Below are 55,225 nucleotides of genomic sequence, written 5' to 3'. Positions count from 1 at the left end.
CCCCCGGACCGCCCCTCGCCGGCACCGTCGTGCTGAGCTTCGAGCAGGCGGTCTCGGCCCCCTACTGCACGCGGATGCTCGCCGACCTCGGCGCCGAGGTCGTCAAGGTGGAGCACCCGCGCTCGGGCGACCTCACCCGCTCGTTCGACGACGCCGCCGAGGGCATGTCGACCTACTTCGCCTGGCTGAACCGCAACAAGCGGTCGCTGGCGCTCGACTGCAAGCGGCCCGAGGCCCGTCCCGTCCTGGACCGGCTGCTCGACCGCGCCGACGTCGTCGTGCAGAACCTCGCGCCGGGCTCCGCCGCCCGCCTCGGGCTGGACGCGGCGACGCTGGTGGAGCGCCGCCCGTCGCTGGTGGCGGTGGACATCTCCGGCTACGGCACCGGCGGGCCGCTCGACCACCGCCGCGCCTACGACCTGCTCGTCCAGGCCGAGAGCGGCTCCTGCGCGTCCACCGGGCGGGCCGACGCGCCCGCCAAGCCGGGCATCCCCATCGCCGACATCGGGACGGCGATGCAGGCGGCGGCGGGCATCATGGCCGCACTGCTCGGCCGCGCCAGGACCGGCACCGGCGCCGCCCTCCAGGTGAGCATGTTCGACACCGCCGCCGACTTCCTCGGCTTCGCCCTCCTCTACGCCCGCTACACCGGCGAGGAGCGGGCGCCGATCGGGATGTCGTCCCCAGTCGTGGCGCCCTACAACGCCTACCCGACCAGGGACGGGCGCACCGTCGTCCTCGGGACCACCAACGACGCCGAATGGCGGCGCCTCGCCCGCGACCTGATCGGCCGTCCCGACCTCGCGGACGACCCGTCGCTCGCCACGACCCCCCAGCGGTGCGGGCAGCGCGACCGGCTGGACGAGGCGATCGCCGCCTGGACCGCGACGCTCGACCTCGCCGAGATCTGCGCGCGCGCAGACGCCGCCGGCATCGGCAACGCCGAGTTCAACCGCGTCACGGAGGTCGTGGACCATCCGCAACTGACGGCCCGCGACCGCTGGCGGCGCGTCGGGTCGCCCGTCGGCCCCCTGGCCTCCCTGCTCCCGCCGGTCATCACGCCCGCGTGGAGCACGCCCCTGGAGGACGTCCCCGGCCTCGGCGAGCACTCCGCCGCGATCCTCACCGAGCTGGGCTTCACCCCGGAGGCGCAGGACGAGCTTCGCCGGGCCGGCGCGCTGTGAGAACCCTCCACCGCCCCGTCCGGGGCACCAACGCTCAAGGAGAGAGATGAACGAGGCTGTGATCTGCCAGCCGGTACGGACCGCGATCGGGCGCTTCGGCGGCGCCCTGCGGACGGTCCCGGTCCAGGCGCTGGGCGTTACGGTCGTCCAGGCGCTGATGGAACGCAGCGGCCTGGACGGCGCCCTCGTCGACGACGTCGTGTTCGGGCACTGCTACGGCACCGCCGAGGCGCCCGCGATCGGGCGGGTCATCGCCCTCGACGCGGGGCTGCCGACCAGCGTCCCCGGCGTCCAGGTCGACCGGCGCTGCGGGTCGGGGCTCCAGTCCGTGGTGTACGCCGCCGCGATGGTGCGCTCCGGCGCGGCCCAGGCGATCATCGCCGGCGGCGCCGAGAACATGTCGCAGGCGCCGCACTACTCGCTGACCGCGCGGTGGGGTTCCCGCGCCGGGGACATCACGCTCACCGACACCCTCACCCGGGGCCGGACGACGGCCGGCGGGCAGTTCCACCCGGTGCCGGGCGGGATGCTGGAGACCGCGGAGAACCTGCGACGGGAGTACGAGATCGGCCGCGAGGAGCAGGACGACCTCGCCTACCAGTCGCAGCGCCGGGCCCTGGACGCCCAGGACCGCGGGGCGTTCGCCGACGAGATCGTCCCCGTCCGGGTCGGCACCCGGAAGGGCGAGGTGGTCGTCGACACCGACGAGCACCCGCGCCGCGACATCTCCCGCGAGGCGCTCGCCGCCCTCCGGCCGGTGATGGGCGGGCAGGACCCCGAGGCGACGGTGACCGCCGGCAACGCCAGCGGGCAGAACGACGGCGCCGCCGCGTGCCTGGTGACCACGCCCGAGTTCGCCGCCGCGAACGGGCTGCGGCCGCTCGCGCGGGTCGTGTCCACCGCGATCGCCGGGGTCGGGCCGGACCGCATGGGCATCGGGCCGGTGCCGGCGACGCGGCGGGCGCTCGACGCCGCCGGCCTGACGCTGGCCGACATCGACCTGATCGAGCTGAACGAGGCGTTCGCGGCGCAGGCGCTGGCGGTGACGCGGGAGTGGGGCTTCGGCGCCGCCGACTTCGAGCGGCTCAACGTCAACGGCTCGGGGATCTCCCTCGGCCACCCGGTGGGGGCGACCGGCGCGCGGATCGTGGCGACGCTCCTGCACGAGATGGACCGGCGGGAGGCGCGGTACGGGCTCGAGACGCTGTGCGTCGGCGGCGGGCAGGGCATCGCCGCGGTCTTCGAGCGGGTCCCCGCGTAAGGCGGGGCACGACGGGCGGGCCGGCGCGCGGCGGGGCCGCGGCGCCGGCCGTCAGGCGGCTCCGCTGCGGGCGCGGGCCTGCTTCTCGTCGGCCTCCGGGGGCAGGCCGAGCGCGTTGGCCCACAGCAGCGTCAGCTGCTCCACCGCGCCCTGCATGTCGAACTGCGCGCCGCCGATGAACATCATCTCGGCGAACTTCGCGACCATGCCGCCGAGCGCGGTGGCGGCGTAGCGCTTGTCGATCCGCTTGTCGGCAAGGCCCTCCGCCTGGAGGCGCTCGATCGCCGACTCCAGGCGGGCGGCGAGGTAGTCGTCCCGCTTGGAGCGCACCTTGCGGACGTCGTCGTCATAGCGGCTGACCTCCTCGATCACCCGCATGATCCGGGCCTCCTTGCGGTAGGCCGTGAGGTAGGCCTTGTTCGCCGCGCGGATGCGGGCGACGGGCCCGGCGTCCTCGTCCAGGTCCTGCGCGATGTCGTCCATCGACACGAGCCGGACCTCGACCTCCTCGGCGATCTCGCGGAAGAGGGACTCCTTGGAGTCGAAGTAGTGGTAGAACGACCCGTGCGAGACGCTGGCCTCCGCGGCGATGTCGGTGATCCGCGCCTGGAGAAAGCCATCGCGCTCAAACACGACCTTGCCCGCCTCGAAGAGGCGCGCCCGTGTCCGGCGGCCCTTCGCCGAGCGCGGTTCTGCGTCCATCCTGTCCTCCAAACCATGAATCCGACGTCGGAAACATAACGCCGGACCGGCACACGTTCAACGTCGCCGGGGCCGCGCGGCGCGGGGCGCCGACTCCCCTTCGCCCGCCAGGACGCGCCCGCGGCCCGCTTCAAGCCGCTCGGCCCGCCCCTCACCGTCCCGGGAGAGGGGAGTCTAGCCATGAATCGACGTCGATACCGCCGAACCCGTAAGCGCGTGACGGCGGCCAACGCGGCCTGAATCTCCGCCACGGGCCGCCGTTATACTGTTTTTGATGTCGAAGTCAGTATAGGCTACGACTCGCGCACGGGTTCCGGCGTTCCGCACCCGCCCCGTCAGTCGCTCTCGCGGCCTTCCGCCGACCGCCGCCCCGCCTCACCCCGCTCCGCAACGAGCGGGGACACCAAGGAGAAGAGATGCCGCCGGTCCCCATCGCCGATGATCTGTTCACCTGGCCCGACGACGAACCCCGCCTGATCGGCGGCCGCTGCGGCGAATGCGGCGCGTACGCGTTCCCGCTCCGGACCGGCTGCCCGAGGTGCGGCGCCACCGCCGTCGAGCGCACGCTGCTGGAGCGGTCCGGAACCCTCTGGACGTGGACGTCCCAGGGCTTCCTGCCGAAGGCGCCGTTCAACGGGCGGTTCGCCTCGGCGGACCCGTTCGAGCCGTGGTTCGTCGGGGTGGTCGAGCTGCCCGGGCAGCTGCGCGTGGAGAGCATCCTCGTCGGCTGCCCCGAGGACGGGCCGGCCATCGGCATGCCGATGCGGCTCGTCACCATGCCGTTCCGCACGGACGAGGACGGACGCGAGATCGTCACGTTCGCCTTCACCCCCGACGATTCCAGCCCCGACGAAGGAGACCTGCCCGTGTCCCCGCGCACCCCCGGCGAGGCCGACCATGCCTGACGTCGCGATCATCGGAACCGGCATCCACCGGTTCGGCCGGTTCCCCGGCAAGCCCGCCCTGGCCATCGCCGCCGAGGCGGCCCGGGACGCCCTCGCCGACGCCGGCCTGACCTGGGCCGACATGCAGTTCGCCGTGGGCGGCAGCTACGAGGTGGACCAGCCCGACGCCGTCGTCGCCGAGCTCGGGCTGACCGGCGTCCAGTTCACCAACGTCTACAACGGGTGCGCGACCGCCGGGAGCGCGCTCGCCCTCGCCCGGCAGACGATCGGGCAGGGCGAGCACGAGATCGGCCTGATCCTCGGCGTGGACAAGCACGACCCGGGCGCCTTCACGGCCGAGCCCGAGGACTACGCCTGCCCGCCGTGGTACGGCGAGATGGGGCTGTTCCTCACCCCGAAGTTCTTCGGCATGAAGATCAACCGCTACATGCACGACCACGGGATCACCCACGAGACGCTCGCCGCGGTCGCCGAGAAGAACTACCGCAACGGCGCCCTCAACCCCAACGCCCACCGCCGGACCCCGCTGCCCGCGGAGAAGATCCTCGGCGCGCGGATGGTCAACTACCCGCTGACGCAGTACATGTTCTGCAGCCCGAACGAGGGCGCGGCGGCACTGGTCGTGTGCAGCGCCGACGTGGCCCACCGGTACACCGACAAGCCGGTCTACCTGCGCAGCGTCGCGACCCGGACGAGGCGCTACGGCGCGTTCGAGGTGCACACCCCCTCCGCGTCCGTCGCCGCCGACCACGTCCCGGCGCCGACCGTGGACGCCGCGCGGGCCGCGTTCGAGGCGGCGGGCGTCGACCCGGCGGACGTCGCGATCGCGCAGCTCCAGGACACCGACGCCGGCGCCGAGGTCATCCACCTCGCCGAGGTCGGGCTGTGCGCGGACGGCGAGCAGAACGAGCTGATCGCCTCCGGCGCCACCGAGATCGGGGGGCGGCTGCCCGTCAACACCGACGGCGGCCTGATCGCCAACGGCGAGCCGGTCGGGGCCTCGGGCCTGCGGCAGGTCCGGGAGCTGGTGCTGCAGATGCGCGGCCGGGCCGGCGAGCGCCAGGTGCCGGGCGAGCCGCGGGTCGGCGTCGCCCAGCTGTACGGCGCGCCCGGGGTCGCCGCGGTCTCCGTCCTGTCCACCTGAGGTAGGCGGGACGAGACCGCGGCGACCGCCCGGGGCGGCCGGGGGCGTTCAGCCCGCGGCCGCCCCGAGCGTCTGCCGGGCGATGATCAGCTGCTGGATCTGGCTGGTGCCCTCGTAGATGCGGAACAGCCGCGCGTCGCGGTAGAACCGCTCGACCGCGACCGAGCGCATGTACCCGGCGCCGCCGTGCACCTGGACGGCGCGGTCCGCGACCCGCCCGACGACCTCGCTGCAGAAGTACTTGGCGGCGGCCGGGGCGGTCCGGCGGTCCGAGCCGTCCGCGTAGGAGCGGGCGGCGTCCAGCACGAGGCTGCGGGCCGCCATCGTCTCGGTGACCGACTCCGCGATCAAGGCCTGCACCAGCTGGTGGGACGCGATGGGCCGCCCGCCCTGCGTGCGCTCGGAGGCGAACCGCACCGACTCGTCCACGAGCCGCTGGGACATCCCCACGCAGGCCGCGGCGAGCAGCAGCCGCCCGTTGGCCAGGCTGCGCATCGCGGTCAGGAAACCGGTGTCGACGCCGTCCTCCCCGCCGACGACGGCGTCGGCCGGGACCCGCACGCCGTCCAGGACGACGTCGGCCGTCCAGGCGCCGAACTGCCCCATCTTGTGGTCGCGCGGCCCGATCGTCAGCCCCGGCGTGCCGGCGGGGACGATGAAGGTGGAGATGCCCCGCGACGACTTCGCGTCCGGGTCGGTCCGGGCGAACACCATGAACACGTCGGCGATCGGCGCGTTGGTGATGTACCGCTTGACGCCGTCGAGGACCCACTCGCCGCCGTCGCGGACGGCGCTCGTCCGCAGGTCGGACGGGTCGGACCCGGCGTCCGGCTCGGTCAGCGCGAACGAGGCGACGACCTCGCCGGAGGCCAGCCTCGGCAGCCACGCGGCCTTCTGCTCCGCGGTGCCGCCGTCCATGAGCACGTGCCCGGCGATGCCCACGTTGGTGCTGAACATCGAGCGCAGCGCCGGGGTGGTGTAGCCGATCTCGATCAGCAGCCGGCACTGGTCGACGATGCCGAGCCCGAGCCCGCCGTACTCCTCCGGGATGGTGAAGCCGAACAGGCCCATGTGCTTCGCCGTCTCGCGGAGCACCGCGGGGACCTCGTCCTTCTCGTCGATCTCCGCCTCGCGCGGGATGACCTCCCGGCGGACGAAGTCCCGGACCGCCTGCAGCATCGGCTCGAGATCGTTGTCTTCCATGTCCGGGCACCTTCCGTGTGGGGCTTGCTCAGTGAGTGACGACATCGACGTCGATGTCAGTCAAATGGCGCGGCCTGGGCCGCGGTGGGCGTTCGGGCGGGTCCGCCGGGGTCCGGTCTCAGCCGGAGCGCTCGGCGGCGGCCCGCGCCTCCAGCGCGTTCTTGCGCACCTTCCCGCTCTCGGTGAGCGGCAGCTCGTCGATCAGCCGGACCGAGCGCGGGACCTTGTAGTTGGCCATCCGGTCCCGGCACCAGGCGATCACGTCGGCCTCGGCGAGGCCGGGCTCCCGCGGCACGATGAAGGCCATGCCCACCTGGCCGAGGCGCTCGTCGGGGACACCGATGACCGCGGCCTGCAGGACGCCCGGGTGTTCGAGCAGCATCGCCTCGATCTCCGCGGGGTAGGCGTTGAACCCGCCGACGATGAACATGTCCTTGGACCGCCCGGCGATGCGCAGGCACCCGCGCTCGTCGAGGCTGCCGAGGTCGCCGGTGCGCAGCCAGCCGTCCTCCGAGAGGACCGCCGACGTGGCTCCGGGGTCGTCCAGGTACCCGACCATCGTGGTGGGGCCGCGCAGGACGATCTCGCCGACCTCGCCCTGCGCCGCGGCGGCGCCGGTTGCGTCGACCACGCGGATCTCGAAGCCGGGCCGGGGCCGTCCCACGGTCGTCGCGGTGGTCTCCGGGTCGTCGTCGGGCGAGGTGGAGCTGGCCGTCCCCGCCTCGGTGAGGCCGTAGCCGGTGATGATGGCCGAGAACGGCAGCTCGTCGCGCACCCGCCGGATGAGCTCGACCGGGATGTCGGCCGCCCCGGTCACGGCGACGCGCAGGCTCGACAGGTCGTACCGCCCTCGCCCGGGGTGCTCCAGGATCGCGTGGTACAGCGCGGGCGGGCCGGGCAGCACGGTGACCCGCTCGGCGGCGACCTGCCCGAGCACCCGGTCCACGTCCAGCGTCGGCTGCGGCAGCATCGCGGCCCCGGCGGCGACGCAGGCGAGGATGCCGCCCTTGAAGCCGAACATGTGGAAGAACGGGTTGACCATCACGTAGCGGTCGCCGGCCGACAGGCCGGTCATGCTCACCCAGTCGGCGCCCACGCCCATCGTCCGCCGGTGGGTCATCAGCACGCCCTTCGGCGTGCCGGTCGTGCCGGACGTGAAGAGCACGTCGGACGGGTCGTCCGGGCCGAGCGCCGCCCTCCGGCGGTCGACCTCCGCCAGGTCGTCGCCGGCGGCGCGCGCGAGGAAGTCGTCCCACGGGACCGCGGACCCGGACGGGCCGCCCCGGGCGATGACGACGGTGTGCAGGTCGGGCAGGGGCTCGCCGGTGTCGCGGAGCATCGCGACGTAGTCGTTGCCGAGGAACTCCGTCACCGTCACCAGCACCCTGACCCTGGCGCGCCGCAGGATGTCGGCGGCCTCCCGCCCCTTGAACCTCGTGTTGACCGGGACCAGGGTCGCCCCGGCCTGGTACAGCCCGAGGAGCGCGACGATCCACTCACGGCAGTTGAACGCCCAGATGGCGACGCGGTCGCCCGGTTCGACGCCCGCGGCGACCAGCGAGGCCCCGAACCCGCGGGCCTCCGCGTAGAGCCGCTCGTAGGAGACGCGCTCGCCGCCGTCGACGATCGCGGTGCGGTCCGCGAAGCGCTCCGCGGCCGACTCGGTCATGGCGGCGATGCTCGGCCACGCCGGCCCCTCGCTGTTGTTCATGCCGCAACTCCGCTCTGTCGCCCGCCGGCCCCGGTGTCCCGGGGCGGACACCGTGATTGACATCGACGTCAGTATAGACTTTTATCTAGAAGTGTAAATCGCTCGCAACGTCCGCGCCGGCGGCCAGGTCACCGGTCCCGGCGCGTCTTCTTCCGAGGTTGCCGGTACATGATCGAAATGACCGAACCCCCCGCGGCCGCACCGCCGCTTCCCCCGGGCCGTGCCCGTTCCGCCGCTCCCCTGCGATGTGACCGCTGATGGACGTCCGCCTCTCCTCGGAGCAGCAGGCACTGCGCGACGCCGCCGCCCGGCTCGCCGACGACCTCGGCCCCAAGTCGGTCGCCGAACTCGGCGACGGCGCCCGGGCCGCCAAGCTGGACACGGCGCTGGAGGCCACCGGCTGGCGCGAACTGCGCACCCCCGCCGACGGGAACCGGCCGCTCGCGTCCGCGGTCGAGGCCGCGATCGTCGCGGAGGAACTCGGCCGCGGCCTCGCCGACACCTCCTTCCTCGGCCCGACCCTGGCCGCCGAGCTGCGCCGCAGGGCGTCCGCGCCTCCGGCCACCGTTCCCGAGACCGTCCTGCTCACCCCCGACCTGTCCCGCCTCGCCGTCACCGGAGGCGCGGGCGAGCCCTGCTCGGGCACCGCGATCGACGTCCAGGGCATCACCTCCGCCCTGGCGCTGGCGGAGGTGGACGGCGGCCACGAGCTGGTCACCGTCCCGGTGTACGGCACGTCGCCCTCGCGCGACCTCACCCGTCCCGCCGCCGAGGTCTCCGGGCCCCCGACCGGGCGCCCGCCCGGCGCCCAGACCCCCCTCAGCGCGGCGGACATCGAGGGCTGGACGGCCTTCGTCGTCGCCCTCACCTGCGCCGACCTCGTCGGGACGATGCGCGGCGCGGTCGAACTGGCGTGCTCGTACGCGGGCGTCCGGCAGCAGTACGGCACGGCGATCGGGTCGTTCCAGAGCGTCCAGCACATGCTGGCCGACGCCCACGTCTCGGTGGAGGGCTCGCGGAGCGTCGCGCTCCACGCCGCCTGGGCGGCGGACACCCTGCCCGCCGCCCAGGCGCTGGACGCCGCGGCGGTCGCGAAGGCGTACTGCGCCCGCGCGGCCCGCGCGGTGTGCGAGACCGCCATCCAGGTGCACGGCGGCATCGGCAACACCTGGGAGTGCCTCGCGCACGTTCACCTGCGGCGAGCGCTCCTGTCCACACAACTGCTCGGCGGCGTCGGCGCGCACCTCGACCGGGTCGCCGCCCGCCGCGAGATCGGAGGCGTGCCCGGTGGACTTCGCTGACTCCCCGGAGGAGGCCGCGTTCCGCAGGCGGCTGCGGGCCTGGCTCGCCGAGAACAACCCCGGGCTCCCGGCGTCCTCGACGTCCGACGCGTACTGGGACGGGCAGGCGTCCTGGCACCAGGCCCTCTACGACGCCGGGTTCTTCGCCCTCTCCTGGCCGGAGGAGATCGGCGGCCAGGGGCTGCCGAGCGTGTACGAGGCGATCGTCGACGAGGAGCTGGCGGCGGCCGGGGCTCCCCCGCGCCCCAGCCTCGGCTACCTGGTGCAGGGCCTGCTGCGGCACGGCGGCGACGACGTCAAGCGCCGGTTCCTGCCCGGCATCGTCAACGGGCGCGACCGCTGGTGCCAGGGGTTCAGCGAGCCGGACGCCGGGTCGGACCTGGCGTCGCTGCGCACCCGCGCGGAGCGCCGCGGCGACGAATACGTGATCACCGGCCACAAGGTCTGGACGAGCTACTCCGACAGCGCGGCCTGGTGCCTCGTCCTGGCGCGGACCGACCCGGAGGCGCCCAAGCACCGCGGGCTGTCGGCGTTCGCCGTCCGGATGGACCAGCCGGGCGTCGAGCAGCGGCCGCTCAAGATGGTCAACGGGATCACCCGGGAGTTCGGCGAGGTCGTCTTCGACGGCGCGGTCGCCCGGGCGGCCGACATGATCGGGGAGCCGGGCGAGGGCTGGCGGCTCGCGATGACCGTGGTCAGCCACGAGCGCGAGCCCGGCGAGCTGGGCTACGTCGCGCGGTACGGCAAGGCCGTGAACGAGCTCGTGGCGCGGCTGCGCGCGGAGCCGGAGCGCTTCTCCAGCGAGAACGTCCGCGACGTCGCGTGGGCGGTCGTCGAGGCGGAGATGCTGCGGCTGCACGTGTGCCGCCGGCTCTCCGACCGGCTCGACGGCGTCTCGCACGGCCCCGAGGGGTCCGTGGACAAGCTGCTGATGACATGGGTCGAACAGGCCGTCGGGCACGCCGCGCTCGGCGTGAGCGAGCGGACCGCCGGGATCGAGGAGGACACGTGGCTGAAGATGTACCTCTACAGCCGGGCGCAGAGCGTCATGGGAGGGACGTCGCAGATCCAGCGCAACCTGGTGGCGACCCGCATCCTCGGGCTGCCGGCGTCATGAGCGGCTACGACCTGCCGGCGGAGATCACCGTCACGGCCGACGGCCCGATCCGGATCGTGACGCTCAACCGCCCCGAGCGGCTCAACGCGACGAACCACGCCCTCCACACGGGCCTCGGTTCGCTGTTCCCCCAGCTCGACGCCGACGAGGACGCCCGCGCGGTGGTCCTCACCGGGGCCGGGCGCGCGTTCTCGGCCGGCGGCGACTTCGGCTACATCGACGAGCTCACCAAGGACGACGGCCTGCGGCGGCAGACCCTGGCCGACGCCCGCCGCATCGTCACGGGCATGGTGCAGTGCCGGCTGCCGGTCGTCGCCGCGGTCAACGGGCCGGCGGTCGGCCTGGGCTGCAGCCTGGTGGCGCTCTCCGACATCGTGTTCATGGCCGAGAGCGCCCACCTCGCCGACCCGCACGTCATGGTCGGGCTCGTCGCCGCCGACGGGGGGCCGGTGACCTGGCCGCTGCTGACCAGCCTGCAGCTCGCGAAGGAGTACGCGCTGACCGGTGACCGGATCAGCGCGCGGCGAGCGGCGGAGATCGGGCTGGCCAACCACGTCCGTCCCGACGACGAGGTGATGCCCGCGGCCCTGGAGTGCGCGCGGAAGCTCGCCGCGATGCCGCGCCGGGCGCTGGAGGACACCAAGCGCGTCCTCAACCTCCACCTGGAGCGCGCGGTGCTCGCCACCCTCGACTTCGCGCTCGCGGCGGAGGACCGCTCCTTCCTCTCGCCGGAGCTGCGGAAGACCCTGGACAAGCAGCTGTCCAAACGCGACGACACCGGCTGACGGAGACGCGCCGATCACCTCCCGGCCGTTGGGCGGGAGGTGATCGGCGCGTTCGCCGTTCGCCCCTACAAGCACCCCTGGCCCGGCGGCGGATCCTGACTTCGCCCCGCCGCCGGGCGGTGTCCTACAGCGGCGGCACCGCCGGCAGCCGCCGGGTGCGCAGCAGTTCCGCACCGAGCTCGCGGGTCAGGGTCCGGGCGTCGCCGAGGAGCCCGTCCAAGACGAGCACGCGGCGGAAGTGGTGGTGGAAGTCGTGCTCGTCGGTGAATCCCACGCCGGCGAGCACCTGCTGGCAGTGGCGCGCCACCGTGCGCGCGTGGCGTCCGGCGAGCGCCTTCGCGATCGCGGCCGGCACCGGAGGCACCCGTGCGGGCCACTCCCCGTCCGCCATCTCGACGGCGGCGGCGAGGGCCGCCTCGGCGCCCTCGATCGCCACCAGGCACTCGGCCAGCCGGTGCCGGACGGCCTGGAACGAGCCGATCGGCCGGCCGAACTGCACCCGGGTCACGGCGTGCTCGCGCGCGAGCCGGAGCATCGTCCGGCTGGCGCCGGCCGCCTCGGAGGCCAGCGCCAGCCGGCCCGCCGCCAGGGCCTCCGTCCAGCCGGCGTCCGTGGCCCGCGCGCCGCCGGCGGGCAGGCCCGCGCCGTCGACCTTGGCCAGGCCCAGCCGCGGATCGATGCCCTCGACCGGGCGTATCCGCAGGCTCGCCGTCTCCACGACGACCGCCCGGTGCTCCTCGGTCACCACCACCGCGTGCTCGGCCGTCGCCATCCTCGCGGTGCCGAGACCGCGCACCGCGAGGTCACCGTTCCGGACCGAGCCCGGCATCGCCCGCCCGCCGAACTCGGGCAGGACGAACGCGGTGCTCCTGCCGGGCGGCAGGCCGAGCATCGCCGTCATCAGGTCGTCCAGCGCGCCGGAGGCCGCGTTCGCGGCGCCCTGCTCGGCGAACAGCAGCGGGACGACGGAGAGGCCCTCGGCCGCCAGCGCCTCGCACCAGCCGACCTCGTCCAGCGCGGCGTCGGCCGACGCGGCGCCGCCCTTCTCGAAGGCGCGGCGCAGGCTGTGCGCCAGCAGCTCGGCGGTCTCGGCGTCGATCATCGGTCCACTCCCAGGTCGAGCAGCCGGCGCGCGATGATGTTCCGCTGGATCTCGGCGCTCCCGCCGTAGATCGTCGCCGCCCGCGAGTACAGGAACTCGGTCCGCCAGCGCGCGCCGTCCGGGTCGTCGCCCAGCGCGACGTCCGCCGCCGCCGCGTCCGCGACCAGGTCGTACACCGCCTGCTCCGTGGTCGCGAGCAGCACCTTGTCGACCGAGGTCTCCGGGCCGAGCCGCTCACCGCCGGCCATCCGGTACTGCGTCGCCCGGGAGCGGGCGTGGAACGCGAACGCCAGCTGGGCCACCTCGCCGAGGTCGGCCGGGTCCAGCGCCTCACCGGACGGGGAGGCGAGCAGGTGCTCCAGCCGCTGCCGCAGGAACGCGCCGCGATGCCACAGCGAGGTGCTCCGCTCGTAGGGCAGCAGGTCCATCGCGACGGCCCAGCCGCCGTCGACCTCGCCCAGCGTGCGGTCGCCGGGGACGCGCACCTCGTCGAAGAACACCTCGCAGAACTCGTCCCGCCCGTGCATCGCCTGGATCGGGCGCACCGTGATGCCCGGCGAGTCCATGTCGACGAACAGCGCGGTGATGCCGCGGTGGCCCGACTCCGGGGAGCCGGTCCGGGTCAGCAGGACGCAGCGGTCGGCGTACTGCGCCAGGCTCGTCCACACCTTCTGGCCGCTCACCACCCAGTCGTCACCGTCCGGGCGGGCCCGGCACGCCAGGGAGCCCAGGTTGCTGCCGGTGCTCGGCTCGGAGAAGCCCTGGCACCACGTCTCGTCCCCGCGCAGCAGCCGCGGGACCATCTCCGCCGCCAGCGCGGGCCGGGCGAACTCGATCATGGTCGGCGCGAGCACCTCGGTCATGGAGTAGATGCCCGGCTCGATCAGGTCCCGGGACGCCAGCGCCTCACCGAGGTAGGCGCGCATGAGCGTGGATCCGCCGAGCCCTCCGACGCGTTCGGGCCAGCCCCATCGCATCCAGCCCGCTTCGTACGTCAGCCGCTTGACCTTGGAGAGGTGCTCCATCTCCGCGCCGAGCGTGACGCCGGGGCCGTGCGGCGGGACGAGTTCGGGCCCGTGCTCGTCGAGCCAGCCATCCAGGCCCGCGCGAAACTCCTGCAGGTCCATGCTCAGTTCGCGGACGTCTGCCCGGGCACCGGACGCCGGGGGTCGTGCGGGCGGCCGGAGTCCCGGGAACCGTCGCGGCGCAGGAACGTCATGGCCCTGGTCTCCAGCCGCCACCCGTCCGGGGTCCGCCGGTACGCGTCGGTGTAGTAGCCGATCCGCATCGAGTGGTCGGCCTGGGCGACGAAGCACAGCGGCTGCACACCCGTCGCCGCGTCGTCCCCGTCGAACTCGATCGCCGGGGTGCTCACGGAGAACACCCCCTTCGGCGCGGCCGCCATGAGCGAGGGGAAGTCCGCGGTCCCGTACTTCTCCCCGAAGGCGCTGTAGGTGCCGCCCGGCGCGAACACGGCGAGGACCGCGTCCACGTCGTCCATCGTCATGCCGGCCGCGTAGCGCGCGAGCAGCTGTTCGATCTCGATGATGTCGGCGATGCGTGAACCGTCCACGCTCGACCCCCCTCGGCAGGATTCGGGATGCGCGCCGTACGGCCCGCCCGCGCGCGGCCGTTCCGCGCCGCGCACGCCCCGATCCTAACTCGACTTCGACGTCGAAACTACCTTGATGGTCAATCGGGGCCGAGGCTGGTGAAGCCGCCGACGATGGATCCGTAGGCCACATGGGCCAGGACGGTGACCAGGGGCGTGCCGGGGCCGTAGTTGCGCATCAGGAAGCCCGGTGGTTCCAGGAGCGCGACGTCGGGGGCGCTGGTCAGGGGGCTGCCCATCCTCGGGTGGACCAAGGGCAGCAGGGTGTTCACCAGGGCGGTCCCGGCGAACAGGCCGTGCACCAGGCCGAAGAGGGCCCCGAGCCACCAGCCGGCGTGGCCGATGGCAACGAAGACGGCGTAGTAGACGAACGCGAACATCTGGCCGTTGGCGAAGTGCATGAGGTAGCCGATCGCCTTGGCGCGGGGCCGGTTCGCGGTCACGGCGGTGCCGAGCAGGAACGGCAGGTCCATGCGGGTGAGCCGGAACTCGCTGGCGGCCCGCAGGACGGTGGTCAGCAGCAGCGTGCCGACGAACGCGCCCGCGGCGGTCCCCCAGGCGCTCACCTGCCCGCCTCCCCGGCGGCCGAGCCGATGGCGCACGCGGCGCTGATCAGCGCGAGGTGGCTCAGTCCCTGCGGCAGGTTGCCCAGGAAGGCGCCGGTGTCCGGGTCGATCTCCTCGCTGTACAGGCCGACGTCGTTGGCCAGGCCGACCAGCTCGTCCATCAGCGCGACGGCCTCGTCGAGCCGCCCGGTGCGGGCGAGGCACTCGGCGAGCCAGAAGGAGCAGGCCAGGAACGCGCCTTCGGTGCCGGCCAGCCCGTCCTCGCCGGAGTACCTGGCGACGTACGGGCCGTGCCGCAGCTCCCGACCTATCGCGTCGACCGTGGCGCGCATCCGGGGGTCGCCGGGCGGCGCGTATCCGTAGAGCAGCCCCAGCATGACGGCGGCGTCCAGCTCGGGGCTGTCGGCGGAGCGCGTGTAGCAGCGGCGCTCAGCGGAGAAGCAGCGCGTCTCGATGAAGTCGCGCACCTGGGCGCGGGCGGTCCGCCAGCGGGCCGCGCCACGGTCCGGGATCATCCCGCGCTCGCTCAGGTCGATGGCCCGGTCGAGGGCGATCCAGCACATCATCTTCGACTGGGTGAAGTGCAGGGGCGCGCTGCGGACCTCCCAGATGCCCGAGTCCGGCCGCGGCCAGGCGGTGCAGACGAGGTCGGCCAGCTCCGCCAGGCGCCGCGCGATGTCCGCGTCAAGCCGCCCGATGGCACCGGCGTACAGCCAGCCGGTCTGCAGCAGCTCGCCGTAGGTGTCGAGCTGGAGCTGGGCGCCCGCCGCGTTGCCGGCGCGCACCGGTCCGGAGCCGCGGTACCCGGCGAGGGGGAGCGTCCGTTCCGGGGCGCGGGCGCCGCCGTCCAGCCGGTAGAGGACGCGCAGCCGCGGATGGGTGAGCTGGGTGGCGTGCATGAGCCACCAGAAGAAGGCGTCCGCCTCGGCGGAGCAGCCCAGCCGGAGGAGCGCGTCGAGGGTGAAGACCGAGTCGCGGACCCAGCAGAACCGGTAGTCCCAGTTGCGCTCGCCTCCGACGTCCTCCGGGAGCGAGCAGGTCGCCGCGGCGGCGATCGCCCCCGACGGCGCGAAGATCAGCAGCTTGAGCGCCAGCGCGCTGCGCAGCACGGCGTCCCGCCACATGCCCCCGAACCGCCGCTCCGCCGCCCAGCCGCGCCAGACCGCGATGGTGCGCTCCAGACGGGCGTCGCATTCGGCGCGGGTCGGCAGGACGAGCGGTTCCTGGTGCGCGAACGGCATCGCCAGCAGGGCCCGCCGCCCCTGCCCGAGGTCCAGGCGGCCGCTGATCGCCCCGCCATCGCACCGCGGCTCGCCCGCGTCCCAGGCGCGCACCGCGAGCGCGTCCGCGCCGGCCGTCACCACCGGCACACCGCCGCGGCTCGTGAACCGCGGGCGGCGGGCACCGTAGCCGAACCGGGGCTGGACGCTCCAGCGCATCGGCACGGTGCCCGCCACGCCGTCGAGGCGCCGCTGCAGTTCCCGCATGGGGCCGAGCGCCCCGCCGCCGTCCAGGGTCAGCGCGTCGGTGACCCGCGCGGTGCCGCGGCCGGTGGTGAACGTGGTCTCCAGCACGTTCGTGCCCGGCAGGTACCGGCGGGCGACCGTGAAGGGCTCCTCCGGCTCCAGCAGGAAGCGGCCGCCCCGGGCGGGGTCCAGGACGGCGGCGAACAGCGAGGGCGAGTCGAGGTCGGGCAGCCCCAGCCAGTCCACCGACCCGTCGGCGGCGACCAGCGCGGCACTGCGCCCGTCGCCGATCACCGCGTAGTCGCGCAGCCGGACGTGGCCGCCGGCCCGGATGGCCGTCATGCGCCCGGACCGGCCGTTCCGTCCGGCCTCAGCAGTCGCGTTTCCGGGGTGGTCAACGTATGGAGCGCAGGGTCACCTTGCGGATGAGGTGCACGTCGGTGAACGGCCCCGTGGACGCGGCGAACCCGAACTTGACGGTGTTCGGAACGGGCTGCGGCACACGGAATTGCAGCACTCGCTGGAAGCCGCTGCCGAAGTCGATGTCGACCGTCGCCATCGCGTTGGACCCGGGCGGCACGGCGACGCGGACGACCCGCTTCACCGGCTCCAGCAGGGCCTCGGCTCGCGCCGGTGTCACGCCGGCGGGCATCTGCCGCAGATCCCCGTTGAGCCGCCCGGGAAGGGAAGACGTCCAGGGGCCGGTGGTCGTCGTGTTGCGCGTCGTGGCGGCGAGGAAGCAGTAGCCGTCGATGCCGTTTCCCGGTCCGCGGGCGGTGACGATGTTGGCGCCGGGGGAAGGCGCCGGGAAACGCGTCCCGGCCGGGGAACGCTGCGCGCAGCCATTCCCGCGCCTTTCTCCGTCGCCGAAGTAGTCGCCCAGGACGTCGAGTCCGATACCGAGATATCCGCCGTCGACGCCCGGGACGAATTGCGCGTCCGCCCTGCCGTCCGGCAGTTTCTGGGCATAGCCCAGGCTGCCGCCGAACGCGCCCGGCGTGGTGAGCCGCCCGGCGCCGTCGGTGAGGAAGAAGGAGATCCCGTCCGCCGGCGTCCGGGTGGTGTTGCCGTACTGCCACTGCTCGAAGGTCGCCTCCACGCCGTTCGCCGCCGGGACCGGCGAGTCGAACATCACGGCGCCGGTCTCCTCGTAGTGGGCGTCGGTGAGCTGGAGGTATCCGCGGGGCGCCGCACCGGCCGGCGGCACGGGCCCGGCCGGGCCGGGGTGGCATCCGCCGAGCGGGTGGTTGGCCGCCTCCTGGACCGGGCCTCCGCGCCGCGCGCCCGTCAGGCAGGCGGCCCCGTACCCGATCAGCCGCGAGTCCGCGGTGGCTCCGGTGAACGACTCGTCGAACAGCACCGCCCCCGGCGCCCGGTGGGCGGCCGAGGCGTTTCCGGTCGACGCGACGGCCGCGGCGACTCCCAGGACCGCGATGACACCGGTCAGCCCACGTCTCATATTCGATTCATTCCTCTCGACTTCGCTGCGCTCTCCTGCCGGATTCATATGACCACAACGCTGCGCCGAGCACCAAGCATTGTCCGGCTATTAGCGCCATTCGCACCAGATCATTACAAGAATGCATGGCACGCAATAAAATGGTCAGGTTCGCACCATGGGCCGTCGAGCGAGTCTTGACCGGGTGGAGAGCGGCCGCCGCGATGATGGGGCCCTTCGAGCACGACCACCCGGCGCGGCCGGGGCCGGTTCTCGATCGATCTCTCCCGACAAGGAGCGGCCATGACGTCCGAGCCGAGCACGCAGCAACTCTCCGTCTTCCTGATGTTCCATGGGAACGCCGAGGAGGCGATGGACTTCTACACGTCGCTGTTCGAGGACGGCGAGGTCCTCCAGGTCATCCGCGCCCGCGCGGAGGACTCCGGCTGGGCCGAGGGCACCCTGCAGTACGGCATCTTCAAGCTCGCGGGCCAGCAGGTCGTCTGCAGCAACACGCCGCCGCCGGACAGCCGGCTGCACGACCTCATGCCCTGGCACGAGTTCACGTTCAACCCGGCCATGACGATCTACATACAGCGTGACTCGGTAAAGGACTTCGACAAGCTCTACGAGGCCCTCGCCGAAGGCGGCGAGATACATCTGCCCGCGCGCGACTACGGCTTCAGCCCGAGGTTCGCGTGGGTGAGCGACCGTTTCGGGATCTCCTGGCGGATCGACCTTTCCGCCGACTCGGCAGCCGCCTGAAGGCGACCGCCGCACCACCGGCCGTGGTTCGAGGGCGAGGTCAGTTCCAGTCGGCGGATCCCAGGACGACGGCGGAGTTGAAGCCGCCCCGGCCTCGCGCGAGGACGACGGCCGTGTCCACGGACGCGGCCCGCGGCGCCGTGGTCACCAGGTCGATGTCGTACTCGGGCGAGAGGGTGACGTTCGCCGTCGGAGGGATCATTCCCGCGCGCATCGACAGGAAGGCCGTGGCGACGTCCAGCGGAGCGGCCCCCGAGCCGAGCCTCCCCGTCATGGTCTTGGGCGCGGTGACCGGGACCCCGTGGGGGCCGAACACGTCGGTGATCGCCGCCGCCTCGACGCGGTCGAGTTCCGGGACGGCGGCGGCGTCGGCGAAGACGACGTCGACCTCCCCCGGCGGCAGGCCCGCGTCGTCCAGCGCGATCTCGATCGCCTTCCGCAGCGTCGGCGGGCGTCCGCTGCCCGGTCTCGGGTCGAAGGTGGACCCGTAGCCGCGGATCTCCCCGTACACGCGGGGCGCGCCGCGCCGCCGCGCGGCGTCGGCGCTCTCGACGGTCAGCAGGCCGCCGCCCTCCCCCGGCACGTGCCCGGCCGCGCAGGTGTCGAAGGGGAGGTAGGCGCGTTCCGGCCGGTCGCCGGTGCTCAGCCTTCCGCCGGCGAGCTGGGCCGCCCATCCCCACGAGCAGATCGGGGCGTCGACACCGCCGGACAGGATCAGGTCGCTGCCGCCGCGGACATGGCGGCGGGCGTGCGCGATGGCGTCGAGCCCGCCCGCCTGGTCCCCGACCAGCACGCCGCTCGGGCCCCGCATGCCGTGCCTGATCGAGATCTGGCCGGTGTTGACCGCGTAGAACCAGGCGAACGACTGGTAGGCGCTGACGTACTGGCCGCCCTTGCTCCAGAGGTTCTGGAGCTCCCGCTGGCCGAACTCGAACCCGCCGCAGGTGCTGGCGGTCACCACGCCCACCCCGAACTCGGGCAGGTCGGCCACGCTGACCCCGGCGCCGGCGAGCGCCTGCTCCGCGCCCACCAGGGCGAGCTGGGTCATGCGGTCGGTCTGCGGGACGAGCCGGCTCGGGAGGTGCTCCTCGGCGCTGAACCCGGAGACCTCCCCGGCGAGCTGCGCCGGGTACCCGCTCGGGTCGAACCGCGTGACCCGGCCGATGCCGCTCTTCCCGCCGCAGGTGGCGGACCAGTACTCGTCCACGCCGAACCCGTTGGGAGCCACGACGCCGATTCCGGTCACCACCGCCCGCGCCGTCACGCCGTGCTCCTTTCGGGACGGGCGAGGACCATCGCGCTCTGGAAGCCGCCGAATCCGCTGCCGACCGTCAGCACCGTGTCGGTCCGCCGGTCGCGCGCGGTCAGCGGCACGTAGTCGAGGTCGCATTCTGGGTCGGGCTCGTGCAGGTTGGCCGTCGGCGGCACCGCGTCGTTCTCCATGGCCAGGACCGAGGCCGCGATCTCGATCGAGCCGATCGCGCCGAGCGAATGGCCGACCATCGACTTGATGGAGCTGACCGGCGTGCGGCGGGCGTGCTCACCGAGGCCGCGCTTGAACGCGGCGGTCTCGTGCCGGTCGTTCTGCTTGGTGCCGGAGCCGTGGGCGTTGATGTAGTCGATGTCCTCCGGATTCGTCCGCGCGTCGTCCAGCGCCGCCCGGATGGCCTCCGCCATCTCCCTGCCGTCGGGCCGCAGCCCGGTCATGTGGAAGGCGTTGCAGCGGGAGGCGTAGCCCGCGATCTCCGCGTACGGGCGGGCGCCGCGGCGGCGCGCCGCGGCCAGCTCCTCCAGGACGAAGACCGCGGCGCCCTCGCCGAGCACGAAGCCGTTGCGGGTGCGGTCGAACGGCCGGGACGCGTGCGCGGGATCGTCGTTGCGCGGCGTGGTCGCCTTGATCGCGTCGAAGCACGCCACCGTGATCGGCGAGATGGGCGCGTCCGTGGCGCCGGCGATCATCACGTCGGCGGAGCCGTCCCGGATCAGCCCGGCGGCGTAGGCGACCGAGTCCAGCCCCGAGGTGCAGCCGGTGGAGACCACGGTGGCCGGGCCCTCGGCACCGGCCGCCCAGGCGACCTCGGCCGCGAAGGAGCTCGGCACGAAGTAGTCGTACAGGTGGGGGACGGCGTACTCGTGGTCGACGAGGTCGAGCCGGCCGCCGTCGCTGACCACCCGGTACTCCCGGTCGAGGCCCATGGTGGCGCCCACGGCGGTGCCGATGGCGACCCCGGTGCGGTGGGGTTCGACGGAGCCGAGGTCCAGGCCGCCGTCCGCCATCGCCTCCCTCGCCGCGACGACGGCGAACTGCGCCGCCCGGTCCATGCGGCGCGTCTCCTGCGGGCCGAGGCCGTGCAGCCAGGGGTCGAAGTCCGCCTCGGCCGCGATCCTGGACCGGAAGGGCGACGGGTCGAAGAAGGTGATCCCCCTGGTCGCCGTCCGGCCCGTGCTGAGCAGGTCCCAGAAGTTCTTCACTCCGATTCCGCCCGGCGCCAGCACCCCCATTCCGGTGATGACTACCCGTCGGCCGGTCATACGGACTCCCAGCGATTGAGTTTCATCGTCACGATCCCTCCGTCTCGCGCGGCCGTTCGTCCGGGCCGTCGCCGTAGTACTCATCCCAGACGAAGGGCCAGTACATCCAGCCCACCCAGATCAATTCCTCGTCGAGACGACGCAGGATCGACCGCATGACGGATTTCAACCAAGCCCGCTTCACCCTGGCGTTCCTCCCTCCGGCCGCGGACCGCGTTATTACGCCGTCTCCTGCCGGTTTCTGAGCTGCTGGGCGAACAGGCTCCATTCCTGGCTGATGGCCTCCGCCATGGGGGCGATGACGGTCTGCCAATGCGCCGGGACGGTGTTGAGGAATTCCCGCCACCGCTGCGGATCGGCCGCGTGCAGCGACATCCACCGGAGGAACTCCTTGCCGCTGTCGGTGTAGCGGACGGCCGGGTCGTTGGCCATCTTGGCCACGATCTGCGGCCAGGTCGGCGGCAGGTCGGCGTGGTTCCGGCGGCGCAGCGGCGTGCTGTTGTCGGGCGGCGGCGCCGCGTCGTCCTCGTCGGGGAGCCTCCTGACCGCGCGGGGAACCGGCCGGGCGGCGGGCCCGGCGGGCGATTCGGCGCTTGCATCGGGGGGCGGCGCGGCGGTGGGCCGGTGCCCGTTGCGCTCCGGGTTCACGCCCCGGCGCAGGCGGGCCCGGACGTCGTGGACCGTTCCGAGCGACACGTCGGTCTCCCGGGCGACCTGCCGGAGCGGGGCGTCGGGGTGGGCGGTGATGTACTCGGCGGCGCGGAGCCGGCCCTCCCCCGGGGTGACCGGGCGCCGCTTCCCGTCGCGGCCGAGGCGCTTGTCACCGAGCCCGCCGGCCGCCGACCGGCCGCGCAGCGACGCGATCGTCTTCGCGCTCAGGCCGGTGATGGTGGCGATGGCCCGGTCGGACCAGTCGGGGTGGGCGGCCAGGACGCTCTTGGCCCCGAACACGCGGTCGGCCTTGGACAGCGGCAGCCCGTGCGAGCTGTTGGCCTTCATGGCCAGGACGAGCGCCTCGGAGTCCGTGCAGTCGACGAAGCGGGCCTTGACGCTGCTGTCGCCGCGCAGCTTGGCCGCCTCCAGCCGGTGCACGCCGTCGATGACCCGCCAGCCGTCCTCCTGGACCAGGAGGGGCGGCAGCTCCGCGGCGCCGGACGCGTCGACCAGCAGGTGGACGTGCGCGGCGTCCGTCCCGCTCTGCCGGAGCCCGGGTCCCGGCGACAACGCGCCCACCGCCACCTCGCACGCGGGCAGCTTCTCGAAGTTCTTCAGGTTCAGGCCGTCCGCGTGCGAAGGGTCGGCGGCCGGGTCGTCGGCATCGTGCCCGGCGGAACCGACATCGCCCGCGACGCCGACACCCGCGACACCCACACCGCCCGCGACCAGGAGAGCCTGTCCATTGCCACCAGCCATGCCCGGTGCTCCTCCCTGCTGCTGCCGTACCCGATGGACTCTCGCAAGGGCGCCTTTAAGCGCGGTCGACGGCGGATGGACGCTCTCTGGACCGGCGATGCAGCGCCGCTGGTGCGCGTTCATCCGGGCGTTCTCCTCAGTTGAACCGCCGGTGGAGGAAGGCGGGCACTGTTCGCCTGCGCCGCGACCGTGATTTCGTTCGGTGGCATTCCTCAGTGACGGTCACCCGAGACAGGGCGGAAGGACGGGGCTTGTCATGAAGCAATCGCCGAACGGTGCGGTGAGCACCCGGCCCGCGGCCGGGCGGCAGGTGATCGGGATATGCGCGCGGACGGCTCCGGTCACGCTGCAGGGCAGCGAGATGACCGTCAGCCTGGCGTTCCAGCCGCATGTCGAGCGGCTCGCCTCCGCGGGCTGCACTCCCCTGCTGGTCCCGCTGCTGCCCGGCGTCGAGCACATCCTCGATCGCCTGGACGGCCTGCTGGTCCCGGGCGGCCCGGACGTGGACCCGTCGCTGTACGGAGGCACGGCGCACCCCCGGACCCGCGGCGCCGACCCGGCCGTGGACGCCGCCGAGCTGGCACTGGTCGAGGGGGCCCTCGGCGCGGGCCTGCCCGTCCTCGCCGTCTGCCGCGGCATGCAGCTGCTCAACGTGCTCCGCGGCGGCACGCTGCACCAGCACCTGCCCGAGGTCACCGGCAACGACGACCACTGCCCGGAGACCGGGGCGTTCGCGCTCGGGCGGCACCGCCTGGACCTGGAGCCCGGGAGCCGGATCGCCGAGATCCTCGGCGGAGACTCGCTGGAGACCGCCTGCCACCACCACCAGGCGATCGACCGGCTCGGCACCGGCCTCACCCCCACCGCGTGGGCACCGGACGGGGTGATCGAGGCGGTGGAGGTGACCGGCCGGCCGTTCGCGGTCGGCGTGCAATGGGAGGCCGGCCACACCGGAAACGAATGGCTCTACCGCGCCCTCGCCGATGCCGCCGCGCACGCTTCCGCGTGACCGCCGCCATTCTCTTGAACACCATCGGGTACTTGCGGCCCGGACCATCCCGGAAGCAGGGTGCTGGGCCATGCGGTTCGCGCCATCGACGACCGGAGGGAAAGCGACCCGATGAAAATCATCAACGCCGGCCTGGGCCGGACGGGCACGACTTCGCTGAAGGTCGCCCTGGAGCGGCTGGGTTACGGGCCGTGCTTCCACATGTTCGACATCGTCGGCGACGAAGCGCGCCTCGCGCAGTGGGAGAAGATCGTCTGCGACGGGCAGAGCCCTGATTGGGACGCTGTTTTCGACGGCTACAACTCGGCCGTGGACGGGCCCCCGTCCGTTTACTACGGGGAAATGGCCAAGGCGTTCCCCGAGGCGAAGATGATCCTCACCGTGCGGGATCCCGAGCGCTGGTACCAGAGCACCTACGACACGCTTTACCAGTTCGTCCTCATGAACGAGTCGAAGCGGCCGGACCCGCGCTCCATGCCGGCCCGGATCTACCGCGTGACGAGCACCATGGTCTGGGACGGCCTTTTCGGCGGGCGCTTCTCCGACAAGGAGCACGCGATCGAGGTCTTCGAGCGGCACAACCGGGAGGTCGTGGAGGGCATCGACGCGGGCAGGCTCCTCGTCTACGACGTGAAGCAGGGCTGGGAACCGCTGTGCGAGTTCCTGGGCGCCGACGTGCCGCCGGACCCCTTCCCGCACGCCAACGACACCGCGACCATGCGCGAGCAGCTCGCGCGGGCGGCCGGCGGAGCCCCGTGAGACGCCCGAACCGGAAGTAGAACCGACGTACCGTCAGAAGGAGCCGGTGGAATGGCGGATAAGGGGACGGGCACGGGAACGGTCGAGGTCCCGGTCCTGATCGTCGGCGGCGGGGGATGCGGCCTGGCCGCGTCCGTCTTCTGCTCCGACCACGGCGTCGGCCACCTGCTGGTGGAACGGCACGCCGGCACGTCGGTGATCCCGAAGGCGCACTACCACAACCAGCGCACGATGGAGATCCTGCGCCAGCACGGGCTGCACGGGGCGGTGGCCGAGCAGGCGGCGCCGGTGGAGGCGTTCGCCAAGGTGCGCTGGCTGACCTCGCTGGACGGCGACCGGCCGCTCGACGGCCGGATGATCCACGAGATGGACGGCTTCGGCGGCGGCGTGCTGCGCGAGCGCTACTCGGCGGCCGGCCCCGTCCTGCCCACCAGGCTGCCGCAGAGCCGGCTGGAGCCGATCCTGCGCCGCCATGCGGAACGGCGGAATCCCGGGCGCATCCTCTTCGGTCACGAACTGGTCGAGTTCGCGGACGAGGGCGACCGCGTCGTCGCCACGGTCCGCGACACCCGGACCGGCGCGGTCCTCGACATCGCGGCGCGGTACCTCATCGCGGCGGACGGCGGCCGCACGGTCGGGCCCGCGCTCGGCATGGAGATGCGGGGCCGGCCCGCGCTGCGGCAGATCACGACCGTGTACTTCTCCGCGGACCTGTCGCCGTGGTGGCGCGAAGGCGCGCACATGACCCATTTCCTCAACCCCTACAATCCCGGGCTCTTCAGCAACCTGTTCGAGATGGGGCCGACCTGGGGAAAGCACTGCGAGGAATGGGTCATGCACTTCCACCTCCCGCCGGACGAGGCCGCCGGCGCGGACGAGGAGGCGATCGTCCCCCGGATCCGCGAAGTGCTCGGCCTGCCCGGCCTGGAGCCGAACCTGCTGGGCGTGACGTCCTGGACCGTCCAGGGGCTGCTCGCCGACGGCTACCGCCGGGGCCGCGTGCTGTTCGCCGGCGACGCCGCGCACCGCCAGCCGCCGACCGTCGGCCTCGGCCTGAACAGCGGGATCCAGGACGCGCACAACCTCGCCTGGAAGCTGGCCGCGGTGCTCACCGGCCGGGCGCCCGACGGCCTGCTCGGCAGCTACGAGGCGGAGCGGCGGCCGGTCGGCCGGCACAACATCGACTGGGCGCTGTCCGCGGCGGCCCACAACCAGGCGATCCTCGGCGCCATCGGCCTCGGCGCGAACACCCCGCCGGAGCGCCGGGAGCGGATGTTCGCCGCGTACTTCGACCCGTCCCCGCTCGGCGCGGCCGGGCGGGCGCGGGCCGCGGAGATGTTCGCCACCGCCCGCGGCGGGTACCAGGCGCACGACCTGGAGATCGGCTTCGCCTACGAGGACGGCGCGGTCTGCCCGGACGGCGGCCCGCCCCCGTCCCGTGAGCCGCTGCGCGACGTGTACCGGCCCACGACCCGTCCCGGGCACCGGCTGCCGCACGCCTGGCTCGACCGCGGCGGGCGGCGCCTGTCGACCCACGACCTCGCCGGCGCCGGCCTCGGCTTCGCGCTGCTCACCGGCCCGGCGGGAGCGCCGTGGTGCGAGGCGGCCGCGCAGGTGGCGGAGAAGTTCTCGATCCCGATCCGGACGGCGCAGATCGGGGACGGGGCCGAGTTCGCCGACGCCGACGGGCAGTGGGCGGCCGTCCGGGAGACGGCCGACGAAGGCGCCGTCCTGGTGCGTCCCGACAACCACGTGGCCTGGCGCAGCATGGGCGCCGGCGACGATCCCGCAGGTGCTCTGGCGGACGCGATATCCCGGGTTCTGCACCACGACAGCGCCGCCCGTTAGCGACCCCCCGGGGGCGCACGATGACCGAACTCCCTGGTGGGACGGCGCGACGCGTTCTCTAGCGGCCGTCCAGCGGCACGCCGCAGATTGGGACACGGACACAGCCATTCGCCAGGAGGAGGGCGTCATGCGCAAGGTCGTTTCGCGGGACGGCACGACGATCGCCTACGAGAAGGCGGGTGACGGCCCGCCGATCGTGCTGCTCAACGGAGCGTTCCGCGACCACACGATCTTCGAGTCGCTGGTGCCCGAGCTGGCGCCGCACTGCACCACTTACGTCTACGACCGCCGGGGCCGCGGCGAGAGCGGGGACGCGCCCGCCTATGCCGTCGAGCGGGAGATCGAGGACCTCGTGGCGGTCATCGGCGAGGCGGGCGGCGAGGCCGTGGTGTTCGCCGGGTCCTGCGGCGCGAACCTGGCGATCGAGGCGGCGCTGGCCGGCGCCCCGATCACCAAGCTGGGGCTGCACGAGCCGTTCTACCGGGTCGGCGACAATCCGAAGCCTCCGGCCGGCTTCACGGACACCCTCCGCGCCCTGGTGGAGGACGGCAGGCGCGGCGAGGCCGCGGAGTACTTCCTCACCGAGATGATGTGGCTCGACCCCGAGATGATCGCGAACTGGCGGCGGACCCCGCTGTGGGCGACGAACGAGGCGAACGCGCATACGCTCCTCTACGACACGGCCATCTGCGGCGACTTCGAGGTCCCGGCGCGGCGGCTGGCCTCCCTGCCGACGCCCGCGCTCGTCGTCAACAGCGAGAACACCGGCGACTGGCTGCGCGCGGCGGCGCGGGAGACCGCGGCCGCGCTGCCCAACGGCTGGGGGATGCAGCTGCCCGGTTCGTGGCACCGGATCGAGATGGACATCCTCGGCCGGGTCCTGGCGGGGTTCGCGACGACGTGACCGGCGGGCCCAGCCCGCAGACGTGACCCGCGAGCGCGCCGCTCGCGGGTCACGTCGTGCCGGCTCCGCCGGCCGTCAGCCGCCCGGCTCCCAGTGGTAGAAGCGGGTCGCCATGGCGTCGGCGGGCGAGCGCCAGGTCAGCGGGTCGTAGGCCTCGATGTAGCCCTTCAGGTCGTCGCTGATCTTGATGAAGCGGGGGTCGGTCCGCGCCTGGAGGATCCGGTCGCCGCCGTGCTCGTCGTCGAAGTCCTGCAGGTGGAAGTACAGGCCCTGGTAGGTGAACAGCTCGCGGCGCCGGGTGCCCATGCGGTCCGGCATGTCCGTCCGGTCGAACTCGCCGAACAGCCGCGCGACGTCCGGCCGGCAGCGCGGGTCCATCCGCGCGACGATCAGGGTGCTCTGCATTTGCGCTCTACCGCCTTCACTGCGAGTTCGCTGTATTTCGGGACGAGGGTGGGGCGTCAGTAATTCCCGAGCCCTCCGCAGACATTGATCGCCTGTGCCGTCACGGGAGCGGCGGCGTCGCTGACCAGATATTCCACGAGCGCCGCCACCTCTTCGGGAGTGGAGTAGCGGCCGAGCGGGATCTTCGCCTGGAAGCGCTCCAGGATCTCTTCCTCGGTGGTGTCGAAATGCGCGGCGTAACCCTGCCGCACCCGCTGCGCCATCGGGGTCTCGACGTAGCCGGGGCAGACGGCGTTGACGGTGACGCCGGTCTTCGCGAGTTCCAGGCCCAGCGCCTTGGTGAATCCGATGACGCCGTGCTTGGAGGCGGAGTAGGGGGCGCCGAGCACCACGCCCTGCTTGCCGCCGGTGGACGCGATGTTGATGATCCGCCCCCGGCCGCGTTCGAGCAGCCGCCCCGACCGGAGCGCCTCCCTGGTCATCAGGAAGACGCTGTTCAGGTTGGTGTCGATGACGTCGTACCAGAGCTCGTCGGCGATGTCCGCGGTGACGCCGCCGCCGCTGCGGCCGGCGTTGTTCACCAGGACGTCGATGTGCCCGTACCGCTCCACGGCGGCGCCGACGAGGCGCGCGACGTCCTCCGGGCGCCGGACGTCCGCGGCCGCGCCGTCGGCCTCGTACCCGTTCGAGCGGAGCTTGCCGACCGTCTCCTCGACGGCCTCCGGGGTGCGGGAGCCGATGAAGACCTTGCAGCCGCGGCCCGCGAGAGTTTCGGCGACCGCCAGGCCGATCCCGCTGGTCCCACCGGTGATCAGCGCAACCTGCTGTCCATTGTCCGCCATTCCGCCTATCCCTTCGTAGGACTTTTGCCACGGCAGCATGGCATGGCGCCCACTAATCTCGGTCGAGCGCGGATAGATTCCCGCTCGGTTCAACCGGGCCCATTCCTCCGGTTGAACACCACTCGGTTGAACAAGGCCGAAGACGAGTTGCGGGCGAAAAAAGCACGAATCTATGGTCGGGCACCAGAGGCTACCAATCCAGGAGGCGAAAATGTCCGCAGTGCCCACGGTGCGGGACCAATCGGCCGCGTATTCTTTGCTCGACCTGATCCAGGGCGCGGTGATCACTCAGGCGATCTCGGTGGCGGCCAAGCTCGGCATCGCGGACGTCCTCGGCGACGGGCCGCTGTCCGCGCAGGAGATAGCCAAGCGGGCGGGAAGCGACCCCGAGGCGACGCACCGGCTGCTGCGCACGCTGTCCGGCTACTCGGTGTTCGCCGTCGAGCCCGACGGCCGGTTCGCGCTCACGCCCATGGCCGAGGCGCTGCGCGAGGACGCGCCGGACTCGATGCGCGGCATGGCCGTCCTGATGGGCCACCCCCTGCTCTGGGAGGACTGGGGGCACCTGCTCGGCTCCGTGCGGACGGGCGAGGCCAACCTGCCGAAGCTGAGGGGCATGGGCGCCTACGAGTTCCTCGGCGCCAACCCCGAGTACGCCGCCGTGTTCTTCCAGGGCATGGGCAGCATCTCGGCCTCGGAGACCGAGCCGGTGCTGGCGGCGTACGACTTCTCGCGGTTCCGCACGATCGTCGACGTCAACGGCGGGCGGGGCGGCCTGCTGGCGGGAATCCTCGCGCAGGCGCCGGGCTCCCGGGGCGTGCTGGTCGAGTCCGAGGCCGCGTCCGCGGACGCGGCGGCGGTGTTCGAGGCCGCCGGTGTCGCGGACCGGGCCGCGATCGAGGACGGCAGCGGCTTCGGCAGGCTGCCGGCGGGCGCGGACGCCTACGTGCTCAAGCACGTCCTGCACGACTTCCCCGAGCCCGAGTGCCTCGCGGTGCTGAAGAACGTCCGGGACGCCATCGCCCCCGGCGGCAGGCTGCTCCTGGTCGAGTACGTGCTCGGCGGCGGCAACGAGCGGCACATCGGGAACGTCATCGACCTGTGGCTGCTCCTCCTGCTCGGCGCGAAGGAGCGCACGCTGCCGCAGTACACCGAGCTGTTCGCCAAGGCCGGCCTGAAGGTCACCGGGGTCGTCCCGACGACCTGCCCGGTCTCGATCGTCGAGGCGGTACCTGCCTGACCCCCCGGTGCCCCCCCACTCGAAGCCAAGCCCACTCGAAGCTGAGGACAGAGCATGGAAACCGACGTAATCGTTGTCGGCGCCGGGCCCACGGGGTTGACGCTCGCGGGCGAGCTGCGCCTGGGCGGTGCCGAGGTCATCGTCGTCGAGCGGCTGACCGAGCGGGGCTGGCAGTCGCGCGGCATCGGCTTCACCGCGCGGGCCACCGAGATGTTCCACCAGCGCGGGCTCCTCGACCGCCTGGAGAACCCCGAGATCACGAGGCGGGGGCACTTCGGCGGCGTCCCGATCGACTACGGGATCCTGGAGGGGGCGCACTTCGGCGTCCGCAACGCGCCCCAGTACAAGATCGAGGAGATGCTCGAAGGGTGGGCGCTGGAGCTGGGCGCGCACGTGCGCCGCGGCTACGAGCTCACCGGCCTGGAGAGCACCGGGGACGGCGTCACCGCGGTCGTCCGGGGGCCGGACGGCCCCGAGGAGTGCACCGCCCGCTACCTGGTCGGCTGCGACGGCGGGCGGAGCACCGTCCGGCGGCTCGCCGGGTTCGACTTCGCCGGCGCCGACGCGACCCGCGAGATGTTCCTCGCGGACGTCAAGGGCTGCGACATCAAGCCCCGCCGCATCGGTGAGCTGCTCCCCAAGGGCATGGTCATGGCGGCTCCGCTGGAGCACGGCTACACGCGCATCATCGTGTGCGAGAACGAGCGCCCGCCGGACGACGGCGACCAGGTGACGTTCACCGGACGCCAGGTCGGGTTCACCGAACTCGCGGACGCCTGGCAGCGGCTGACCGGCGACTCGATCCACCACGGCGAGGCGCGCTGGGTCAGCAGCTTCACCGACGCCACCCGCCAGGTCACCGAGTACCGGCGCGGCCGGGTGCTGCTGGCCGGGGACGCCGCGCACATCCACCTGCCCGCGGGCGGCCAGGGGCTGAGCGTCGGCGCGCAGGACGCCTTCAACCTCGGCTGGAAGCTGGCCGCGACCGTCGCGGGCCGGGCCCCCGAGGGGCTGCTCGACACGTACCACGCCGAACGGCACCCGGTCGGGGCGCGGGTCCTGCTCAACACCCTCGCCCAGGGGACGCTCAACCTCAACGACGACAAGGTCGAGCCGCTGCGGAACGTCATGGCGGAGCTCAGCGAGATCCCCGCGGTGGCGCGGCACCTGATCGGCATGGTGAGCGGTTTCGACGTCCGCTACGACATGGGCGCGCCGGGGCGGCACCCGCTGCAGGGCGGGCGGATGCCCGACCGGGAGCTGGCGCTCGCCGGCGGCGGCCGGGACCGGATCGCGCGCCTGCTGCACCCGGCGCGGGGCGTCCTGATCACCGCGGACGCGTCGGGCGAGACGGCCCGGACCGCCGCCCGGTGGTCCGACCGCGTCGACGTGGCCGAGGTGCGGGAGTTCCCGCCCGGACCGGAGGAGGGCGGCGCGCCGACCGAGTCGGTGCTCCTCCGCGCCGACGGATACGTCGCCTGGGCCGCGCCGGACGGGGGCGGCCTGGAGGACGCCCTGCGGCGCTGGTTCGGCGCGGCCCGGAAGGACCACGGCGTCCGAGTGCCGGCGTCCGCCCGCTAGGCGGCCGCCGCCGGTCGGACCCTCCGAACCCAGAGGAGAACGAACGTGACCACGAGCACGATGCGTGAGACGGAACACGAGATCAAGATCGACGCTCCGGCCGGGAAGGTCTACGGGCTGATCGCGGACGTCGGCAGGTGGCCGGAGATCTTCCCCCCGACCGTGCACGCCGAATGCGTCGAGCGGGACGGGGACTCGGAGCTGATCCGGCTCTGGGCGACCGCGAACGGCACCGCCAAGACGTGGACGTCCCGGCGCGAGCACGACCCGGAGCGGATGAGCGTCTCGTTCCGCCAGGAGCGGTCCCAGCCCCCGGTGGGCGGCATGGGCGGCGAATGGGTGGTGGAGCCCCTTTCCGGGACCGCCTGCCGCGTGCGCCTGCTCCACGACTTCTTCGCGGCGAGCGGCGACCCCGCCGACCTCGACTGGATCAGCCGGGCGGTCGACCGCAACAGCGGGTCGGAGCTGCGGGCGCTCAAGGAGAGCGCGGAACTGGCGGGACCCGACCGGCTCGTCACGTTCGACGACGCGGTCACCGTCGACGGCGACGTGCGGGACGTGTACGACTTCCTCAACGAGGCCCAGCTCTGGACGCGGCGCCTCCCCCACGTGGCCAGGGTGTCGCTGGAGGAGGACACGCCCGGGCTGCAGATCCTCGAGATGGACACGAAGACCAAGGACGGGCAGGTGCACACCACGCGTTCCGTGCGCGTGTGCCAGCCGTACACGAGCATCGCCTACAAGCAGACCGTCCTGCCCGCGCTGCTCGCCCTGCACACGGGGCGCTGGATCATCGAGCGGCACGGCGGCGGGGTGTCGGTGACCTCGCGGCACACCGTGCGGATCAACACCGAGCGCATCCCCGAGGTGCTGGGCGACGACGCGGACGTGCGGGCCGCGCAGGACTTCGTCCGGAACGCCCTGAGCGGCAACAGCCTGGCCACCCTGCGGCTCGCCAAGGAGCACGCCGAGGACGCCGGAAGGCGGGCGGCATCGTGACGCGACCGGGAAGTCCCGCGACCGACAGGCCCGCGACCGAAAGGCGGGGCGCGCGGAAGGTGGAGAGAGACATGGAAGGCTTTGACGCGGACGTCGTGGTCGTGGGGGCGGGGCCCGCCGGGCTCATGCTCGCCGGGGAGCTGCGCCTGGCCGGCGTCCGGACCGTCGTCCTGGACGTGCTGGCCGAGCCGATGCGGCAGTCCCGCGCCCTCGGCTTCTCGGCCCGCGCCATCGAGGAGTTCGACCAGCGCGGGCTGCTGGCCCGCTTCGGCGATGTGCAGACCATCCCCTTCGGCCACTTCGGCGGGCTGCCCATCGACTACCGGGTGGTCGAGGGCGGCTCCTACGGGGCGCGGGGCATCCCGCAGTCGCGCACCGAGGAGGTGCTGGCCGGGTGGGCCACCGAGCTCGGCGCCGTGATCCACCGGGAGCACGAGGTCGTCGGGCTCACCCCGGACGACGCCGGCGTCGAGGTGGACGTCGCGACCCCGGAGGGCCGCAAGCGCCTGCGCGCCCGCTACGTGGCGGGGTGCGACGGAGCGCGCAGCACCGTCCGCAAGCTCACCGGCATCGACTTCCCCGGCACGGACCCGACCGTCGAGCTGTGGTTCGCCGACGTGACGGGATGCCCGCTGCGGCCGCGCTTCGCCGGGGAGCGCGTGCCCGGCGGGATGGTCATGGTGCTGCCGCTGGGGCCGGAGGCCAACCGCGTCATCGTGTACGAGCGCGGCATGAAGCGGCAGGGCGACGGCGCCCCGGGCTTCACCGAGATCGCCGCCGCCTGGCAGCGGCTGACCGGTGAGGACATCGGCGGCGCGCGGCCGCTGTGGACCAGCTTCACGACCGATTCGAGCCGCCAGGCGGCGGAGTACCGCCGGGGGCGGGTGTTCCTGCTCGGCGACGCCGCGCACATCCACCTGCCGATCGGCGCCCAGGGAATGAGCGCGGGCATCGGCGACGCCATGAACCTGGGGTGGAAGCTCGGCGCCGTGCTCAACGGCCACGCGCCCGAGGAGCTCCTGGACACCTACCACTCCGAGCGCCACCCGGTGGCCGCGGGCATCCTGAACAACACGCTCGCCCAGCGGACCCTGTACCTCGGTGCCGACGACATGAACCCCATGCGGGAGGTCATGACCGAGCTGCTGGCGTACGAGGAGGTCCAGCGGCGGCTGGTCGGCATGGTCACCGGCCTGGACATCCGCTACGACGTCGGCCAGGGCGACCACCCGCTGGCCGGCCGGCGCCTGCCGGACATCGAGCTCGCAGGCGGCCCGTCCGGGAAGGAGAGCGCCTTCCGGCTCCTGCACGCGGGCCGCGGCATCCTCCTCGACCTGCGCGGCGACGACGAGGTGCGCGCCGCCGCCGGACCGTGGACGGACCGGATCGACGTCGTCACCACGGCCTCGCGTCCCGCGGGCGCGCTCGCCGACGTCGAGGCCGCGCTGGTCCGGCCGGACGGCCACCTCGCCTGGATCGGCGCCGGCGGCTCCCGCGCGTCCGGCCTCCCGGAGGCCCTCGCCCGCTGGTTCGGCCGGCCGCACAAGAGCCACCGGCCTGCGGCGCCCGCAGCGGCGGGCGCCCGGCCGTAGCGGCCGTAACCCGAGAACCGCACCGCAACCCCGAGGACGTGAGGTCGAACATGCCATTCATCAATCCCGAGGACGGGTACCTGACGGTCATCAACCTGTTCCGGACGGAGACGCACGAGCAGGTGGACCGGCTGGTCAGCGAGATGCGGGCGATCGTCGACACGGCGGCGTTCCCCGGCTGGATCTCCAGCACCGTGCACCGGGGCCAGGAGCAGCCGGGCACCGCGAACTTCATCCAGTGGCGCGGGAAGGAGGACCTGGAGTCGCGCTACGCCGGGGCCGAGTTCAAGCACCGGACGGTGCCGGTCTTCGAGGAGATCACCACCTACGTCCGGCTGATGCAGACCGAGGTCGAGCTGAGCCGGCGCCACCCGTCCCAGGGCGACGCCACCGAGGTCTCCCCCGGCCGCGGGGACTACACGGTCCTCGAAGTGCTCGGCGTGGACCCCGCCGACCAGGACGAGCTGATCGCCGCGGTCGGGTCGTCCCACGACTGGCTGGTGGACACGCCCGGCTACCGTTCGCAGAGCGTGCTGCGGGGCGTCCGGTCCCGCACCCTCGATCGCGGCGGCCTCTCGACGGTCGGCACGGACAACGACTTCGTCGTGGTCTATTCGCAGTGGGACGGCAAGTCGTCCTACGACGCGTTCCGCGGGACGGCCGAGGACGAGCGGCCCGCCGCGGGCCGCAAGAACGAGGACAGGCGGAGATCGCTGACGACCGAGCACGACTGGAACACCTACCGGGTCGTCCACAGCCGTTCCGCGTCGGAGCCCGCCGTGGTCTGACCCACCGGCACGCGCGAACGCTCGCGGCCCCCGGCCGGAAAGGCCGGGGGCCGCGAGCGTTTCCCTCACCGACGCCTCATTCGGCGCTGGTCATTCGGCGATGGTCTCCCAGTGCCACCGGCTGTCGAAGGCCGTGACCTCGATGTCCGCGCCGCCGGCCACCAGCTCCGCCGCGAGGCCCGTGGCCTTCGCGATGAACCCCGAGGCGCGGTCGGCGGCCAGCAGGTCCTGCTCGCCGTACGGCAGCCCCTCGCAGCGGAGCAGCCGCAGGTCGACGAACCCGTCGAACGTCCGGTCCAGCACCCGCACCGGCTGCGGGCTGCGGATGGTGAAGCGCACCTTGGCGGCGACGTGGCCGTGGTGGTGCTGGTCGGAGTAGTACGCGATGTCCGGGATAGTCGGCGGGACGAAGTAGTCGCGGGCCGCGACCTCGGGGACCTTCGGGAGGTTGCCGGCCAGGAAGTGCCAGGAGTTGTACTGCATCCGCGCGGACATGGCCCATGCAGCGTCGGCCATGTGCGCGGCCGAGTCCCCGAAGTACCGCCGGGCATCCGGCGCGGGCACGACGCAGCAGAAGAAGTGCGGCAGGTCCCAGGCGGCGATCTCGGGCCAGTCCCCGCAGCGCAGCGCCGCGGTGAGCGCGGTCAGCGACCGCATGCCGCGGCTCATCGCGAAGTCGGCGTCGAACGCCGCCGTCGACGCGCGCACGGTCTCGTGCACGAGGGACTCGAGGCCCGTCCGGGACGCGCCGTGCGGTTCGGCCAGCCAGCCGGGCGACGCCTCCAGCGAGGCGCCCAGTTCCGCGAGCGAGCCGCCGGCGACCGGGAGCCGCTCGCTGAGCCGGGCGCAGAGGTCCGCCTCCAGTTCCCGGGCCTCGCCGGCGGGCGCGCCGGCGACCCGCTCGATCTTGTGCATCAGCGGGCCGTGGATCTCGCGGTAGAGCCGGACCCGCCCGGTGATCTCGCGGCGCCGCCGGGCGATCGCCGCCGCCAGGCCGCCGAGGTCCGCCACCGAGTCCGAGGCGGCGGGCGGTATCCGCTCCCCGCCGGGGACCGCGTCGTACGCCGCGCGCGTCCGCTCCAGGAGGCGGGCCACGTGCTCGACGGTGAGCTGCGTCCCGTTGGCCTCCTCGATCCGGGCGAACCCCGCCGACCGCACCAGCAGCGTCAGGCAGGTCACCATCAGGACGTCGCCGTCCGACCACAGGTCCAGCGGCACCGTGGCCAGGCTGCTCAGCGCGCAGTCGGGGTGGCCCGGCCACAGCGTCTTCCCGGCGAGGGTGTTCCGGTCACGGAAGTTGGTGTACTGGCGGTCGCCGGAGTACAGCACGAACGGCGCGGTCCGGAGGGCCGCCTCCTTCAGGTTCTCCAGCATGTCCCGGCGGCCGTCCGGGCCCGCCGCCGCCAGCCGCGCGCGGCAGTCGGCGGCCGAGCCGCGCAGCCGCTCGGTGGCGGCGTCGAGCTCGGCCCGGTAGCGCGCCAGGTCGCGGTCGGACCACGGCACGCGCAGCACGCCGCCCACGAGGTCCTCCTCCCCCGCCAGCGGGGGCTCGGAGGGGACGCGCACGACGATCCGGCCGCTCGTGTTCAGCCCGATCTCGCCCAGGAACGCCGCCGGGGCCTCGGCCTCCGGGGCGGTGCCCCGGAGACCGGGTGTTCGCCACGACCGGCCGAAGAGGACCTTCAGCGCGCACTCCTCCGCCGCGGGCAGCGCCCGCAGCTGGATGTCCGCCGGGACGTGCCCGGCGAGCGTGAGCAGCGTGTCCATGGCCGACGACAGGTCCGGTTCGGCGGCCGCCCGCCGCCAGACCCGTTTCAGCAGCCCCGGGAACCCGGCGTCGTCCGGTACCGGGTAGTCGGGTCCGGGTGCGGTTCCCGCCCGCCGGCCGAGCCTGCTCGGCCGGCGGCTCTGCCGCGCTCTCGCCAGCGCGTCCTTGCGGGACAGCGTGCTGTCAGGCGTGGTGGGCAGGGTCATCGCTCCCCCCTCCGGCCGTCAGGCCGACGTGGTCCCAGAGCTGCTCCGGGGTGGGCGTCCACTCCTCGTCCACGTAGATGCAGTCGACGGGGCAGACCATCACGCAGACCGGGCAGCCGGAGCACAGCTCGGGGACGATGACGACGTCGAGCCCCCGGTCGAATATCGCCCCGAACTCGGGCGGGCAGTTGCGCCGGCACAGGTCGCACGTGATGCATTCCGAGGCCTCGATGCGGCGCGGGGGCTTCTTCCAGTTCTCGTCGCGGGACCGCTGCGCGATCCGCTCGGCGCGCCCGGCATCCGCCACGGCGGTCGTTTCCTTCGCCCACGGCATGTCGTGCTCTCACCTCGGCTTCCTGGTCGCGTGGCTGCGGGTTCGTCAGTAGGCACCGAAATATTCGCGGTGCTCCCATTCGGTCACTTCTCCGGTGGCGGGCCGTTCCGCCGCGCACCATTCCTCGAACCGCGACACCTCGCTTTCCTTGAGCATCGTCAGGCAGGTCTTGAGCGGCTTTCCGAGCAGGTTCTCCGCGGGGCCGCTCGCGCCGAACGCGTCCAGTGCCTCGCGCAGCGAACCCGGCAGCGCCGGATACGGGGTCCGCGCGGGCGCGGTTCCGGCGGTCAGCCCTTCCAGGCCCGCGTAGAGCTGGGCCGCGATGGACAGGTACGGGTTCGCGCACGACTCCCCGACGCGGTTCTCGACGTGCGTCGCGCTGCCGCCGCTGAGCACCCGCACCATCGCGGTGCGGTCCTCGAAGCGCCAGTCGACGGAGGTCGGGGAGAGCGAGAACTCCGGCGCCAGCCGCCGGTAGCCGTTCACGGTCGGGACGCTGGGCAGGCACAGTTCGCGGGCGTGCGACAGCAGTCCGGCGACGTAGGACTCCCCCTCGGGCGACATCACGTCGAGCGCGTTGCCGTTGGCCGCGAACACGTTGCGGCCTGTCTTGGTGCTCGTGACGGACTGGTGCAGATGCCAGCCGCTGGAGTCGAAGCCGTCCAGGCGCGGCAGCGTCATGAAGGACGCGTGCATGCCGCGCCGCCTGCAGAACCGCTTGACCTGGGTGCGGAAGAGCAGCATCGCGTCCGCCGCGTCCAGGGCCAGCATCGGGCCGAAGGTGGTCTCCAGCTGGCCCGGGCCCGACTCGTGCTCCATCGAGCGCAGCGGGAGGCCGAGCGCGATGAGCGTCGCGGCCAGCGGGTCCGCGACGTCCGCCACCGAGTCGTAGTAGCCGTCGAGGTTGAACTGGTAGCCGGGGTTGACGGCCTCCACCGCCGGGGCGGGCCCCTGCCGGCCGAAGCCGTTGCCCGCGTTGCCGGGCGGGCCGCCGGTCAGCCGGGTGAGGTACCACTCGACCTCCAGCCCGATGACCGGGGCCAGGTCGTGCTTGGCGTACTGGGCGCAGACGCGGCGCAGGACGTCGCGGGAGGCGAGCGGGTGCGGGGTGCCGTCGCGCAGGTACTCGTTCCCGAGCACCCAGGCGGTCCTCGGCTCGGTCCCGGGCAGCACCTGGAACGTGCGCGGGTCCGGGACGAGCACGAAGTCGCCCGCGCCGAGCAGTTCGCCGACCCCCACGCCGGTGTCGGCGAGGAAGTCGACGGCGACGGCGTGGCCGGTGTCGAAGATCAGCGGTCCGGCGCTGAAGTCCATGCCGTTGCGCAGCACGGCGCGGAAGACGTCCGCGGGCACGGTCTTCGACCGCGCCAGCCCGTGCGGGTCGCAGAACGCGATCCGGACGAGGTCGACCTCGTCCAGCCGCATCTCCACCTGCTCGGCCGCGGCGGCCTGGCGGTCGTCCCAGAGCCCGAACTCGGACACGAACGCCGGGGACCCGACGCCGCCCTCCTCGCCGTGCAGGGACCACGGCCTGGAAGTCATGGACCTGGAAATCATGATCGTTCCTCTTTCGTCTCGGGGGCGGGCGCCATCGCGAGGCCGAGTTCCGCCTCGACCGCGGCGGCGGCCGAGAGCACCAGGTCGTCGTCGCCGACCCGGCCCACGAGCTGGAGCCCGGCCGGGAGCCCGCCGGACGTGACGCCGGCGGGCATGGTCAGGGCGGGCTGGCCGGTGATGTTGAAGGGGTAGGTGGCGGGCGACCACGCCAGCCACCGCAGGCCGGCCGGGTCGCCGGCCCAGGGCGGGGCGATCGCGTCGGCGGCGAACGGCTCGGTGGGGACGGTCGCCATGGCCAGGAGGTCGTAGTCCGCCATCACCGAGCCCAGCGTCGCCCGCAGCGCCATCCGCGCCTCCTCGGCCCGCATGATCGCCGTGCCGCTCAGGGAGCGCCCGTACCGGACGAGCTCGGCCCGGCCCTCGTCGCACCAGGGTTCGTCCTCCGGCGCGGTGCCGCTCGCCTCGGAGACCGCGAGGATGTCCACCAGGGCCGCGTACGGGTCGGGGAACGGGACCTCGATGCGGTCGACGCGATGCCCCAGCCCGGCCAGCACCGGCAGGGCGCCCTCGGTGACGCGGCGTATCTCGCCGGACGTCCCGGGGAACTCGATCCAGCCGATCCGCAGCGCACCGGGCGGTGTCGCGAGGATGGGCGGGCCGGTCACCGAGTCCGGGTCGCGGTGGTCGGGACCGGCCAGCACCGACGTGAGCTCGGCGGCGTCCGCCACGGTCCGCGCGAGCGGCCCGACGTGCGCCAGCCGGTCGGCGCAGGGCGGCACGTAGGGGATCCGGCCGAAGGACGGCTTGAAGCCGACCACGCCGCAGAACGCCGCGGGGATGCGGACCGAGCCCGCCCCGTCGGTGCCGACGGACGCGGTGCACAGCCCCGCCGACACCGCGGCGGCGGACCCGCCGCTGGAGCCGCCGGCCGACCTGCCGCGGTCCCAGGGGTTGCGGGCGGGGCCGGCGAGCCGGCTCACCGTGCTCGCGCTCCAGCCGCACTCCGACGTGGCGGTCTTGCCGACCACGATCGCCCCCGCCGCGCGGAGGCGGGCGACGGCGGGGGCGTCCGCGGCGGGGCGGGGGTTCGGCAGCAGTGACCCCCGCCTGGTCGGAAGGTCCCGGGTCTGGACGAGGTCCTTCACCGACACGGTGACGCCGAGCAGCGGCCGGTCGCGGAAGGCGGCCGCGCCGCGCTCCGCGACGAGCCGGTCGGCGGCCTCGGCCTCCCGCAGCGCGCCGCCGCCCGCGACCGCGACGAACGCACCGAGTTCCGGGTCCGTCTCGCGGATGGCGTCGAGCACGCTCCCGACGTGCTCGGCGACCGTGCCGCGGCCCCGCAGGAACAGCTCCCTCGTCTCGGGAATGCCGCGGCATATCCGCCGGTGATTTCTGGTGGCCGTTGAAACTGACACATGACCACTACATGGCACGGGCCGAAGCTCGTGCAAGTTGTGGACCGCCAGTACCGCCGCCCTATGGAGCAAGCTCGGAGAAGAATTCGTTCAACCCCGGGCGTCGAGCGTTCAACTGCCGAAAATCAGCGGCTGAACAAAGGCGCCGGAGAGACTCCGGGAGTACGCCGAAAGCCCGCTATACATCGAACCGCGGCAATTACTATCCTGCGGCTGCCGGTCACGGCCCGCGGAAGGACGACGGACATGATATCCCGCTATTCACTGCCCGAGATGGCGGAGATCTGGTCGGACCAGGCCCGCTACGCGACCTGGGTCAAAGTGGAACTGCTGGCGTCCCAGGCGCAGACGCTGCTCGGGCGGGTCCCGCCGGAGGCGCTGGCGGACATCCGGAGCGCCCGGGTTCCGTCCGCCGAGCGCGTGGCGGAGATCGAGCGCGAGCGCGACCACGAGATCCTCTCCTTCCTCACGGCCTTCTGCGAGGAGATCCCCGACGACTCCGCCCGGTGGGTGCACCTCGGCATGACGAGCTACGACCTCGTGGACACGGCCCTGGGGTACAACCTCGCCCGCGCCTGCGACCTGCTGCTCGACGCGGTGGCACGGCTCCGCGGCGTGCTGGCGGAGAAGGCGGCCGAGCACTGGGACACGGTGTGCATCGGCCGCACCCACGGGATGCACGCCGAGCCCACGACGTTCGGCCACAAGCTCGCCGGGTTCGCCTTCGCGGTCGACCGGGCGATGCGGCGCCTGCGCGCCGCGCGGGACGAGGTCGCGGTCGGCACGATCTCGGGCTCCGTCGGGACCTACGCCCTGATCGACCCGTTCGTCGAGAAGTACGTGTGCGGGGAACTCGGCCTCGGCGTGGAGCCCGCGCCCAGCCAGGTCGTCGCCCGCGACCGGCACGCGCAGCTCGTGCAGGCGGCGGCGGTGCTCGGCGCCTGCATCGAGCAGATCGCCACCGAGGTGCGGCTGCTCTCGCGGACCGAGGTCCGCGAGGTGGAGGAGAGCCGGACGTCCGGCTACCAGGGGTCGAGCGCGATGCCGCACAAGCGCAACCCGACCGGCAGCGAGCGCCTGGTCGGGCTGGCCCGGCTGCTCCGCGGGCACGCGGGCACGATGCTGGAGAACGTCGCGCTCTGGCACGAGCGGGACCTGTCGCACTCGTCGGTGGAGCGGGTCGTCCTGCCGGACGCGATGACCGTCGCCCACTACCAGACGACCGCGGCCGCGGACCTCGTCGAAGCCCTCGAAGTCTTCCCGGAGCGGATGCGCGGCGCGATCGACGAGACCGGCGGCCTGGCGTACAGCTCGGCGGTGCTGGCCGGCCTGCTGGCGGACGGCACCGAGCGGGAGCACGCCTACCGGGCCGTCCAGGCGGCCGCGAACGGCGCGATCGACTCCGGCGAGACGTTCGGCGCCCTGCTCGGCGCCGAGGGAATCGATGCCGGGCCGCTGGAGCCGGAGCGGTTCCTCGTCCACCACGACGTGATCCTCAAACGATTGGAAATCCTCCGTGAGATGGGACATCAAGCGTGAGAACGGCGCCGGGCTGGACCTGGACGAGGTCCTGGAGGTCTACCGGTCGTCGGGACTGGGCGAGCGCCGGCCGATAGCGGAGACCGGGCGCATGGCCGCGATGGTGCGGAACGCCAACCTCGTCGTCACCTGCCGTATCGACGGGGAACTCGCCGGCATCGCGCGGAGCGTCTCCGACTTCTCCTACGTGACCTACCTGTCCGACATCGCGGTCCGCCGCGCGCACCAGCGGTCCGGTATCGGAAGGGCCCTTATCGAGGCGACGCGGAAAGAGGCGCCGCAGGCCAAGATCGTGCTCCTGTCGGCGCCCGCCGCGGCGGACTACTACCCGCACATCGGCTTCACTCAACACAATTCCGCCTGGGTGCTGAACCCCTGACGAACGACGCCGCATCTTTATGGCGCGCCGTTGTCCACCGGCGCTCGACCGGTGTTATGGGCGGTGCTGCCACGGTGAGGTGACGCGGTTTCCAAGCAAGTCGAGGGAGTGTGCGTGATGGTCAATCAGGAAATGGGCACCGGGCGGCGTTCCGCCCGGGACGGGACGTCCCGCGCGCCGCACGTCGTGATCGTCGGCGGGGGGATCGCGGGGCTGTCCGCGGCGTTCCTGCTGCGCGACGAGCCGGTGCGGGTGACGGTCTGCGAGGAGTCGTCCCGGCTCGGCGGGCAGCTGGCCGTGTCGGAGGTCGCGGGCGTCGCGGTGGACGAGGGCGCCGAGGCCGTGTGGCGCCCCAAGACCGAATGGCTGATCGGCCAGACGGCGCTGGGCGACCGGCTCGTGTCCGCGGACAACGCCGCTGTGGCGACCTGGACCAGAGGCGGCATGTGGCCGCTGCCCGACGGCCACTTCATGAGCGTTCCCTCGGACCTGGACGCGCTGGCCCGGTCGGGCGCGCTGTCCGACGAGGGGGTCGCCCGAGCGCGGGAGGACCGTGAGCTCCCGGCCACGCCCCGGAACGGGGACGTGTCGGTGGGCGAGTACGTCGCCGCGCGGTTCGGCCAGGAGGTCGTGGACCGGCTGGTCGATCCGTTCGTGCACGAGATGTGCGCCGGGCGCGCGAGCGAGCTGTCGTTCGAGGGCACGCTCCCGCCGCTGGCGATGGCGTCGCGCAAGCGGCCGTCGCTGGCCGACGCGGCGGGCATGCTGGTGCCCTCGCCGGGTTCGGGCGTGCCCGAGCTGCACAGCGGGCTGGGCACGCTGGTCGGCGGGATGGGCGCGCTGCCCGGCGCGCTGGCCGACGCCGTGCTGGCCGCCTCCCCGGGAGCCGCGCTGCGGACCGGGACCAGGGTGGCCGGGCTGGCGCGGGACGGGCACGGGTGGCGGCTGACGGCGGACTCGGCCGCCGGCCGGGAGGAGATCGCGGCCGACGCGGTCATCCTCGCCGTCCCCGCGGGCCCCGCGGGCGCCCTGCTCGCCGGGCTCCCCGACACCGGCGCGGCCTGCACGGGGCTGGCGGAGATCCCGTACGCGAGCGCGGTGATGATCACGCTGGCCTACCCGCGCGGGACGTTCCGCGGCGGGCCGGCCGAACGCGGGCTGGCCGGCTACCGGGTGCCGGCGGTCGACGGGCGGACGGTCCGGTCGGTCACGTTCTCGTCCGTGAAGTGGCGGCACATGGCCGGCGACGTGGAGATCGTGCGGTGCCAGGCCGGCGGCGTCGACGCGCGGGACCTGCTGGAGCGCGACGACGCCGACCTCGCCGCGCTGGCGGCCGGCGAACTCGCCGAGGCCACCGGGGCGTCCGGTGAGCCCGTGGCCACCAGGGTGAGCCGGTGGGACCGGGCACTCCCCCAGTACACCGTCGGCCACCCGGCCCGGTCGAAGCGGATCCGCGGCGGGCTCGCCGGCCAGCCGGGACTCGCGGTCTGCGGCGCCGCCTACGAGGGGGTGGGCATCGGCCAGTGCATGAACACCGGCCGCAAGGCCGCCCAGCAGGTCCTCACCCACCTCGACACCGCCGCCGGAGCACGCGGTGCGTGACCCGCGACATCAGAAGCCGAAAGGCGGGAGGGAGCAACGATGGGCGCTGCACAAGGCGGCGGTCCGCCGGGCGGCGGAGCGCACGCGGAGAACGTGCGGAGGCTGCGCGCGCTGTCCGACCTGATCACGCCCTACGCCGTCCGGGTCGCGGCCACGCTGCGGCTGGCCGACCTGATCGAGGCCGGTGCGCGGCGCCCCGACGAGCTCGGCGCGCGGTGCGGGGCGGATCCGGCGGCCCTGGAGCGGCTGCTGCGGCACCTCGCCGCCAAGGGCGTGTTCGCGCAGCCGGAACCGGGCGAGTTCGCGCTGACCGAGCTGTCCCGCCTGCTGCTGACGGGCCGGGACGACGACGGCCTGCGGCCATGGCTGGACATGGACGGCGGGCTGGGGCGCTCCGACACGGCGCTGTCCGGGATGCTCCAGGTCGTGCGCACCGGGCGGCCCGTCTACGAGGACATGTTCGGGCGGACGTTCTGGGCGGACCTGGAGGCCGACCCCGAGCGCGGCCGGGCCTTCGACGCGCTGATGTCGGCGCAGGTCTCGCTGGTGGCCGACGAGGTCACCACCGCCTACGACTGGTCGGGCGTGCGCGACGTCGTGGACGTCGGAGGCGGCACGGGCACGCTCCTGGCCGCCCTGCTCACCAAGCACCCCGGCCTGCGGGGAACGCTAATCGACCTGCCGTCCGTCGTCGAGACGGGGCGGCGCGAGCTCGCCGCGGCGGGGCTCGCCGACCGCTGCGCCTTCGCGCCGGGGAGCTTCTTCTCCCCGCTGCCGGCCGGCGGCGACGTCCTCGTCCTGTCGCGGGTCCTCCACGACTGGGACGACGACTCCGCGCGGGCGATCCTGCGCCGCTGCGCCGAGGCCGCCCGGGCCGCGGGCCCCGCGGCCCGGGTGCTGGTCATCGAGCAGCTCGTCGCCGACCGGGGGAACTCCCCGATGACCACCGCCATGGACCTGCGGATGCTCTCCGTCATCGGCGGGCAGGAGCGCTCGCTGGACGAGTACCGCCTGCTCGCGGCCGACGCGGGGCTCTCGCTGCGCGACACCGTCCCCACCGAGTCGGGACGTTCGATCCTGGAGTTCACCGGCTGAGCCGAGCGGCAAGGCCGCGCGGGCCGCGACGACCGGAAACGGTGTCGCGGCCTTCAGCCGTTCCGGCCCGATCCAGTCCAGGCCCCGTCAGAGCGTCCGGGTGGCCGGTTCGAAGATGTCCACGTCGCGGTCGACCAGCGCCGCGTAGTAGCCGCGCCGGTCGAGCAGCTCGGTGTGGGTGCCGCGCTCGACGATCTCGCCGGCGTCCAGCACGATGATCTCGTCGGCCTCCCGGATCGTGGACAGCCGGTGCGCGATCGTGATCGTGGTGCGGCCCGCGCTCACCGCCTCGATGGCCTCCAGGACGGCCCGCTCGGTGTGCGTGTCCAGGGCGCTGGTGGCCTCGTCCAGCACGAGGATGAGCGGGTCGCGCAGGACGGCGCGGGCGATCGCGAGGCGCTGCTTCTCCCCGCCGGACAGCCGGTACCCGCGCTCCCCGATGACGGCCTCGTAGCCGTGCGGCAGCGACATGATGTGGTCGTGGATCTGCGCGGTCTTCGCGGCGGCGACGAGCTCGTCGTCGGTCGCGCCGGGCTTGGCGAACCGCAGGTTCTCGGCGACGGTGGCGTGGAACAGGTAGATCTCCTGGGACACCACGCCGACCGCGGTGGCGAGCGTGGCGGACGACATCCGCCGCACGTCGACGCCGTCGATCGTGACGCGCCCGGACGTCACGTCGTAGAGGCGCGGGATGAGGTAGCTGAGCGTGGTCTTGCCCGCCCCGGTCTCGCCGACGATGGCGAGGCTGTGCCCGGCGGGGACGGTCACGTCGATGCCGCTGAGCGTGGGCCGGTCCGCGCCGGCGTAGGAGAAGGAGACGTCCCGCAGCCGGAGCTCCCCGCGCGGCGCCGCCGGGACGACCGGGTGCTCCGGCTCGGGGATGTCGACCGGCAGGTCGAGGTACTCGAAGATGCGGTCGAACAGTTCCAGCGACGCCTGCATCTCGACCCCGACGTCCAGCAGCTGGACCATCGGCCGGAACAGGTTCAGCTGCAGCGTGGTGAAGGCCACCACCGTGCCGATGGAGATCGCCGAGCCGGGGCCGGCCAGCCCGGCCGCCCAGTAGGTCAGCGCCGGCATCGAGGACATGACGATCTGGATCCACGACTGGCTCCAGCGCCCCGCCATGCTGGACCGGACCTCGAGGTCGGCGACCTTGCCGGACTCCGCCGCGAAGGTGTCGTTCAGCGACCGGGAGCGGCCCATCGTGTGGCTGAGCAGGATGCCGCTCACCGACAGCGACTCCTGGACGATCGAGGAGATCGCGGCGAGCTGGCGCTGCCGGTCGCGGGTGATGCGGCGGCGCTCCCTCCCGATGCGGCGGCTGAGCCACCCGAAGAAGGGCATCATCGCCAGCGAGGCGATGGCGAGGCGCCAGTCGAGGACGAGCATGGCGATCACCGTGGCGATCACCGTGGTCAGGTTGGACACCAGCGTGGTCGCGGTGGTCGTCACGGTGGCCTGCATGCCGCCGATGTCGTTGGCGATGCGCGACTGCACCTCGCCGGTGCGGGTCCTGGTGAAGAAGGCCAGCGACATGCGCTGCAGGTGCGTGTAGACGGCGGTGCGCAGATCGTGCATGACGCGCTGGCCGACCTTGGTGGACACGTAGCTCTGCAGGACGCCGAACACGCTGTTGGCGACCGAGACGACGATCATGCCGAGCGCCAGCACGGTCAGCAGGCCCGTCCGCCCCTGGGGCAGGGCGACGTCCACGACCTCCCGGATCAGGAACGGGTTGACCAGGGAGACGAGCGACGAGGCGACGACGAGGGCGCCGACGGACAGCAGGCTCCACCGGTACGGGCGGAACAGCCCGAGGATGCGCCGCAGCGGTACGCGTGCCAGCGGGGTGCCGTTCTCAGCGGGGCTCAAACAGGGCCTCCTCGGCGTCCAGCGGGGCGGCGTCCGGGCCGGGAGGCCGCCGGCGGTGCCCGGGTCACACGGGCGCGTGGTCGATGCCGGCCGCGTGCGTGTTGAGGACGGCCAGCAGGGTCCGGGCCTGCACGTTGACGTAGTGGCTGTGCCCGGCCAGCCAGTTCAGCTGCCCCGGGGTGATCCAGCGGTAGCCGGGCGGGGGCTCGGCGGGGGTCGTCGACTCGTCGGTCTCGGCGATCAGGTAGCGGCTCTCGGCGTCGCGGAACCGGCCGCCCTCCTCGGCGTGGACCGCCGAGTACCGGACGCGGCCGGACGGCATGTCCAGCATCAGGTCGAGGAAGTGGGGCCGCTCCGCCGGGGGCAGGTGCGCGTAGTTCTCCGGGGCGTACTGCACCGTCGGCCCGAGTTCGACGGTGTCGAGGAAGCCGCCCTCGACGCGCGCGTGCACGAGGACGTGCGGGACGCCGCCGAAGGTGCGGTACGCGAAGCCGACGATCCCGCGGGAGACGGGTTCGAAGAGTGGCTGGGTCCAGCTGGAGACCTCGCGGGCGGAGCCTTCCACCGCGACCGCGACCACCCGGAAGAACCTCTGGTCCGCGCGGTGGACGGAGTCGGCGTCGCGGTGCCAGCCGGTCACCTCGCGCAGCGGGATGCGGCGGGCCCGGACGTCCTGCCGGGCCCGCTCCCCGGTGAACCAGGACAGCAGGCCGGCGTCCGGCGACAGCGCCGCGCGCTCGGGATGCGCCATCGGCGCGCTGCCGAGCACGGTGCGCGCGTCCATGTTCACCAGGTTGTCCTCGTGGAGCAGCGCGCCGAGCTGCCCGAGGGTGAGCCAGCGGAAGTCGTCGTGGACGGGCACGTCCCCGTCCACCTCGACGATCATGTTGCGGTTGCGCTTCCGGTAGAACCACGAGCCGTGCTCGGACTGGAGCACGTCGGTGAGCACGCGGTCCGGGTCCGGCCGGAGGAAGTGGTCCAGGTACCTGACCGTCGCCCCTCCGTGCGCCTTGGTGTAGTTGCTCCGGGTGGCCTGCACCGTCGGGGAGAGCTGCACCAGGTTCGGATTCCCGGGCTCCATCTTGGCCTGCATCAGGAAATGGAGGACCCCGTCGAACTCCTTGGCCAGGATGCCGAGGATGCCGATCTCCGGTTGCACGATGATGGGCTGCCGCCACTCCGCGTCCGGCCGGACGACGTGCAGGCCCTCGACGGAGAAGAACCGCCCGCTGCGGTGCCTCAGGTCGCCGGTGCCGGCGGCGAAGGACCAGCCGTCGAGCTCCGCGAACGGGATCCGCCGCACCCGGGCCGGGCACGCGCGCCTGCGGGAGGCGAGCCAGCCGGGCACGTCGCCGGTGGCCATGCCGGCGCCCTCGGCCGCCGCCGCGGAGCGGGCCAGCCGTTCAGCGGTCCCCGCACCGGAGCGCGACCTCAGCAGCAGCCCAGCGGTCATGGCAGATCACCGTTCCTCCCCGGTTCGGCCACCGGTGCCGGACGGAACAAGGCGGCGGGCCCGGCAGGCCGATTCAGGCTAACGACCCGGGCTCTTTCCGGGCACCTTTCGTATTGCGTCACATTCATTTTGCGTCACATCGCACGCGCCGGTCGCGCCCGTTCGACTGCCGACATGCTCAGTTGAACGCGCCGGACAAAGGCAACCCAGCGAGGTGAAACGCTGAAAGCGCGGACCCCTTATGGCGATCCCCGGGAACGTCCCATAATCGGACGGGCCATGAGCGGATCGCCACCCGAGACATATGAGGCGCCATGAAATTCTTGTTCACGCCGGTCGGCAGTCAGGTGACCGTCTACGCCGTGGCACCCCTCGCCACGGCAGTGCGGAATGCGGGGCACGAGGTCCTCCTGGCCGTCAACGAGCCCCTTCTGGAGTTCGCGCAGGCCACGCAGCTTCCGGCGGTCTCGATCATGCCTGAGCCCACCCGGCACTTCGTGATGAACGGCCCCGCGAAAGACCCCGCGCAGAGCCCCGCGCACCTGCGGGAGGAGATGCTGGCCACGGGCCGGGGCTTCGCCCGGATGGCCACCGCCGCGCTCGGCCCGCTGCTGGACCTGGCGGACGACTGGCCCCCCGATCTGGTCGTCGGCGGCTCGATGAGCTTCGCGGCGGGGCTGCTCGCCGCCCGGCGCAAGGTCCCGTACGTCCGGCATGCCGAGTACCTCGGGGTCCCGACGCAGGACGTCGACCCGGGCGCCGCGGAGGGGCTGCGGTCCGAGCTGCGGGACCTGGGGCTGGCGGGGCTGCCGGACCCGGCGCTGTTCGTCGAGGCGTGCCCGCCGTCCCTCCGGTCGCCGCGCGCTCCGGACGGGCAGGCGATGCGCTGGATCCCGAGCAACCCCCAGCGCCGCCTGGAACGGTGGATGTACACCCGCCCCGAGGGGCGCCGGCGCGTGCTGATCACCTCGGGCGGCCACTTCCGCATGCTCTCCGCCGACGCGATGCGGCGCCTGGTGGCGGAGCTGGCCGCCGACGGGGCGGAGGTGCTCGTCGCCGCCCCCGCTAAGGCCGCCGAGGAGTTCCGGACCGAACTGGACGACGGCCGGCTGGACGACGGCGGCGTCCGCGTCGGCTGGATGCCGCTCGACGCGGTGGCCCCGACCTGCGATCTCGTCGTGAACCACGGGGGCGCCACCACCGCCATGACGGCCCTGTCCGCGGGGGCGCCGCAGCTGATCTACCCCCCGAACACCCACACCAAGGCCATCGCGCAGGCGCTGACCGGCTACGGCGCCGCGCTGACGGTGCCGCCCGAGCACTACGGACCCGGCGAGGACGCGGCCGCGGCGTTCGCCGCCGGCTGCCGGCGGATACTGGCCGAGCCCCGGTACGCGGAGCGGGCGCGGGCCCTCGCGGCGGAGAACGCGGAGCTTCCGGCGCCCGCCGGGATCGCGCGCACGATGGAGACGCTCGCCGCCGGATAGGCATTGTTGAACGGCCGTCCGGTTCCAATAGATCGACAACTCCCGCGATGTCCGATGATCTCGCCCATGACCAGCAGTTCCGCCGGAGATGACGCCGGGCGCGGACGGGAACAGGACGGGCCGATCAGGATTGGATAAGCGCGGGCCGGTGAACACACCTAGCATGAGCGTCATGGCTTCCGTCGAATTCGTCACTCTAGAGGTGGCCGACACAGCGGCCGCCGAGCGTTTCTACGCATCCGCCCTCGATACGGACAAATACCTGCGCCTGGAGGCGTCAGACGCGGCGACGAGCGGTTTCCGCGGGTTCACGATGTCGCTCATCGTGTCCCAGTCGGGCAACGCCGACGCCGTCATCGACGCCTTTCTCAAGGCCGGCGCCACATCGCTGAAGCCCGCCAAGAAGTCCCTCTGGGGCTACGGCGGCGTCGTCCAGGCCCCGGACGGGACCGTCTGGACCGTCGCGTCCCAGTCGAAGAAGGACTCCGGCCCGGTCTCCCGCGAGATCGACGAGACCGTGCTCCAGCTGGGAGTCGAGGACGTGGCCGCGAGCAAGCAGTTCTACGTCGACCACGGCTTCGAGGTGGCGAAGAGCTACGGCCGCAAGTACGTCGAGTTCGCCACGTCACCGGGTTCCGTCAAGCTCTCGCTCTACAAGCGCCGCGGCCTCGCGAAGGTCGCCGGCGTCGACGCCGAGGGCAGCGGATCGCACCGGATACAGATCGGCAGCGACGCCGGCCCCTTCACCGACCCGGACGGCTTCGTCTGGGCGTCCGCCAAGTAACCCGGCCACGGCGCCTCCGGCGATTCCCGCCCGCCACGCGGCTCTCCGCGGCGGGTGCGGTCCGGCGCGCCGTCCGAACCGGCCCGCGGCCGTTCCCCACGCCCATGAGCCGGGCCCTTGAGCCAGGAGGTAGCACGTGTCGGACAAGGCGGATCTCTGGGCGCTGAGCGACTTGGCGACCCCCTGGTGCCTGCGCGTCGCGGTGACCCTCGGCGTCGCCGAGCACCTGGCACGGGGGATCACGAAGATCGACGACCTGGCCCGGGAAGCGGACTGCGACGCCGAGTCGCTGGCCCGCGTACTGCGCCACCTCGTTGACAAGGGCGTCTTCGAGGAGCCCGCCGAGGGCGAGTTCGCGCTCAACGAGACGGCCCGCGACCTGGTCGATCCCGGCCCGGTGCGCGGCAACCTCGATCTCGACGGCTGGGGCGGCAGGGTCGCCGGTGTGTGGAGCGGCCTCCTGGCCACCGTCCGCACGGGCCGCCCGAGCTACCAGGAGGTCTTCGGCCGCCCGTACTGGGAGGATCTGGACGCCGAGCCCGGTCTCGCGGCCAGCTACGACGCGCAGATGACCAACGGCGGCCGCAACGTCCCGGACCCCGCGGCCCTGGTCGGCGACGACTGGGCGGACGTCCACCACGTGGTGGACGTCGGCGGCGGAGCCGGCGCGCTGCTGGCCGAGACCCTGCGAGCCCAACCCCACGTGCGCGGCACGCTCGTGGACCTGCCCCGCACGGTGGCCCGCTCCGGCGAGATCTTCGAGGCCGCGGGGGTGAGCGACCGCGCCTCCGTCAGCGGGCAGAGCTTCTTCGACCCGCTCCCCCGCGGCGCGGACGTCTACCTGCTCACGCGCCTGCTCCTGGACTGGCCCGACGAGGAGGCGGCCGCGCTGCTCACCCGGTGCGCCGAGGCGGCGGCTCCGCACGGCCGCGTCGTCGTGGACGGCGGCGTCTCCCCCGGCGGGGCGCCCCCGAAGGGCGGCCTGATGGTCATGATGCTGACCGGCGGCAGGACGCGGAACCTCGACCAGTTCGGCGCCCTCGCGGCGAGGGCGGGGCTGGCGGTCACGGCGTCCGGCAACGCCCCCTCCGGCCGCTACATCGTCGAGTGCCGTCCGGCCTGAACCCCTGAGCAGCACCCGCGACCCGTTGACCGGGAGGCGACGACCAGCATGCGATCCACGGTCCGTATGGGAGTACTGGGGTGCGCGGACATCGCGCTCCGCAAGGTCATGCCGGCGATGGAGGAGGCCGGGAACGTCGAGCTGGCCGCCGTCGCGAGCCGCGATCCGGCCAAGGCGCGCGACGTCGCCCGCCGGTTCGGCTGCGCCGCGGCGGACGGGTACGACGGCCTGCTCGAACGGGCGGACGTCGACGCGGTGTACATCCCGCTGCCGACCGGCCTGCACGCGCACTGGGCGGGCCGGGCGCTCGCCGCGGGCAAGCACGTGCTCGCGGAGAAGCCCCTCACCTGCGACCACGCCACCGCCCTGCCCCTGGTGGACCAGGCCAGGGCGGCCGGCCTGTGGCTGATGGAGAACTACATGTTCCTCCACCACGGCCAGCACCGGAGGGTCGGCGAGCTCGTCGCCGACGGCCGGATCGGTGCGCTCCGCGTGTTCACCGCGCGCTTCGGCATCCCGCCGCGCGACGCGTCCGACATCCGGTACAGCCCCGAGCTGGGCGGTGGCGCGCTGCTGGACGTGGGCGGCTACCCGATCCGCGCCGCGTCCCACTTCCTCGGCCCCGAGCTGGACGTCGTCGGCTCGGTGCTGCGCATGGACCCGGCCAGGGGCATCGACGTGGCCGGCCACGCCCTGCTCTCCACGCCTTCCGGCATTACGGCAGAGCTGTCATTCGGCTTCGAGCACGCCTACCGGTCCCGCTACTCGCTCTGGGGGGACCGGGCCCGGCTCACGGTGGACCGCGCCTTCACCCCGCCTCCGGACCAGCGGCCGCTGATCCGCATCGAGTCCGGCGGGCGGACCGAGGAGCCGTCCTTTCCGGCGGACCACCAGTTCCGGAACGTCACCGAGTCCTTCGCCCGGTCGATCCTCCAGAACGCCGACTACGCTCCCCACGCCGCGGCGATCACCCGTCAGGCCGAGTTGGTCGACCGGGTGCGCGCGCAGGCGAGGCTGGTCACCGCCTGAGCCCGGAGGGCACAGGGGCCGGAGGGGCGGGCGCGGGATCCGCCGTGCGCCGCGCACGGTCGGTCAACCGCCGGCCCGAGGCGGCCGCGCACCGCACGATCTCGCAGATGCGCCGGACGTCCGCCGCGGAGACCGCGGGCCCGGTCGGCAGCGCGAGCACCTGCTCCGCCAGCCGCTCGGTGTGCGGCAGCTCGACGGGGCGCTCCGAGCGGTACGGCTCGAGCTGGTGGCAGGCGGGCGAGAAGTAGCGCCGCGCGACGACGTTCTCGGCCTTGAGCACCCGCATCAGCAGGTCCCGGTGGAGGCCGGCGCCCGCCTCGTCGATCCTGGCGATCACGTACTGGTGGTTGGAGCTCTCCCCCGCGTCGAAGGGGACGACCGACACGCCGGCCACCCCGCGCAGCTCGGACCGGTACAGGGCGTGGTTCTCGCGGTTGTGCAGGACGACCCGGTCGAACGCCTCCAGTGAGGTCAGCCCCATCGCGGCGGCGGCCTCGCTCATCTTTGCGTTGGTGCCGGCGCGCTCGATGCGGCCGTCCGTCCCGGAACCGAAGGTGCGCAGCGACCGCAGGTGCTGCGCGAGGCCGTCGTCGTCGGTGACGACGGCGCCGCCCTCGAAGCTGTTCACCACCTTCGTCGCGTGGAAGCTGAACACCTCCGCGTCCCCGAACCCTCCGATCCGCCGGCCGCGGTAGGTGCAGCCCAGCGCGTGCGCCGCGTCGAAGAGCACCCGCAGGCCGTGCCTGGCGCCCGTGCTCTCCAGCTCGGCGATCGGGGCGGGCCGGCCCCACAGGTGCACGCCGACCACGCCCGAGGTGCGGGAGGTCACGGCGGCCTCCGCCGCACGCGGGTCGAGGCAGCCGGTCGAGGGGTCGATGTCGCGGAACACCGGCGTGAGGCCCAGCATCCGGGCCGCGTGCGCGGTGGCCACGTAGGTCATCGACGGCATGATGACCTCGCCGGAGAGCCCCGCGGCCAGGTAGAGGAGCTGCAGCGCCGTCGTCGCGTTGCAGGTGGCCACGCAGTTGCGCACGCCTGCCGCTTCCGCGACGCGATCTTCGAACTCCCGGACCAGCGTCCCGTTGGTGAGCCACATATCGTCCAGCGCCCGGTTCAGCCGTTCGAAGAAACGCGCCCGGTCGCCGGTGCTGGGCCTCCCCACGTAGAGCGGTTCGGTGAATGTCGCGGGCCCGCCGAAAAGGGCGAGGTCGTCGATTCCCCGCTTCACGCCCGATCTCCGTCGTGCCGGATCCGCTACCACGGGACGGTCCCGTTCTCCGCCAGGCAGGCCCCCGACGGCCCGGAGTCGTCGAGAAGCGCCAACTGGACCGCGATCCGCGCACCCTCCGCGGGGGTCAGGTGCCCGCGGTGGCCGTTGATGTCCGTGGCGACCGGCCCGGGATTGGCCAGATTGACCTTGACCGGCGTCCCCTTCAGCTCTTTCGCGTACAGCACCGTGAGGGCGTTCAGCGCCGTCTTCGAGGACTGGTAGGCGAGCATGTTGACGTTCGCGAGCGGGGAGCCCGGATCGGTGTTGAGGGTCAGCGACCCGGCGTGGCTGGACAGGTTGACGATCCGCCCGGCCTCCGACCGGCGCAGCAGCGGCAGCATCGCGTTGGTGACGGACACGACGCCGAAGACGTTGGTCTCGTACACCTCCCGCAGGTCGGCGGCGGTGGCCGCACTGGGCGGCCCGCTGAAGCCCCCGGCGATGCCCGCGTTGTTCACCAGGACGTCCAGACGGCCGTGGCGCCGCTCGATCCAGGCCGCGGCGCCGGCGGCGGAGGCCGGGTCGGTCACGTCGATCCGCAACGGCAGGGCGGTGATGCCGAGGCCCGCCAGCGAGTCGGCCGCGGCCTTGCCGCGCACCTCGTCCCTGGCGCCGGCGAGCACGACGCACCCCTGTTCGCCCAATTGCCGCGCGATCTCGAATCCGATGCCCTTGTTGGCGCCCGTGATCAGCGCGATTCTGTCGGCAGGCACGTCCGGAGCCCCTTTCCATTCGCGGGAGGGATGACAGGCCGAATGGCCACCCTTCCACGTCACGGCGTGTGATTCCAGGGCGTTCAACCGCGCGCTTTCTTGCCATTTTGAAGCTGCACGCGATGAAGCGTAGCTTGACGATTCGATTCCTCTGCCACCGCCTGCGGAAGGTCCGGAGAATGAACAATGGCGTGATCGTCGTCGGCGCGGGTCCCGTCGGTTTGCTGCTGGCCGGCGAACTGCGCCTGGCCGGGGTGGACGTCACCGTCCTCGACCGGCTGCCCGGCCCGTCCGGGGAGTCCCGTGCCCTCGGGTTCAACCGGCGGGCCGCCGAGTCGCTGGACCAGCGCGGGCTGCTGGCCCGGCTCGGCGACTTCAGATGGGGCCCGATGGGGCACTTCGGCGGCGTCCGGATCGACCTCGGGATGCTGGACGAGGACCACAGCGGGGTGCTCGGCCTGTCCCAGGCCCGGACCGAGGAGATGCTGGGCGGGTGGCTCGGCGAACTGGGCGTTCCGGTGCGGCGCGGGTGCGAGGTGACCGCCCTCCGCGAGTCGCCGGACGGCGTCACGGCGGTCTTCGACGGGCCGGCGGGCCGCGGGGAGGTCACCGGCGCGTACCTGGTCGGCTGCGACGGCCCGCGGAGCACCGTCCGCGCGCTCGCCGGCATCCGCGCCCCGGGCTGGGAGGCCACGCGCGGCATGTACACCGCGGAGATCGCCGGGGTCACGCTGCGGCCGCGGCCCATCGGCGAACGGCTCCCGGGCGGCAACATGGTGCTGTGCACTCCGCTGGGCGACGGCCGCTACCGGATCGTCGTCCACGACAAGAGCCTGCCCCCTCGCCCGGACACCCGTGCGCTGACGTTCGCGCAGGTCGCCGATTCGTGGCAGCGGCTCACCGGTGAGTCCGTCCACCACGCGCGGCCGCTCTGGCTGTGGGCCTCCGACAACGCGGCCGGGCTCGCGGAGGAGTACCGGCGCGGCCGGGTGCTCCTGGCCGGCGACGCCGCGCACGCCATACCGCCGCTGGCCGCGTGGGGGCTCAGCGCGGGAATGCTGGACGCGGTGAACCTCGGCTGGAAGCTGGCCGCGACCGTCAACGGCTGGGCACCGGACGGCCTGCTCGACACCTACCACGCCGAGCGCCACCCGGTCGGGCGGCAGCTGATGCGCAACGTCCAGGCGGCGTCCATGCTCTACCTCGGCGAGGACGACCTGGACCCGGTCCGCGAGGTGGTCGGCGAGCTCGTCGCCCGCAAGGACGCGGCCGGGCACGTCGCCGGAATGATCAGCGGGCTGGGCATCCGCTACGACATGGGCCCCGGCGACCACCCGCTCCTCGGCAAGCGCATCCCACCCGACCTGCGCCTCACCCTCACCGACGGAACCCGCCCCCGCATCGCCGACCTCCTCCACACCG

Annotated in this window: 49 protein-coding genes; 26 read left to right on the top strand and 23 right to left on the bottom strand. The window is 73.2% G+C overall.

What is annotated here, in order from left to right; genetic code table 11:
- Both E1266_RS06945 and E1266_RS06940 read left to right on the top strand, forming a co-directional pair.
- A partial coding sequence (locus E1266_RS06945; RefSeq protein ID WP_132044938.1) for a CaiB/BaiF CoA-transferase family protein occupies positions 1-1,184 on the top strand: 1,184 nt, incomplete at its 5' end.
- Positions 1,185-1,230: 46 nt separating this feature from the next.
- Entirely contained in the window at positions 1,231-2,445 is a 1,215-nt protein-coding gene (locus tag E1266_RS06940) for an acetyl-CoA C-acetyltransferase (protein ID WP_132044936.1), read from the top strand.
- 51 nt (positions 2,446-2,496) lie between these two features.
- Here E1266_RS06940 and E1266_RS06935 read toward each other — a convergent pair whose 3' ends face one another.
- Positions 2,497-3,147 carry a TetR/AcrR family transcriptional regulator gene (locus tag E1266_RS06935; RefSeq protein ID WP_132044934.1) on the bottom strand — a complete coding sequence of 217 codons (651 nt, stop codon included), beginning with the start codon at positions 3,145-3,147 and terminating at the stop codon, positions 2,497-2,499.
- 416 nt (positions 3,148-3,563) lie between these two features.
- Between E1266_RS06935 and E1266_RS06930 the strand changes: the two genes are divergently transcribed.
- Together E1266_RS06930 and E1266_RS06925 are read left to right on the top strand one after the other, a co-directional pair.
- Positions 3,564-4,052, top strand: a complete 489-nt coding sequence (locus E1266_RS06930) for an OB-fold domain-containing protein (protein ID WP_132044932.1) — start codon at positions 3,564-3,566, stop codon at positions 4,050-4,052.
- Positions 4,045-5,196, top strand: coding sequence for a thiolase family protein (locus E1266_RS06925; RefSeq protein WP_132044930.1), 1,152 nt, complete (start codon positions 4,045-4,047; stop codon positions 5,194-5,196). The genes E1266_RS06930 and E1266_RS06925 overlap by 8 nt, the downstream gene beginning before the upstream one ends.
- Before the next feature lie 48 nt (positions 5,197-5,244).
- On the opposite strand, the gene E1266_RS06920 is transcribed toward E1266_RS06925, so the two are convergent.
- The gene (locus E1266_RS06920) at positions 5,245-6,399 is read right to left on the bottom strand and encodes an acyl-CoA dehydrogenase family protein (RefSeq protein WP_132044928.1); all 1,155 of its coding nucleotides are present in this window, start codon (positions 6,397-6,399) and stop codon (positions 5,245-5,247) included.
- A 118-nt stretch (positions 6,400-6,517) separates the two neighbouring features.
- Entirely contained in the window at positions 6,518-8,110 is a 1,593-nt protein-coding gene (locus tag E1266_RS06915; RefSeq protein WP_132044926.1) for a FadD3 family acyl-CoA ligase, read from the bottom strand.
- Between the two features lie 257 nt (positions 8,111-8,367).
- Between E1266_RS06915 and E1266_RS06910 the strand changes: the two genes are divergently transcribed.
- Genes E1266_RS06910 through E1266_RS06900 form a run of 3 tightly spaced genes read left to right on the top strand, consistent with a single transcriptional unit; the run spans position 8,368 to position 11,313 of the window.
- On the top strand, positions 8,368-9,411 hold the full coding sequence (locus E1266_RS06910; protein WP_132044924.1) for an acyl-CoA dehydrogenase family protein: 1,044 nt from the start codon (positions 8,368-8,370) through the stop codon (positions 9,409-9,411).
- Positions 9,398-10,528, top strand: coding sequence for an acyl-CoA dehydrogenase family protein (locus E1266_RS06905; RefSeq protein ID WP_132044922.1), 1,131 nt, complete (start codon positions 9,398-9,400; stop codon positions 10,526-10,528). The genes E1266_RS06910 and E1266_RS06905 overlap by 14 nt, the downstream gene beginning before the upstream one ends.
- Positions 10,525-11,313 (top strand): enoyl-CoA hydratase/isomerase family protein, encoded by a 789-nt coding sequence (locus E1266_RS06900; protein ID WP_132044920.1) that lies wholly within the window; start codon positions 10,525-10,527, stop codon positions 11,311-11,313. The genes E1266_RS06905 and E1266_RS06900 overlap by 4 nt, the downstream gene beginning before the upstream one ends.
- A 124-nt stretch (positions 11,314-11,437) precedes the next feature.
- Here E1266_RS06900 and E1266_RS06895 read toward each other — a convergent pair whose 3' ends face one another.
- The 6 genes from E1266_RS06895 to E1266_RS06870 form a co-directional block, all read right to left on the bottom strand.
- The gene (locus E1266_RS06895; protein WP_207945465.1) at positions 11,438-12,415 is read right to left on the bottom strand and encodes an acyl-CoA dehydrogenase family protein; all 978 of its coding nucleotides are present in this window, start codon (positions 12,413-12,415) and stop codon (positions 11,438-11,440) included.
- The gene (locus E1266_RS06890; protein WP_132044918.1) at positions 12,412-13,542 is read right to left on the bottom strand and encodes an acyl-CoA dehydrogenase family protein; all 1,131 of its coding nucleotides are present in this window, start codon (positions 13,540-13,542) and stop codon (positions 12,412-12,414) included. Before E1266_RS06890 ends, E1266_RS06895 begins: the two co-directional genes overlap by 4 nt.
- 2 nt (positions 13,543-13,544) lie before the next feature.
- A complete protein-coding gene (locus tag E1266_RS06885) occupies positions 13,545-13,988 on the bottom strand; it encodes a nuclear transport factor 2 family protein (protein ID WP_132044916.1) in 444 nt (147 codons plus the stop codon).
- 119 nt (positions 13,989-14,107) lie between these two features.
- Positions 14,108-14,593, bottom strand: a complete 486-nt coding sequence (locus E1266_RS06880; protein ID WP_132044914.1) for a hypothetical protein — start codon at positions 14,591-14,593, stop codon at positions 14,108-14,110.
- Complete coding sequence (locus tag E1266_RS06875) at positions 14,590-16,401, bottom strand: glycoside hydrolase family 15 protein (protein WP_132044912.1); 1,812 nt, start codon at positions 16,399-16,401, stop codon at positions 14,590-14,592. The genes E1266_RS06880 and E1266_RS06875 overlap by 4 nt, the downstream gene beginning before the upstream one ends.
- Positions 16,402-16,453: 52 nt before the next feature.
- Positions 16,454-17,518, bottom strand: a complete 1,065-nt coding sequence (locus tag E1266_RS06870; RefSeq protein WP_132044910.1) for a hypothetical protein — start codon at positions 17,516-17,518, stop codon at positions 16,454-16,456.
- A 282-nt stretch (positions 17,519-17,800) separates the two neighbouring features.
- Here E1266_RS06870 and E1266_RS06865 point away from each other — a divergent pair, with 282 nt between their 5' ends.
- Positions 17,801-18,262, top strand: a complete 462-nt coding sequence (locus tag E1266_RS06865) for a VOC family protein (protein ID WP_132044908.1) — start codon at positions 17,801-17,803, stop codon at positions 18,260-18,262.
- Positions 18,263-18,302: 40 nt separating this feature from the next.
- On the opposite strand, the gene E1266_RS06860 is transcribed toward E1266_RS06865, so the two are convergent.
- From E1266_RS06860 to E1266_RS06850, 4 genes are all read right to left on the bottom strand, one after another.
- Positions 18,303-19,526 carry a ketosynthase chain-length factor gene (locus E1266_RS06860; protein ID WP_132044906.1) on the bottom strand — a complete coding sequence of 408 codons (1,224 nt, stop codon included), beginning with the start codon at positions 19,524-19,526 and terminating at the stop codon, positions 18,303-18,305.
- Positions 19,523-20,794, bottom strand: coding sequence for a beta-ketoacyl-[acyl-carrier-protein] synthase family protein (locus E1266_RS06855; protein ID WP_132044904.1), 1,272 nt, complete (start codon positions 20,792-20,794; stop codon positions 19,523-19,525). Before E1266_RS06855 ends, E1266_RS06860 begins: the two co-directional genes overlap by 4 nt.
- A gap of 28 nt (positions 20,795-20,822) precedes the next feature.
- On the bottom strand, positions 20,823-20,951 hold the full coding sequence (locus tag E1266_RS39830; RefSeq protein WP_279436307.1) for a hypothetical protein: 129 nt from the start codon (positions 20,949-20,951) through the stop codon (positions 20,823-20,825).
- Positions 20,952-21,013: 62 nt separating this feature from the next.
- Positions 21,014-22,207, bottom strand: coding sequence for a ParB/RepB/Spo0J family partition protein (locus E1266_RS06850; protein ID WP_132044902.1), 1,194 nt, complete (start codon positions 22,205-22,207; stop codon positions 21,014-21,016).
- A 256-nt stretch (positions 22,208-22,463) separates the two neighbouring features.
- On the opposite strand from E1266_RS06850, the gene E1266_RS06845 reads away from it, so the two are divergent.
- From E1266_RS06845 to E1266_RS06830, 4 genes are all read left to right on the top strand, one after another.
- A complete protein-coding gene (locus tag E1266_RS06845) occupies positions 22,464-23,216 on the top strand; it encodes a gamma-glutamyl-gamma-aminobutyrate hydrolase family protein (RefSeq protein WP_132044900.1) in 753 nt (250 codons plus the stop codon).
- A 111-nt stretch (positions 23,217-23,327) separates the two neighbouring features.
- A complete protein-coding gene (locus E1266_RS06840; RefSeq protein WP_132044898.1) occupies positions 23,328-23,975 on the top strand; it encodes a sulfotransferase family protein in 648 nt (215 codons plus the stop codon).
- A 51-nt stretch (positions 23,976-24,026) separates the two neighbouring features.
- Complete coding sequence (locus E1266_RS06835) at positions 24,027-25,823, top strand: FAD-dependent monooxygenase (RefSeq protein ID WP_132044896.1); 1,797 nt, start codon at positions 24,027-24,029, stop codon at positions 25,821-25,823.
- A gap of 127 nt (positions 25,824-25,950) precedes the next feature.
- On the top strand, positions 25,951-26,727 hold the full coding sequence (locus E1266_RS06830; protein ID WP_132044894.1) for an alpha/beta hydrolase: 777 nt from the start codon (positions 25,951-25,953) through the stop codon (positions 26,725-26,727).
- Between the two features lie 75 nt (positions 26,728-26,802).
- On the opposite strand, the gene E1266_RS06825 is transcribed toward E1266_RS06830, so the two are convergent.
- Both E1266_RS06825 and fabG read right to left on the bottom strand, forming a co-directional pair.
- Positions 26,803-27,132: a TcmI family type II polyketide cyclase gene (locus tag E1266_RS06825; RefSeq protein ID WP_132044892.1), complete on the bottom strand. Its 330-nt coding sequence runs from the start codon at positions 27,130-27,132 to the stop codon at positions 26,803-26,805.
- A 56-nt stretch (positions 27,133-27,188) separates the two neighbouring features.
- Positions 27,189-27,974, bottom strand: coding sequence for a 3-oxoacyl-ACP reductase FabG (fabG, locus tag E1266_RS06820; RefSeq protein WP_132044890.1), 786 nt, complete (start codon positions 27,972-27,974; stop codon positions 27,189-27,191).
- Between the two features lie 211 nt (positions 27,975-28,185).
- Between fabG and E1266_RS06815 the strand changes: the two genes are divergently transcribed.
- The 5 genes from E1266_RS06815 to E1266_RS06795 all read left to right on the top strand — a co-directional run bounded on the left by E1266_RS06815 (position 28,186) and on the right by E1266_RS06795 (position 34,174).
- On the top strand, positions 28,186-29,214 hold the full coding sequence (locus E1266_RS06815) for a methyltransferase (RefSeq protein WP_132044888.1): 1,029 nt from the start codon (positions 28,186-28,188) through the stop codon (positions 29,212-29,214).
- 54 nt (positions 29,215-29,268) lie between these two features.
- Positions 29,269-30,795 (top strand): FAD-dependent monooxygenase, encoded by a 1,527-nt coding sequence (locus E1266_RS06810; RefSeq protein WP_132044886.1) that lies wholly within the window; start codon positions 29,269-29,271, stop codon positions 30,793-30,795.
- A gap of 45 nt (positions 30,796-30,840) precedes the next feature.
- Positions 30,841-31,794: an aromatase/cyclase gene (locus E1266_RS06805; protein WP_279436306.1), complete on the top strand. Its 954-nt coding sequence runs from the start codon at positions 30,841-30,843 to the stop codon at positions 31,792-31,794.
- 71 nt (positions 31,795-31,865) lie between these two features.
- Entirely contained in the window at positions 31,866-33,386 is a 1,521-nt protein-coding gene (locus E1266_RS06800) for an FAD-dependent monooxygenase (protein WP_132044884.1), read from the top strand.
- A gap of 50 nt (positions 33,387-33,436) precedes the next feature.
- Positions 33,437-34,174: an antibiotic biosynthesis monooxygenase gene (locus tag E1266_RS06795; protein ID WP_132044882.1), complete on the top strand. Its 738-nt coding sequence runs from the start codon at positions 33,437-33,439 to the stop codon at positions 34,172-34,174.
- Positions 34,175-34,264: 90 nt separating this feature from the next.
- On the opposite strand, the gene E1266_RS06790 is transcribed toward E1266_RS06795, so the two are convergent.
- The 4 genes from E1266_RS06790 to E1266_RS06775 are packed head-to-tail and all read right to left on the bottom strand — an operon-like array spanning position 34,265 to position 39,454.
- A complete protein-coding gene (locus E1266_RS06790) occupies positions 34,265-36,148 on the bottom strand; it encodes a hypothetical protein (RefSeq protein WP_132044880.1) in 1,884 nt (627 codons plus the stop codon).
- Complete coding sequence (locus tag E1266_RS06785; RefSeq protein WP_132044878.1) at positions 36,126-36,482, bottom strand: 4Fe-4S dicluster-binding protein; 357 nt, start codon at positions 36,480-36,482, stop codon at positions 36,126-36,128. Before E1266_RS06785 ends, E1266_RS06790 begins: the two co-directional genes overlap by 23 nt.
- 45 nt (positions 36,483-36,527) lie before the next feature.
- On the bottom strand, positions 36,528-38,024 hold the full coding sequence (locus E1266_RS06780) for a glutamine synthetase family protein (RefSeq protein WP_132044876.1): 1,497 nt from the start codon (positions 38,022-38,024) through the stop codon (positions 36,528-36,530).
- Between the two features lie 11 nt (positions 38,025-38,035).
- On the bottom strand, positions 38,036-39,454 hold the full coding sequence (locus tag E1266_RS06775) for an amidase family protein (RefSeq protein WP_207945464.1): 1,419 nt from the start codon (positions 39,452-39,454) through the stop codon (positions 38,036-38,038).
- 246 nt (positions 39,455-39,700) lie between these two features.
- Between E1266_RS06775 and purB the strand changes: the two genes are divergently transcribed.
- The 4 genes from purB to E1266_RS06755 all read left to right on the top strand — a co-directional run bounded on the left by purB (position 39,701) and on the right by E1266_RS06755 (position 44,069).
- Positions 39,701-40,993: an adenylosuccinate lyase gene (gene purB, locus E1266_RS06770; RefSeq protein ID WP_132044874.1), complete on the top strand. Its 1,293-nt coding sequence runs from the start codon at positions 39,701-39,703 to the stop codon at positions 40,991-40,993.
- Positions 40,971-41,372: a GNAT family N-acetyltransferase gene (locus E1266_RS06765; protein WP_132044872.1), complete on the top strand. Its 402-nt coding sequence runs from the start codon at positions 40,971-40,973 to the stop codon at positions 41,370-41,372. Before purB ends, E1266_RS06765 begins: the two co-directional genes overlap by 23 nt.
- 117 nt (positions 41,373-41,489) lie before the next feature.
- Positions 41,490-42,974, top strand: a complete 1,485-nt coding sequence (gene hemG / locus E1266_RS06760) for a protoporphyrinogen oxidase (protein ID WP_243718265.1) — start codon at positions 41,490-41,492, stop codon at positions 42,972-42,974.
- Between the two features lie 39 nt (positions 42,975-43,013).
- Entirely contained in the window at positions 43,014-44,069 is a 1,056-nt protein-coding gene (locus E1266_RS06755) for a methyltransferase (protein ID WP_207945463.1), read from the top strand.
- Between the two features lie 87 nt (positions 44,070-44,156).
- On the opposite strand, the gene E1266_RS06750 is transcribed toward E1266_RS06755, so the two are convergent.
- Complete coding sequence (locus tag E1266_RS06750) at positions 44,157-45,944, bottom strand: ABC transporter ATP-binding protein (protein WP_132044870.1); 1,788 nt, start codon at positions 45,942-45,944, stop codon at positions 44,157-44,159.
- A gap of 64 nt (positions 45,945-46,008) precedes the next feature.
- On the bottom strand, positions 46,009-47,397 hold the full coding sequence (locus E1266_RS06745; RefSeq protein ID WP_132044868.1) for an NDP-hexose 2,3-dehydratase family protein: 1,389 nt from the start codon (positions 47,395-47,397) through the stop codon (positions 46,009-46,011).
- Positions 47,398-47,711: 314 nt separating this feature from the next.
- On the opposite strand from E1266_RS06745, the gene E1266_RS06740 reads away from it, so the two are divergent.
- The 4 genes from E1266_RS06740 (at position 47,712) to E1266_RS06725 (ending at position 51,820) form a co-directional block, all read left to right on the top strand.
- Positions 47,712-48,884: a nucleotide disphospho-sugar-binding domain-containing protein gene (locus E1266_RS06740; RefSeq protein ID WP_132044866.1), complete on the top strand. Its 1,173-nt coding sequence runs from the start codon at positions 47,712-47,714 to the stop codon at positions 48,882-48,884.
- A gap of 172 nt (positions 48,885-49,056) precedes the next feature.
- Positions 49,057-49,668: a glyoxalase gene (locus E1266_RS06735; RefSeq protein WP_132044864.1), complete on the top strand. Its 612-nt coding sequence runs from the start codon at positions 49,057-49,059 to the stop codon at positions 49,666-49,668.
- 136 nt (positions 49,669-49,804) lie between these two features.
- On the top strand, positions 49,805-50,791 hold the full coding sequence (locus tag E1266_RS06730; RefSeq protein ID WP_132044862.1) for a methyltransferase: 987 nt from the start codon (positions 49,805-49,807) through the stop codon (positions 50,789-50,791).
- Positions 50,792-50,857: 66 nt separating this feature from the next.
- The gene (locus E1266_RS06725; protein WP_207945462.1) at positions 50,858-51,820 is read left to right on the top strand and encodes a Gfo/Idh/MocA family oxidoreductase; all 963 of its coding nucleotides are present in this window, start codon (positions 50,858-50,860) and stop codon (positions 51,818-51,820) included.
- On the opposite strand, the gene E1266_RS06720 is transcribed toward E1266_RS06725, so the two are convergent.
- On the bottom strand, positions 51,810-53,048 hold the full coding sequence (locus E1266_RS06720) for a DegT/DnrJ/EryC1/StrS family aminotransferase (RefSeq protein ID WP_132044858.1): 1,239 nt from the start codon (positions 53,046-53,048) through the stop codon (positions 51,810-51,812). The two genes, E1266_RS06725 and E1266_RS06720, sit on opposite strands and share 11 nt — an antisense overlap.
- Before the next feature lie 26 nt (positions 53,049-53,074).
- Positions 53,075-53,803: an SDR family oxidoreductase gene (locus tag E1266_RS06715; RefSeq protein WP_132044856.1), complete on the bottom strand. Its 729-nt coding sequence runs from the start codon at positions 53,801-53,803 to the stop codon at positions 53,075-53,077.
- A gap of 179 nt (positions 53,804-53,982) precedes the next feature.
- Between E1266_RS06715 and E1266_RS06710 the strand changes: the two genes are divergently transcribed.
- On the top strand, positions 53,983-55,225 hold a 1,243-nt coding region (locus E1266_RS06710), incomplete at its 3' end, for an FAD-dependent monooxygenase (protein ID WP_132044854.1).

The sequence above is a fragment of the Actinomadura sp. 7K534 genome, from assembly GCF_004348575.1.
In the GTDB taxonomy this organism is placed as follows: Bacteria; Actinomycetota; Actinomycetes; order Streptosporangiales; family Streptosporangiaceae; genus Spirillospora; species Spirillospora livida.
The sequence above is the reverse complement of the archived record's forward strand: the minus strand, read 5'-3'. Positions and strand labels throughout refer to the sequence as shown.

Excerpts from the sequence above, each read along its gene's own strand:
- E1266_RS06940 (WP_132044936.1), top strand. The coding sequence starts at position 1,231 with ATGAACGAGGCTGTGATCTGCCAGCCGGTACGGACCGCGATCGGGCGC.
- E1266_RS06935 (WP_132044934.1), bottom strand. The coding sequence starts at position 3,147 with ATGGACGCAGAACCGCGCTCGGCGAAGGGCCGCCGGACACGGGCGCGC.
- E1266_RS06930 (WP_132044932.1), top strand. The coding sequence starts at position 3,564 with ATGCCGCCGGTCCCCATCGCCGATGATCTGTTCACCTGGCCCGACGAC.
- E1266_RS06925 (WP_132044930.1), top strand. The coding sequence starts at position 4,045 with ATGCCTGACGTCGCGATCATCGGAACCGGCATCCACCGGTTCGGCCGG.
- E1266_RS06920 (WP_132044928.1), bottom strand. The coding sequence starts at position 6,399 with ATGGAAGACAACGATCTCGAGCCGATGCTGCAGGCGGTCCGGGACTTC.
- E1266_RS06915 (WP_132044926.1), bottom strand. The coding sequence starts at position 8,110 with ATGAACAACAGCGAGGGGCCGGCGTGGCCGAGCATCGCCGCCATGACC.
- E1266_RS06910 (WP_132044924.1), top strand. The coding sequence starts at position 8,368 with ATGGACGTCCGCCTCTCCTCGGAGCAGCAGGCACTGCGCGACGCCGCC.
- E1266_RS06900 (WP_132044920.1), top strand. The coding sequence starts at position 10,525 with ATGAGCGGCTACGACCTGCCGGCGGAGATCACCGTCACGGCCGACGGC.
- E1266_RS06895 (WP_207945465.1), bottom strand. The coding sequence starts at position 12,415 with ATGATCGACGCCGAGACCGCCGAGCTGCTGGCGCACAGCCTGCGCCGC.
- E1266_RS06890 (WP_132044918.1), bottom strand. The coding sequence starts at position 13,542 with ATGGACCTGCAGGAGTTTCGCGCGGGCCTGGATGGCTGGCTCGACGAG.
- E1266_RS06875 (WP_132044912.1), bottom strand. The coding sequence starts at position 16,401 with ATGACGGCCATCCGGGCCGGCGGCCACGTCCGGCTGCGCGACTACGCG.
- E1266_RS06870 (WP_132044910.1), bottom strand. The coding sequence starts at position 17,518 with ATGAGACGTGGGCTGACCGGTGTCATCGCGGTCCTGGGAGTCGCCGCG.
- E1266_RS06865 (WP_132044908.1), top strand. The coding sequence starts at position 17,801 with ATGACGTCCGAGCCGAGCACGCAGCAACTCTCCGTCTTCCTGATGTTC.
- E1266_RS06855 (WP_132044904.1), bottom strand. The coding sequence starts at position 20,794 with ATGACCGGCCGACGGGTAGTCATCACCGGAATGGGGGTGCTGGCGCCG.
- E1266_RS39830 (WP_279436307.1), bottom strand. The coding sequence starts at position 20,951 with ATGCGGTCGATCCTGCGTCGTCTCGACGAGGAATTGATCTGGGTGGGC.
- E1266_RS06850 (WP_132044902.1), bottom strand. The coding sequence starts at position 22,207 with ATGGCTGGTGGCAATGGACAGGCTCTCCTGGTCGCGGGCGGTGTGGGT.
- E1266_RS06845 (WP_132044900.1), top strand. The coding sequence starts at position 22,464 with ATGAAGCAATCGCCGAACGGTGCGGTGAGCACCCGGCCCGCGGCCGGG.
- E1266_RS06840 (WP_132044898.1), top strand. The coding sequence starts at position 23,328 with ATGAAAATCATCAACGCCGGCCTGGGCCGGACGGGCACGACTTCGCTG.
- E1266_RS06835 (WP_132044896.1), top strand. The coding sequence starts at position 24,027 with ATGGCGGATAAGGGGACGGGCACGGGAACGGTCGAGGTCCCGGTCCTG.
- E1266_RS06830 (WP_132044894.1), top strand. The coding sequence starts at position 25,951 with ATGCGCAAGGTCGTTTCGCGGGACGGCACGACGATCGCCTACGAGAAG.
- E1266_RS06825 (WP_132044892.1), bottom strand. The coding sequence starts at position 27,132 with ATGCAGAGCACCCTGATCGTCGCGCGGATGGACCCGCGCTGCCGGCCG.
- fabG (WP_132044890.1), bottom strand. The coding sequence starts at position 27,974 with ATGGCGGACAATGGACAGCAGGTTGCGCTGATCACCGGTGGGACCAGC.
- E1266_RS06815 (WP_132044888.1), top strand. The coding sequence starts at position 28,186 with ATGTCCGCAGTGCCCACGGTGCGGGACCAATCGGCCGCGTATTCTTTG.
- E1266_RS06810 (WP_132044886.1), top strand. The coding sequence starts at position 29,269 with ATGGAAACCGACGTAATCGTTGTCGGCGCCGGGCCCACGGGGTTGACG.
- E1266_RS06800 (WP_132044884.1), top strand. The coding sequence starts at position 31,866 with ATGGAAGGCTTTGACGCGGACGTCGTGGTCGTGGGGGCGGGGCCCGCC.
- E1266_RS06795 (WP_132044882.1), top strand. The coding sequence starts at position 33,437 with ATGCCATTCATCAATCCCGAGGACGGGTACCTGACGGTCATCAACCTG.
- E1266_RS06790 (WP_132044880.1), bottom strand. The coding sequence starts at position 36,148 with ATGACCCTGCCCACCACGCCTGACAGCACGCTGTCCCGCAAGGACGCG.
- E1266_RS06785 (WP_132044878.1), bottom strand. The coding sequence starts at position 36,482 with ATGCCGTGGGCGAAGGAAACGACCGCCGTGGCGGATGCCGGGCGCGCC.
- E1266_RS06780 (WP_132044876.1), bottom strand. The coding sequence starts at position 38,024 with ATGACTTCCAGGCCGTGGTCCCTGCACGGCGAGGAGGGCGGCGTCGGG.
- purB (WP_132044874.1), top strand. The coding sequence starts at position 39,701 with ATGATATCCCGCTATTCACTGCCCGAGATGGCGGAGATCTGGTCGGAC.
- hemG (WP_243718265.1), top strand. The coding sequence starts at position 41,490 with ATGGTCAATCAGGAAATGGGCACCGGGCGGCGTTCCGCCCGGGACGGG.
- E1266_RS06755 (WP_207945463.1), top strand. The coding sequence starts at position 43,014 with ATGGGCGCTGCACAAGGCGGCGGTCCGCCGGGCGGCGGAGCGCACGCG.
- E1266_RS06745 (WP_132044868.1), bottom strand. The coding sequence starts at position 47,397 with ATGACCGCTGGGCTGCTGCTGAGGTCGCGCTCCGGTGCGGGGACCGCT.
- E1266_RS06740 (WP_132044866.1), top strand. The coding sequence starts at position 47,712 with ATGAAATTCTTGTTCACGCCGGTCGGCAGTCAGGTGACCGTCTACGCC.
- E1266_RS06735 (WP_132044864.1), top strand. The coding sequence starts at position 49,057 with ATGGCTTCCGTCGAATTCGTCACTCTAGAGGTGGCCGACACAGCGGCC.
- E1266_RS06725 (WP_207945462.1), top strand. The coding sequence starts at position 50,858 with ATGGGAGTACTGGGGTGCGCGGACATCGCGCTCCGCAAGGTCATGCCG.